This window comes from Pseudomonas sp. ACN8 (assembly GCF_002303925.1).
In the GTDB taxonomy this organism is placed as follows: domain Bacteria; phylum Pseudomonadota; class Gammaproteobacteria; order Pseudomonadales; family Pseudomonadaceae; genus Aquipseudomonas.
This window is the reverse complement of sequence record NZ_MRCS01000043.1, coordinates 1-56,470: the sequence shown is the minus strand read 5'-3', so window position 1 is coordinate 56,470 and position 56,470 is coordinate 1. Positions and strand designations below refer to the sequence as shown.

Here is a 56,470-nt window from a genome sequence, read left to right as displayed (position 1 = left end):
GTGGGCGTTGGTCCGCTGAATGTCGGTGACGAGATCGTTCTGGAATTGCCGGGCGCCAGCAGTTTCACCAGCAGCGTTCGCTAGTTGTAACACCGCTGTACCCTGTGGGAGCGAGCTTGCTCGCGATAGCGGTGTGTCATCCAATATCTTTGTTGGCTGACACGCCCCCATCGCGAGCAGGCTCGCTCCCACATTGGTTTTGCCGTGGCATGTAGATTGCCCGCCCTGTCATTTCCCGTTTTTTTCACATCCGGTCTGGATAATTTCAGGGCTATTGGCCTCTGAGCCGGCCCCAAACTGTGCTATTACCCCTAGCCTGAATTTCTGGAACGCATTCCCCGATGGCCACTCCTCCGCTTTCCATGCTTGAACCTGCCCGCCGCTCGCGCTTCGCCCTGCGTTGGCACACCTGGCTGCTGTTGGTGGCTGTTGTCGCCTACGGTGTTGCATTCGCCATGCACTGGGATTCCCGGGGCGTGCTCTGGGTGAAAGAGCAATTCAAGAGCCCGGCCGAGCGTCAGTCCAGTATCTGGCTCCCCGACTATCGGGCGGTGATCGATGCCAAGCCGTTGCCGGGCATGGAGAAGGATGAAGCATCGGACGTGGCCTACGACCCACAGACCAAGACGCTGTTTTCGGTCATGGGCAAGAACCCGTTCCTGGTCGAATTGAACTTGCAGGGCGATGTGTTGCGCAAAATGCCGTTGGTCGGCTGGAGCAACCCTGAGGGCGTCACGGTGCTGGGTGACGGTCGGCTGGCCATTGTCGATGAGCGCGAGCATCTGATCGCTATCGTCAAGGTCGATGCCGACACCCGCGAACTGAACATCGCCGATTTCCCGAAGTACGACCTCGGGCCTTCCAAGGACCAGAACAAGGCCTTTGAGGCTGTCACCTGGGACCCGAGCAATCAGCAACTGTTGCTGGGCGAAGAGCGCCCGCCGGCATTGTTTGCCTGGAAAGGCGATGGCAAGGTCCTGACCGGCGACAAGCTGAAACTGGCCAGCCATGCACTGGACATGCGCAACTTGTCTGCCCTGGCCGTCGATCCACGGACCGGCCACATGCTGGTGTTGTCCGCCGACTCGCACCTGGTGCTGGAGCTGGACAAAAAGGGTGAGCAGGTCAGTTTCATCACCCTGCTGCGTGGCTTCAACGGCTTGAAAAATACCATTCCCCGTGCCGAAGGCGTAACCATGGATGAAGCGGGTACGCTGTACATGGTGAGTGAACCGAATCTGTTTTATCGCTTCGAAAAACAGAAGTAACCAACGCCTGCGCTGATTGCCTGTACGTAAAGGCCAGCGGCCATTAAGCTTCAGTTCAGACGGGCGTGATATTTCATCCGCCTGTTTTGACCCGAGCCCGCCCGAATGCGTCGATTTGCCCGCCCCAAATCCCTGATTCTGATCCTGTCGGTGGTCATGCTGATCGCGTTGATAGCGATCGCCCAGTACATGCGCCTGTTCGAGCGCACCTGGTTCAATCTGCATGCGCTGTGGCAGCCGGTGAGTTCCCGGTCCATGGGCCTGGACCAATATCAGGTCGTGACCGAGGCGCAGGTGATCGATGGCCTGGCCGACAACGTTTCAGCGCTGACCTACGACCCGGTGCGCAAAAGCCTGTTCACCGTCACCAACAAACGGAGCGAGCTGGTCGAGTTGTCCCTCGACGGCAGGATCTTGCGTCGTGTGGCGCTGGTCGGTTTCGGCGATCCGGAGGCGGTGGAGTTCATCAGCGAGGACATCTACGTGGTCACTGACGAAAGCCAGCAGCGGCTGATCAAGATTCGTCTGGAGCAGGACACCACTTTCGTCGATGCGGCAGACGCCGAGCAGATGACCATTGGCGTACACATGGGCGGCAACAAGGGCTTCGAGGGGCTGGCTTACGATTCTGTGGGCAAGCGCCTGTTCGTCGCCAAGGAGCGCAACCCGATGCTGATCTACGAGGTGCACGGTTTTCCGCGCTTCAATCCTGAAGAATCCTACTCGGTGCATGTGATCAACGACCCCAAGCGTGATGCCGGGATGTTCGTGCGGGATCTGTCGAGCCTGCAATACGACGAGCGCAGCGGGCATTTGCTGGCACTGTCGGATGAATCGCGATTGATTCTGGAACTGGATGTGGATGGGCGGCCATTGAGCACAATGTCATTGAGCAAGGGACGCCATGGCCTGCAAAAAACCGTGCCGCAAGCGGAGGGCATCGCCGTGGACGACGACGGTGCGTTGTATATCGTCAGCGAGCCGAATCTGTTCTACGTGTTCAAGAAACCCACGCAACTCTAACCAACACCCCATACCAATGTGGGAGCGAGCTTGCTCGCGAAAGCGGTGTATCAGTCGAGATTGATTTCAACTGACAGTCCGTTATCGCGAGCAGGCTCGCTCCCACAGGTATTTCGTCTGCCCTCAAATCAGGTGGGCAGATTGGCTTACTCGGCGCGCAGTGTCTTCACGCCTTCGCTCGTACCCAGCAACAACAGATCCGCCGGACGCGCCGCGAACAGACCATTGGTGACCACGCCGACGATCGCATTGATCTGCGTCTCCAGTTCCACCGGATTGGTGATCTGCATGTTGAACACGTCGAGGATGATGTTGCCGTTGTCGGTCAGCACGCCTTCGCGGTAAACCGGGTCGCCGCCGAGCTTCACCAGTTCGCGGGCCACATGGCTGCGGGCCATCGGGATCACTTCCACCGGCAGCGGGAAAGCACCGAGGACCGGCACCAGCTTGCTGGCATCGGCGATGCAGATGAAGGTCTTGGCCACGGCCGCGACAATCTTCTCACGGGTCAGGGCAGCGCCGCCGCCCTTGATCAGGTTCAGGTGCTCGTCGCTTTCATCGGCGCCGTCGACATAGAACTCCAGGTCGCTGACGGTGTTCAGTTCGTACACCGGAATCCCGTGGCCCTTGAGGCGCGCGGCGGTGGCTTCGGAGCTGGCGACGGCACCGTCGAATGCGCCCTTGTGCCTGGCCAGCGCGTCGATGAAACAGTTGGCGGTGGAGCCGGTGCCGACCCCGACGATGCTCTTGTCGTCGAGTTTCGGAAGGATGAAGTCGACGGCGGCCTGAGCCACTGCCTGTTTGAGTTGATCCTGGTTCATGCGGGCTCCGGGGTGCCGAGGAGGGGACGAAAGGCCGGCATTATAGGCTTCGAGGCAGGGAAGGTCATTGTCCGATTGGCAGGTCGACCGTTCCTTGTAGGAGCGAGCGTGCTCGCGATGGTCGTGAACGATAACGCGTGAAAATAGATGTGCAGCGGTGCCATTGCGTTTTTCGCGAGCAAGCTCGCTCCTACAACAGGTGGTCGTGCGGCCAAAATGCGGGTTAGACTCCGTGGTCCCGCCCAACCCGCTCAGTGATGCTTTCCGATGCTTGAACAGTACGTCAAAAAGATCCTCACCTCGCGCGTTTATGACGTTGCCGTAGAAACTCCGTTGCAGACCGCCCGTCAGCTCTCCGAGCGGCTGGGCAACAGCATTTGGCTCAAGCGCGAAGACTTGCAGCCGGTGTTCTCCTTCAAGATTCGCGGCGCCTACAACAAGTTGACCCAGTTGAGCGACGAAGAGCGCGCTCGCGGCGTGGTCACCGCGTCGGCGGGCAACCATGCCCAGGGCCTGGCCCTGGCGGCGAAGGTGTTGGGCGTGAAAGCGACCATCGTCATGCCCAAGACCACCCCGGAGATCAAGGTCGAAGGCGTGCGCTCCCGTGGCGGCAAAGTGGTGCTGCACGGCGATTCGTTCCCGGAAGCCCTGGCCTACTCGCTGAAACTGGTCGACGAAAAAGGCTACGTCTACATTCACCCGTACGACGACCCCCACACCATTGCCGGGCAGGGCACCGTGGCGATGGAGATTCTGCGCCAGCACCCGCAGCCACTGGATGCGATTTTCGTCCCGGTGGGCGGCGGCGGCCTGATCGCCGGCATCGCGGCTTATGTGAAGTACCTGCGCCCGGACATCAAGGTCATTGGTGTCGAGCCGGATGATTCCAATTGCCTGCAAGCCGCCCTGGCGGCTGGCGAACGCGTGGTGCTGCCGACCGTGGGCCTTTTCGCTGACGGCGTTGCGGTGGCCCAGATCGGTCAGCACACCTTCGACATCTGCAAAGACCATGTCGACGAAGTGATCACCGTCAGCACCGACGAAATCTGCGCCGCCATCAAGGATATCTACGACGATACCCGCTCGATCACCGAACCTGCCGGCGCCTTGGGCGTGGCCGGGATCAAGAAATATGTCGAGCAGCGTGGCGTCAGCGGCCAGACCTTCGTGGCCATCGACTCCGGGGCCAACGTCAACTTCGATCGCCTGCGCCACGTCGCCGAGCGTGCGGAGCTGGGTGAAGGCCGCGAAGCGATCATCGCCGTGACCATTCCCGAGAAGCCAGGCAGCTTCAAGGCGTTCTGCGAGGCCATTGGCAAGCGCCAGATCACCGAATTCAACTACCGCTACAACACCGGCAGCGAAGCGCACATCTTCGTCGGCGTGCAAACCCACCCGGAAAACGACCCGCGCAGCGCGTTGATCGCCAGCCTGAGCGAACAGGGTTTCCCGGTGCTGGACCTGACCGACAACGAACTGGCCAAGCTGCACATCCGCCACATGGTGGGCGGACGTGCGGCGCACGTGGTCGATGAAGTGATCCTGCGTTTCGAATTCCCGGAGCGTCCGGGCGCGCTGTTCAACTTCCTCAACAAGCTGGGCGGGCGCTGGAACATTTCGATGTTCCACTACCGCAACCATGGCGCGGCCGATGGCCGTGTCGTCGCGGGCCTGCAAGTGCCCCACGACGAGCGCCACCTGGTACCGGCGGCGCTGGAAGAAATCGGTTACCCGTACTGGGATGAAAGCGACAACCCGGCCTATCAGCTGTTTCTTGGCTGAACGGCTACGCTGACGGGCAAGGCAATTAAGGAAATCTGACAATGGAAACGTTAACGGCCCTGAAAGCGGCGCACATGGTGGCAACGGTTGTACTGCTGGCTTGTGCGCTGGGGCTGGGAATCTGGGTTTTGCTTGCGCGGCGCAAGGGTGACGCGACGGCGGGTAGTCGTACATTGCAGCGGCCAAGGGGGTTTGTCTGGCTGCTGATGGGCCTGGCGCTGCTGAGCATGCCGTTTACCGGCTGGTGGATGGTGCATCTGGTGGGTTGGCCACTGGGGCAGACCTGGCTGCTGGCGTCGAGCGTGCTGTACACCGTGGCGACACTGGCGTGGTTCTGGCTGCTGGTGCGGCTGAACAAACTGCGCAAGACGCCGGGTGGCGTGGGGAAATTCACCTTTGCCTTGGCGTTGTTCAGTTTTGTCTGCTTTATCGCCATTGCCGGGTTGATGGGGGCCAAGCCTGTTTAAGGCTGAAGACTGTATCGACCCAATCGCGAGCAGGCTCACTCCTACAGGGGAACGCATTCCAATGTAGGAGTGAGCCTGCTCGCGATAGCAATTTTAGTCGCGCAACGAAATCACCGGCCAACCCCGCTTCTCGGCCTCGGCCCGCAGATTCGGGTCCGGATCAACCGCCACCGCATGAGTCACCTGTTCCAGCAATGGCAAATCATTCATCGAGTCGCTATAGAAGTAGCTGTCTTCCAGCGTAAACCCGGTCTCCTCCAGCCAGCGATTCAATCGCGTCACCTTGCCTTCGCGGAAGCACGGCACGTCGGTGCTGCGCCCGGTGTAGCGGCCGTCGAGCATTTCGCATTCGGTGGCGATCAGGGTTTCGACGCCCAGGCGCTCGGCAATCGGCCCGGTGACGAAGCGGTTGGTGGCGGTGATGATGACCAGTTTGTCCCCGGCCGCGCGGTGCTTGGCCAGCAACTCGATGGCCTTGGGCAGGAGGATCGGTTCGATGCAGTCGCGCATGTAATCGCTGTGCCACTGATCCAGCGTGGCCATTTCGGTGCGGCCGAGGACTTCCAGGCAGAAGTTCAGGTAAGCAGCGTTATCCAGTTTGCCGGCCAGGTAATCCTGGTAGAACTCATCGTTGCGTGCCTTGTAGGCGACGGCGTCGAGAAAGCCGCGCTCGCACAGGTAATCGCCCCAGGCGTGATCGCTGTCACCGCCCAGAAGGGTGTTGTCCAAATCGAATAAAGCCAGGCGCATTACAGTTACCCGCTGAAAAGTCAGTAAAAAGGCGACAAGAATACGGTCTTTTCACAAGAGTGCACATAAGGTAGGAACCTTCGTTGCCGCCTTCACAACCTTTGTGGAACAATGCGGCGACATGCGTTTGCGAGGTTGTTGCCGTGATCGACCCCGATGGTTTTCGCCCCAATGTCGGGATCATTCTGACGAATGACGCCGGCCAGGTGCTATGGGCTCGCCGAATCAATCAAGATGCCTGGCAATTTCCGCAGGGGGGGATCAACCCCGAGGAGACGCCGGAAGACGCCTTGTACCGCGAGCTGAACGAAGAAGTTGGCCTTGAGCGCGAAGATGTTGAAATTCTCGCCTGCACCCGGGGCTGGTTGCGCTATCGTTTGCCGCAACGTCTGGTACGTACCCACAGCCAACCGCTGTGCATCGGCCAGAAACAGAAATGGTTTCTCCTGCGCCTGATCTCCAACGAGCAGCGGGTGCGGATGGATTTGACCGGTAAACCGGAGTTCGATGGCTGGCGCTGGGTCAGCTATTGGTATCCGTTGGGCCAGGTGGTGACATTCAAGCGCGAGGTGTATCGACGCGCTCTCAAAGAGCTTGCCCCGCGCCTTTTAGCGCGCGACTGACGACGGAGTTCGACCCCGAGCCATGCTCAATACGCTGCGCAAGATCGTCCAGGAAGTTAACTCCGCCAAGGATCTCAAGGCGGCGTTGGGGATTATTGTGTTGCGCGTCAAAGAGGCCATGGGCAGCCAGGTCTGCTCGGTCTACCTGCTTGATCCGGAGACCAACCGGTTCGTGCTGATGGCCACCGAGGGCTTGAACAAGCGCTCGATCGGCAAGGTCAGCATGGCCCCCAACGAAGGTCTGGTGGGTCTGGTCGGCACGCGTGAAGAACCCCTGAACCTCGAAAACGCCGCGGACCACCCGCGCTACCGCTACTTCGCCGAAACCGGTGAAGAGCGCTACGCCTCGTTCCTCGGTGCGCCGATCATTCACCACCGCCGCGTCGTCGGCGTGTTGGTCATCCAGCAAAAAGAACGTCGCCAGTTCGATGAAGGGGAAGAAGCCTTCCTCGTGACCATGAGCGCGCAGCTCGCCGGTGTTATCGCCCACGCCGAAGCCACTGGTTCGATCCGTGGCCTCGGTCGTCAGGGCAAGGGCATTCAGGAAGCCAAGTTCATTGGCGTGCCGGGTTCGCCAGGTGCGGCGGTCGGTACGGCGGTGGTCATGCTGCCACCGGCCGATCTGGACGTGGTGCCGGACAAAGCCATCAGCGACATCGAAGCCGAGCTCAAGCTGTTCAAGACCGCCATCGAAGGCGTACGCGCCGACATGCGCGCGCTGTCCGCCAAGCTAGCAACGCAGTTGCGCCCGGAAGAGCGGGCCTTGTTCGACGTCTACTTGATGATGCTCGACGATGCAGCGCTGGGCAGCGAAGTCACCACCGTGATCAAGACCGGCCAGTGGGCCCAGGGTGCGTTGCGCCAGGTGGTCACCGATCACGTCAACCGTTTCGAATTGATGGACGACGCTTACCTGCGCGAGCGTGCCTCGGACGTGAAGGATCTCGGCCGTCGCTTGCTGGCTTACTTGCAGGAAGAGCGCCAGCAAACCCTGGTCTACCCCGACAACACTATTCTGGTCAGCGAAGAACTGACGCCGGCGATGCTCGGCGAGGTGCCGGAAGGCAAGCTGGCCGGCCTGGTGTCGGTGCTTGGCTCCGGTAACTCCCACGTCGCCATCCTCGCCCGCGCCATGGGCATCCCGACCGTGATGGGCCTGGTCGACCTGCCGTACTCCAAGGTCGACGGCATCCAGATGATCGTCGACGGTTACCACGGCGAGGTCTATACCAACCCGAGTGAAGTGCTGCGCAAGCAGTTCGCCGAGGTGGTCGAGGAAGAGAAGCAACTGGCCCTGGGGCTGGATGCGCTGCGCGATCTGCCGTGCGTAACGGTCGATGGCCACCGCATGCCGCTGTGGGTCAACACCGGCCTGCTGGCGGATGTGGCGCGCGCGCAGAAGCGCGGTGCCGAAGGCGTGGGCCTGTACCGCACCGAAGTGCCGTTCATGATCAACCAGCGCTTCCCGAGCGAAAAGGAACAACTGGCGATCTACCGCGAACAACTGGCCGCGTTCCATCCGCAACCGGTGACCATGCGAACCCTGGACATCGGCGGCGACAAATCGCTGTCGTACTTCCCGATCAAGGAAGACAACCCGTTCCTCGGCTGGCGCGGCATTCGCGTCACTCTCGACCATCCGGAAATCTTCCTGGTGCAGACCCGCGCCATGCTCAAGGCCAGTGAAGGCCTGAACAACCTGCGCATCCTGCTGCCGATGATCTCCGGCACCCACGAGCTGGAAGAAGCCTTGCACCTGATCCACCGCGCCTGGGGCGAAGTCCGTGACGAGGGCTGCGACGTACCGATGCCGCCGATTGGCGTGATGATCGAGATTCCGGCGGCGGTGTACCAGACCAAGGAACTGGCGCGGCAAGTGGACTTCCTGTCGGTCGGTTCCAACGACCTGACCCAGTACCTGTTGGCCGTGGACCGCAACAACCCGCGGGTGGCCGACCTCTACGACTACCTGCACCCGGCGGTGCTGCAAGCGTTGCAAACTGTTGTGCGCGATGCCCATGCCGAAGGCAAGCCAGTGAGTATCTGCGGTGAAATGGCCGGTGATCCGGCGGCGGCGGTGCTGTTGATGGCAATGGGTTTCGACAGCCTGTCGATGAACGCCACCAACCTGCCGAAAGTGAAGTGGATGCTGCGCCAGATCAACCTGAGCAAGGCCAGGGAGTTGCTGGCGGAACTGATGACCATCGACAACCCGCAAGTGATTCACAGCTCGCTGCAACTGGCGCTGAAGAACCTCGGGTTGGCGCGGATGATCAATCCGGCAGCAATCAAGCCCCTCTAGAGTTGCGGCGCCCCATTCGCGAGCAGGCTCGCTCCCACATTGGATCTGTGAACGACGCAAATCCCCTGTGGGAGCGAGCCTGCTCGCGATGAGGCCGGACCTGGCAACACAAGACTAAAGCCTGATCTCCACTTCCCCAAGATGCCCGCCATACGGCCCGAAACTGCGCTCGACCATATGCAGCGCCCCATCCGCCTGCACAATCAACGCCGTACTCGCCCGGGTTCCATAACTTTGGCTGGCAATGAACACGCTCGACAGCAACGTTTCGGTAGCCAGCCCGACACCGGTATCCGGCAACTCGGCAAACGGCGCGGTCTGCGCATCGCTCAATAACGCCAGCAGTGCCTGAGGCTGCGGATCATCCAGTACCTCGCTCAATGCAGCCTTGGCCTTGAGCAGCTTCGGCCACGGCGTATCCAGCCCGGCGTTCGACACGCCGTAGATGCCCGGTTGCAGCATCACTGCTTGCGTCTCCCGGGCATTGAAGTGCCAAAGCTCGTTCCTATTGCCAACCAACAGATTGAACCCGCCATATTCAGGCGAACGTCTGACAACGTCGGCCAAATAGTCATCAATCGAGCAATCCCCCTCAAGGAATCGCGCGACCAGCTCCCCACGAGACTTGCGCCCCGGCGGTCGATGGGGATCGCGGATGTTGGTCAGCGCCGCAAAACGTCCGTTGGCGCCGACACCGAGCCAGGTGCCACCGGCCTCGAGGTCGCGCCCCGCATGCACATGCGGCGCTTCGGGCCATGGCGCCAGCGGCAGGCTGGGGCGGGCGTAGAATTCATCGCGATTGGCCGCCACGACCAGCGGTTGGGCATGACCCGGTCGCCAGGCAAAAACAATCAGGCACATCAGGCTGTCCTTGTGTGTTTTTTGCTCACTCTACGCAGACATCGCTCATCGATCCATCGCCTTGCGCAGTGGAGCTTGAGGCCGTGCATCCGTTACCATGCCGCTCCGGTTTTGGGATGCGGGCGGGACAACCATGGAATTTCTGCTCTATCTGGCGCTCGGCGCCTGTGCAGGTGTACTCGCCGGGCTGTTTGGCGTGGGCGGCGGGATCATCATCGTCCCGGTGCTGGTGTTCAGCTTCAAGGCCCAGGGGTTCGATCCGTCGATCCTCACGCACCTGGCAGTAGGCACCTCCCTGGCGACGATCATCTTTACCTCGGTCAACGCGGTACGCGAGCATCACCGCCGTGGCGCCGTGCGTTGGCCGATCTTCATGTGGATGACCGTCGGCATTCTGGTCGGTGCCGGGTTTGGCGCGCTGACGGCTGAAGCGATTTCCGGCCCCAACCTGCAGAAGCTCATTGGTGTATTCGCCCTGGTGATTGCCGCTCAGCTGGCGCTGGAGGTCAAACCCAAGGCCAGCCGAACCGTGCCGGGCAAACTCGGTCTGACCGTGGCCGGCAGCGTGATTGGCTGGGCTTCGGCAATTTTCGGCATTGGCGGTGGTTCGTTGACCGTGCCATTCCTGACCTGGCGCAGTGTGCCGATGCAGCAAGCGGTGGCCACTTCATCGGCCTGCGGTCTGCCGATTGCTTTGGCCAGTGCACTAAGTTTCATGATTCTGGGCTGGCACGATCCGTTGCTCCCGGCCCATAGTCTCGGTTTCATTTATTTGCCGGCGTTGCTGGGCATTGCCCTGACCAGCATGGTGTTCGCCCGCTTGGGCGCGCGGTTGGCCCACAGATTGTCGCCGAAGTTGCTGAAACGGCTGTTTGCCGCTTTGCTGTTCTGCGTTGGCCTGAACTTTCTAGTCTGAAGCATCTGCTCTGACGGGCAGCGCAATCCTGGCTTAATCCTGAGGTGGCAGCGTCGCCCGGGAATTTTTAAGATTTGAACTCTAACGAGGAGTCGCAATGCTGCCTTACCCGCAGATCGACCCGGTGGCCCTGGCCATCGGTCCGCTGAAAATCCACTGGTACGGTCTGATGTACCTGATCGGCATCGGCGGCGCCTGGCTGCTGGCGTCCCGCCGCTTGAACCGCTTCGACCCGACCTGGACCAAGGAGAAACTCTCCGACATGGTGTTCTGGATGTCGATGGGGGTGATCGTCGGCGGACGTCTGGGATATGTGCTGTTCTACGATCTGGGCGCTTACCTGGCCAACCCGACGCTGATTTTCGAAGTGTGGAAGGGCGGCATGTCATTCCACGGCGGTTTCATCGGCGTGATGCTGGCGGCGTTGTGGTTCGGCAAGAAGAACAACAAGTCGTTCTTCCAGCTGATGGATTTCGTTGCGCCGATGGTGCCGATCGGCCTGGGCGCCGGGCGTATCGGCAACTTCATCAACGCCGAGTTGTGGGGCAAGGCAACCGATGTGCCGTGGGCGATGGTCTTTCCGACCGATCCGGCGCAACTGGCGCGTCATCCGTCGCAGCTGTACCAGTTCGCCCTCGAAGGCGTGGCGTTGTTCCTGATCCTGTGGCTGTTCTCGCGCAAGCCGCGGCCGACCATGGCGGTATCGGGGATGTTCGCGCTGTTCTATGGCATCTTCCGTTTCATCGTCGAGTTCGTCCGTGTACCGGACGCGCAACTGGGCTATCTGGCCTGGAACTGGCTGACCATGGGCCAGGTGCTGTGCGTGCCGATGATCGTCGGCGGGCTGTTCCTGATCTGGCTGGCGTATCACCGCGCCCCGGCGGCTCCAGCGGCAGCCGTATAAAATTCGAACCCCGGAGCTTCGGTCCCGGGTTCAAGGACACAGGTAATTCATGAAGCAATATCTCGAACTGGTCGCCCACGTCATCAAGAACGGCACCAAACAGGCCAACCGTACCGGCGTGAACACCATCAGTTTTCCCGGTGCGATGCTGCGTTATGACCTGCAGGAAGGTTTCCCGGCGATCACCACGCGCAAGATGGCGTTCAAATCGGCTATCGGCGAAATGTGTGGATTCCTGCGTGGCGTGAACAACGCCGCCGAGTTCCGGGCGTTGGGCTGCAAGGTCTGGGACCAGAACGCCAACGAAAACGCCCAGTGGCTGGCCAACCCATTCCGCCAGGGCGAAGACGACCTCGGCGAAATCTACGGCGTGCAATGGCGCAAATGGCCGGCGTACAAGCAGATCCCGCTGAGCAACCCGGCTGCCATCGAGCAGACCCTGAAACAAGGCTACCGCCAGATTGCCGAAGGCGAGGAGGACGGTCAGGCCTACGTGGTGCTGTACAAGGCCATCGACCAGGTCCGTCAGTGCGTCGATACCATCATCAAGGACCCGGGCAGCCGCCGAATCCTGTTCCACGGCTGGAACTGCGCCCAGCTCGATGAAATGGCCCTGCCGCCATGCCACCTGCTGTACCAGTTCCACCCGAATGTCGAGACCAGGGAGATTTCCTTGACCCTCTACATCCGCTCCAACGATCTGGGCCTGGGCACGCCGTTCAACCTCACCGAAGGTGCTGCGCTGCTGAGTCTGATCGGTCGCCTGACCGGCTACACGCCGCGCTGGTTCACCTATTTCATCGGTGATGCCCATGTCTACGAAAACCACCTGGACATGCTCAACGAACAACTCAAGCGCGAGCCGTTCCCGATGCCGAAACTGGTGATTTCCGAGCGTGTGCCGGAGTTTGCCAAGACGGGTGTTTATCAGCCGGAATGGCTGGAGCTGGTGGAGCCGGGGGATTTCTCGTTGGAAGGCTACGAACACCACGCACCGATGACCGCGCCGATGGCGGTCTGAAGCACAACGCTGCCCCCCTGTAGGAGCGAGCCTGCTCGCGATGGACGTGAACGATGACGCGTATTGTCTTAAAAAACGCGTCGCCTTTGAGTTCATCGCGAGCAGGCTCGCTCCTACAGGGGTAGGTGGTGTTCTTAGTGGCCGTGACTACGGCCCACATGGGAATGCTCCACCTCCGTCGCCACCACCCCGCCGCTCACTTCCAGCCGCTGCAAAATCCCGCATTGATCGACCCCCGGCCCCTCGCCGCAGCGTTGGCGCAGGTCGAGCAGCTGCGTCTGCAAGGCCAGCAAGCCGTCGATCCGCGCCTTGACATGGTGGATGTGTTCGTCGATCAAAGCGTTGACGCTTTCGCACTGGTCCTGCGGACTGTCGCGAAACGCCAGCAGGCTGCGGATTTCTTCGAGCGTCATGTCGAGGGTGCGACAGTTGCGGATGAAGGTCAGGCGCTCGGCGTGGGCCTGGGTATAGACGCGATAATTGCCGTCACTGCGGGCCGGTTCCGGCAGAAGGCTCTCGCGCTCGTAGTAGCGGATCGTTTCCACGGCGCAGTCCGTGAGTTTTGCCAACTCTCCAATTTTCATGACGCCAATCTCCAAAACTCCAGAAAGGGTGCTTGACCCTATAGTGGCTACAGGGTCTTTACTTGGCAACAGGCACTCTTATGGACGCAACCAATGAGCGATTCCCTGCACTCCCACAAACCCGGGGCTGAACACGAGCACGGCCACAAGCTCAAACCCGTGCAAAAACATGACCATGGCAGTCACGGCGACGCCTGTTGCTCATCTGAAGCGGCAGCGCCTGCACTGGTAAAACTGAGCGGATCGCCGACGCCCGGGGCCCGACTGAGCAGTTTTCGCATCGAGGCGATGGACTGTCCAACCGAACAGACGCTGATCCAGAACAAGCTAAGCAAACTGACCGGCGTGCACCAGTTGGAGTTCAATCTGATTAATCGGGTGCTCGGCGTGACCCACGATTTGCCCGGAGTCGAGCCGATCGTCGAGGCCATCAAGTCCTTGGGCATGCAGGCCGAACCGCTGGACCAGGGTGCTGAAACTCCGACGCCGGCGCCCCGGAAAAAGCCGTGGTGGCCCTTGGCACTGTCCGGTGTTGGTGCCTTACTGGCAGAAGTTATCCACTTCACCGGTTTCGCGCCGAACTGGGTGGTGGCGGTTGTCGCGCTGGTCTCGATCCTCAGTGGTGGCCTCGGCACTTACAAAAAAGGCTGGATCGCCCTTAAAAACCGCAACCTGAACATCAACGCCCTGATGAGCATTGCCGTGACCGGCGCGGTGCTGATCGGCCAGTGGCCGGAAGCGGCAATGGTGATGTTCCTGTTCACCGTGGCCGAGTTGATCGAGGCCAAGTCACTTGATCGTGCACGCAATGCCATCAGCGGCTTGATGCAGATGACCCCGGACACGGCAACGGTGTTACAGGCTGACGGGAGCTGGCTTGCGCAGGATGTCAAAAACATCGGGCTCGGTGCGCGGGTACGAGTGCGCCCCGGCGAGCGTATCGGCCTGGACGGTGAAGTGCTGTCCGGTCGCTCGACCATCGACCAGGCGCCAATCACTGGTGAGAGCTTGCCAGTGGAAAAAACTGTCGGCGACAAAGTCTTCGCCGGCACCATCAATCAGGCCGGTTCCCTGGAGTACGGGGTGATCGCTGCGGCCGACAACTCAACCCTGGCCCGCATCATCCACGCCGTCGAGCAGGCTCAGGGCGCGCGGGCGCCGACCCAGCGCTTCGTCGACAGTTTCTCGAAAATCTACACTCCGGCGGTGTTCGTCCTGGCCCTGGCCGTGGCGGTGATTCCGCCATTGTTGATGGGCGAGCTGTGGTTCGACTGGATCTACCGGGCGCTGGTGCTGCTGGTGGTGGCCTGCCCATGTGCGCTGGTGATTTCCACGCCGGTGACGATCGTCAGCGGCCTCGCGGCGGCGGCGCGCAAAGGCATTCTGGTCAAGGGCGGTGTCTACCTGGAGGGCGGTTACAAGCTCGACTACCTGGCCCTGGACAAAACCGGCACCATCACTCACGGCAAACCGGTGCAGACTGATTACCTGTCACTGGACCCGACCGCCGACGACTCGGCGCCCGCCATTGCCGCCGCGCTGGCCGGGCGCTCGGATCACCCGGTCTCCCTGGCTATCGCCAAGGCGGCTGTGGATAACCAGGCCGCGACGCTGGTTGTGGATAACTTCGAAGCGCTGGGCGGGCGCGGGGTTCGTGGCGAGATCAACGGCCAGCTCTACCATCTGGGCAACCATCGACTGGTGGAGGATCTGGGCCTGTGTTCGCCGTCGCTGGAAGAAAAGCTGTTTGCCCTGGAAAAGCAGGGCAAGTCGGTGGTGCTGCTGCTTGATTCGTCTGGCCCGTTGGCGCTGTTTGCCGTGGCGGACACGGTAAAGGAGTCGAGCCGCGAGGCTATCCGGCAGTTGCATGACCTGGGCATCAAGACCCTGATGCTCACCGGCGATAACGTCCACACCGCGCAGGCCATTGCCGCGCAAGTCGGTATCGACGAGGCCAGGGGTGACCTTTTGCCCGGCGACAAGCTGCAGGCTGTCGAGGCTCTTTATACCCAAGGGCATCGGGTCGGCATGGTCGGCGATGGCATCAACGACGCCCCGGCGCTGGCGCGTTCCGAGATCGGTTTCGCCATGGCCGCCGCGGGCACCGATACCGCGATCGAAACCGCCGATGTCGCCCTGATGGACGACGATCTGCGCAAAATCCCGGCATTCATTCGCCTGTCTCGGCAGACGTCGAGCATCCTCAAACAGAACATCGCCCTGGCTTTGGTCATCAAGGCGATCTTTCTTGGGGTAACCTTCGCCGGGGTCGCTACCATGTGGATGGCAGTGTTCGCCGACATGGGCGTGAGTCTGCTGGTGGTGTTCAACGGTTTGCGCCTGCTGCGCAAGTAAAGGATGAGGGACGGTTGTGCTGAGTGCGGAGCTTAAGGCGTTTTACATGGTGGCCCGCCTGGGCAGCATTACCCAGGCGGCCAAAAAGCTCGGCCTGAGCCAGCCGACGGTGACGACGCAGATCCGCAACCTCGAAAGTCAGTACTCGGTCGAACTGTTCTACCGTGGCGGCCGGCGTCTCAGCGTCAGCGAGGAGGGCGCGCGGCTGCTGCCGATGGTCAAGGCGCTGATGCAGCAGGAAGCCGACATCGAGTTTTTCCTGCGTAACTGCGGCCAGGTCCAGGGCACGTTACGAATAGCCGCCACGGCACCGTATTACATCCTCGACCTGGTGAAAACCTTCCGCGAACGTCTGCCGCAGGTTGAGGTTTCGGTGGAAATCGGCAACTCCCAACAGGTGCTCGAAGCGCTGGAGGATTACCGGGTCGATGTCGCGGCGTCGTCGCAATTGCTCGATGACGCACGACTGGTTCGCCGGGTGCTCGGCAGCGATCCGCTGGTGCTGGCGGTGCATCGCAATCATCCACTGGCGATTCACGATCACGTGCCGCTCGGCGCCTTGGCCGGGCATACCCTGCTGATGCGCGAACCGGGCTCGACCACCCGTCGCCTGACCGAAGAGTTGCTGGCCAGCGCCGGAGTGTGTTTCGGCCCGCTGCTGGAAATCGGCAGCCGCGAATCGATCCGCGAAGCGGTGCTGCGCAACATCGGCATCAGCATCATTGCCCGTCAGGAAGTGCCCCATGATCCGCAGCTGCGGGTGCTGACCATCGAGAGTGCGCCGCAGATTCCCGAGTATCTGTACTGCCTCAAGGAGCGCAAAGGCGCGCGGCTGCCGGCGGCGTTTCTGGGGTTGGCGCAGGAAATGGCTCCGGCTTGAGATCTTCTTTGCCTGTCCCGGCCTCATCGCGAGCAGGCTCGCTCCTACAGTTGACCGCATTCCCCTGTAGGAGCGAGCCTGCTCGCGATGGCGGTAGACCCGCCAGCACAGGAATAACCAAAAATCCCGAATACCACTATCGGCAGTTTTTGCCTTACTGCCACATGACGGACTCATTACAACCCTAGGATGGCCCCATCTGCCAGATGAGGTCTGTCCATGAACAACTCGATCGCAACTGCCCTGACCAACCCCGGCGCACCAATGAAGGTGCGCGGCGTACAGAAACGCTTCGGCGCATTCACGGCGCTGGACAACGTTTCCCTCGACGTGGCGGCCGGTGAGCTGGTGTGTCTGCTGGGCCCGTCGGGCTGTGGCAAAACCACCCTGCTGCGCTGCATCGCCGGTCTGGAGAAGCAGGACAGCGGCGAGTTGTACCTGGGTGATCGCGACGTTTCACACTTGGCGCCCCAGGCGCGGGACTACGGCATTCTGTTTCAGTCCTACGCGTTGTTCCCCAATCTCACCGTCGAAGCGAACATTGCCTACGGCCTCGCCGGCAGCGGTCGTGACGAAGTGCGTCGCCGGGTCGGTCAAATGCTGGAACTGGTTGGCCTGACCGGCAGCGAGAAAAAGTACCCCGGTCAGTTGTCCGGCGGTCAGCAACAACGCGTGGCCCTGGCTCGTGCCTTGGCTCCGGCGCCTTCGTTGTTGCTGCTCGACGAACCGATGTCGGCCCTCGATGCCCGGGTGCGCGAGCATCTGTGCACCGAATTGCGCCAACTGCAACGCAACCTCGGCATCACCACCTTGATGGTGACCCACAATCAGGACGAGGCCATGCTGATGGCCGACCGCATCGCCGTGATGAACAACGGCAAGGTCGAACAGTACGCCACGCCGCAGGAAATCTACAACCGTCCGGCCACGCCATTCGTGGCGGAGTTCGTCGGCCAGGGCAACTGGTTGCCGTTCCAGCGCAGCAGCGACAGCCACGCCCAGGTCGGCGGGATGAACATGCGTCTGGCCGAAGGCAGCGCCAAGACCGCGTCGGGCCGTTTATTCTGCCGTCCGGAAGCGATCAACGTTAACCCGCTGGTGCACGAGGAAAACCTGTTCCCGGCCAAGGTTCGTGAAATCACTTTCCTCGGCAACCGCTGCCGCATGAGCTTTGAACTCGATCATTTGCCGGGCCACGCCTTGCTGGCTGAATTGGCGCCGGAAGCCATGCCGCGCCTTGGCGGCCAGCAGATTATGGTCGCCTTGCCGCCGCGCAGCCTGCAGGTGTTTGCCTGATGAGCGCGAACATTGCGCTGCCGATTCCGCACAAGCAGGTTCGGCAGACCTCTCGCGCCGAAGTCGGTGACCGGTTGTTCGTGGTCGGCGGCAAAGTCCTCATGCTGGTGTTGTTGGGTGTTGCCGTATTGATGCCGTTGCTGGCGATTTTCTGGCGCGGCTTCAGCGCCGAAGCCGGGCAGGGCGGTGGCTGGGTCGCGGCGAAAGAGCTGGTGACCAGCGAGAACTTCCATTGGTTGCTCGGCAACAGCCTGAAGGTTTCCCTCAGCGTAGCGGCCATTGTCGTACCGCTGGCCTACCTGTTTGCCTACGCGCTGCAACGCACCTTGATTCCGGCCAAAGGTATCTGGCGAGGCATCTCGCTGCTGCCATTGATGGCGCCATCAATGCTGCCCGGTATCGCGCTGGTTTACCTGTTCGGCAACCAGGGCATGCTGCGTGGCCTGCTCTCGGACAACATCTACGGCTTCTGGGGCATTGTGCTCGGCGAAGTCATCTACACCTTCCCGCATGCCTTGATGATTCTTCTGTCGGCCCTGTCCCTGGCGGATGCGCGACTTTTCGATGCCGCCTCCAGCATGGGCGCGAGTCCTGCGAAAGCTTTCCGCAGCATCACCTGGCCGGCGACCCGTCAGGCTGTGTTCGCTGCGTTCTGCCTGGTGTTCACCCTGACCATCACTGACTTCGGTGTGCCGGTGGTGGTCGGTGGCGACTATCAAGTGCTGGCGCTGGAGGCCTACAAGGCGGTGGTGGGTCAGCAACAGTTCGGTCGCGGGGCGCTGATCGGCATGGTGCTGTTGCTGCCGGCACTCTTCAGTTTCGGGGTCGATGCCTGGTTGCGTCGACGCCACGGCGATTCCATGAGCGGTCGCGCCCAAGTGTTCAAACCCGCGCCGTCGAAGCTGCGCGACGGTTGCTACCTGGCCATCGTCCTGCTGATCTGCGCCGCGTTGCTGCTGGTGTTCGGCATGGCGGTGTTCTCGTCCCTGGTGAAGTTCTGGCCGTACAACCTGTCGCTGTCGCTCAACCATTACCAGTTCAACGAAACCGCCGGCGGTGGCTGGCTGGCCTACGGCAATAGCCTGAAGATGGCCCTGGGCACGGCGTTGATCGGCAGCATTCTGATCTTCACTGGCGCCTACCTGATGGAAAAGACCAAGGGCCAGCGCGGCCTGAATCTGACGCTGCGCATGCTCAGTTTCGTACCGATGGCGGTGCCGGGCCTGGTGCTGGGTTTGGGTTACGTCTTCTTCTTCAATCTCTCCGGCAACCCGCTGCATGTGCTCTACGGGACCATGACGCTGCTGATCGTCTGCACCATTGCTCACTATTTGACCACCGCACAAATGACCGCCACCACCGCGCTGCGTCAACTCGACGCCGAGTTCGAAGCCGCCGCGCTGTCGCTCAAGGCGCCGCTCTACCGCCACTACCTGCGGGTCACCGTGCCGATCTGCCTGCCGGCGCTGCTGGACATCGTGCGCTACCTGTTCGTCTCGGCCATGACCACCGTTTCGGCGGCGATCTTCCTCTACAGCCCCGACACCATCCTCGCGGCGGTGGCGGTGCTGAACATGGACGACGCCGGCAACGTCGGCGGTGCGGCAGCGATGTCGACCCTGATCCTGATTACCTCGGCGGGCGTGTCCCTGCTGCTGGCCTGGGCCTCGCGCGGTTTGCTGCGCCGCTCCCAGGCCTGGCGGCAGACCGCGCCCGGTCATTGAATTTGCACAACCCCTCAACTCAAAAAACAGGAAAAGATCATGTTCAAGCCTATGGCCCTGGCCGCTGCTGTCCTCACCGCTTTCAGCCTGAACGCCTTTGCGGCGAAAACCGAGTTGACGGTGTACACCGCCCTCGAAGCCGAACAACTGAAGACCTATAAAGAAGCGTTCGAAAAAGCCAATCCGGACGTCGAAATCAAGTGGGTGCGTGACTCCACCGGCATCATCACCGCCAAACTGCTGGCCGAAAAAGCCCGTCCGCAGGCTGACGCCGTGTGGGGCCTGGCCGCTTCCAGCCTGGCGATTCTCGACCAGCAAGGCATGCTGCAAAGCTACGCACCGAAAGACCTGGGCAAGATCGGCACCAACTACCGTGACGCCGCCAGCCCGCCAGCCTGGGTCGGCATGGACGTCTGGGCCGCAACCATTTGCTTCAACACCGTCGAAGCCGAAAAGCAGGGCCTGACCAAGCCCGTGAGCTGGCAGGACCTGACCAAGCCTGAGTACAAAGGCAAGATCGTCATGCCGAACCCGGCCTCGTCCGGCACCGGTTTCCTCGACGTCAGCGCCTGGCTGCAAACCTTCGGCGAGAAGCAGGGCTGGGCGTACATGGACGGCCTGCACCAGAACATCGGCCAGTACGTTCACTCCGGTTCCAAGCCTTGCAAACTGGCGGCGGCTGGCGAATTCCCGATCGGTATCTCTTTCGAATACCCGGCCGTTCAGCTGAAACGCCAGGGCGCACCGCTGGACATCATCCTGCCGAAGGAAGGTTTGGGCTGGGAGATCGAAGCGACTGCCGTGATCAAGGGTACTGCCCACGAAGAAGCGGCGAAGAAACTGGCTGACTTCTCCGCCAGCCCCGAGGCGATGGAACTCTACAAGGAAAACTTCGCCGTGCTCGCTCAGCCTGGCATCGCCAAGCCGCAGACCGAACTGCCGGCCGACTACGAGCAGCGCCTGATCAAGAACGACTTCGCCTGGGCTTCGAAGAACCGCGACGAGATCCTGACCGAATGGCGCAAGCGCTATGACGGCAAGTCCGAGAAAGTGGCGGCCAAGTAAGGTCTTTATCGGCTGACAGGGCCTCATCGCGAGCAGGCTCCCACATTGGAATGCATTTTCCTGTGGGAGCGAGCCTGCTCGCGAAAGCGGTATCGAATTCAGGACAGGACTCCATGACACAACACAACGACATGCTGATCGTCGGCGCCGGGATCCTGGGTTTGTCCCACGCGTATGCCGCCGCCAAACGCGGTCTGAAAGTCACGGTTTTCGAGCGCAGCGAAACGCCCCTCGGCGCTTCGGTGCGCAACTTCGGCCAGGCACTGGTCACCGGCCAGCCACCCGGTCCGATGCTGGAGCTGGCCCGCGCCAGTCGCGCAATCTGGGGCGACTGGGCGCAGCTCGCCGGTCTGCAACTCAAACGCAATGGCTCGTATCTGTTCGCCCGCACCGAGGCGGAAGAACAGTTGCTGGAAGCCTTCTGCGAAGGTCGCGCGGTGGAGCACGGTTACCGCGTCGACCTGTTGCGCGGTGCTGCGCTGCGCGATTTGTACGGCGGTCAGTTCCGCCATCACCGCGCGGCGTTGCATGGCATGGACGACCAGCAGTTGTATTCGCGCGAAGCGATTCCGGCGCTGATCGACTTCCTGCGCCGCGACCTGGGCGTCAAGTTTCACTTCTCTTCCCTGGTGCGCGATATCGAGCCGGGTCGTCTGCACAGCACCGCCGGCAGCTTCAGTGCCGAACAGATCATCGTCTGCTCCGGCCACGATTATCAGACGCTGCTGGCCGAGCAGATCGCCGAACTTGACCCGCAAATCTGCCGCCTGCAAATGCTCCGCGCCCGCTCGCACATCAATCTCAACCTACAACACGCGTTGCTCACCGGTTTGAGCTGCGTGCACTACGGCGCCTTCGCCGACTTGCCGGAGGCCGCGGCGGTACAGGCAGAAATCCTGCAGTACGCGCCGCACCTGCATGAAAACGGCATCCACCTGCTGATCAGCCCGACACCCCATGGCGAATTGATCATCGGTGATTCGCACCATTACGGCAGCGATCCGTCACCCTTCAATGCCGAGCAGGTCGACGACTGGATGATCGAGCTGGCCGAGCAGACCCTGGGCTGCAAGGTGCAAGTGGTCGAACGCTGGCAGGGCGTCTATGGTTCACGGGGGCCGGGACCGTTCTCGTTCCTGCGCCCGGCAAAGGGCCTGGGCGTGGCGTTGATGCACACCGGTGTCGGCATGAGCGTCGGGCCGGCGATGGCTGAACGCAACGTTGCCACCTTATTGGGGGAAATCTGATGGCGCGTAACGAGCAAGTGATTGCCGAGGTGTTCGGTTTGTACGAGCGTTTTGGTGACAGCGATTACATCGGCGAACCGGTATCGCAGATCGAGCACATGTCCCAGGCGGCGCAATTGGCCATGGCCGAAGGCTTCGACGATGAAGTGGTGCTGGCGGCGTTCTTTCATGATATCGGGCATATCTGCGCCGAAAGTGCGGAGAACATGGGCGGCTTCGGTGTGGTCAGCCATGAGCGGCTCGGCGCCGACTACCTGCGCCGCGCCGGCTTCAGCGAGCGCATGGCACGGCTGGTCGAATACCACGTGCAAGCCAAGCGTTACCTGACGTTCAAAGAACCCGGGTACTACGAGCACTTGAGCGAAGCCAGTCGTCGTACCCTGGAGTATCAGGGCGGGGTGATGACGGCTGAAGAGGCGCAGGTGTTCGAGCAGGACCCGCTGTGTGCGGTGAGTCTGCGCATGCGCCAGTGGGATGAACTGGCGAAAGAGATGCATGTGCCGGTGATTGATCTGGCGGTGTTGAAGGACAAGGCGGTGCGGTTGTTGGCGGCGTAAAGCCTTTGAACCGAGGTGCGGCCTTCGCGAGCAGGCTCGCTCCCACAAAGGAGCTGTGGCGACCACAGATTCTGTGTTCACTGCGAAACCACTGTAGGAGCGAGCCTGCTCGCGAAGAGGCCGGTCAGGCCACTAAAGCTGCTGCGCCAACACCTCAACCTGCTCCTGCCGCTCCCCCTGATTCAACTTCGGATGCGGATTGAGCGATGACCACTGCGGATGCGCCCGCGCCTTGTTCAGCACCTCAGGCAGTTTGCCTTCGCGCCAGGTCTTATCCTGTGGAGTGGCCACTTGAATGCTGTCCATCGCCGCATGCCCACGGGCATTGAGTGCTTGCAGCAACTGCCGCTGGCGCAGAGCCAACAGCCGCAGCACGTTGTCATCCACCGTCAGTTCGCGCTGGCCCTTGAGCTTGCCGAGCAAGCGACTGCCATAGCTGCGGGCGGTTTGCAGGGCGCCGCCGGCAATCGCTCCGGCCAATGCCGCTGCGCCCAGGGTGATGCCACCCACCAGCAAATCGACCCCGGCCCCGGCAGCCGCGCCGGCAGCGATCCCTCCACCGACGCGCACGCCCAGTTGCTTGAGGGTTTCCGGGTTGAACAGGTCATCGCCCCAACGGCCATCTAGCAGTGGCAAATCACTGGCGGCGGCATCCTTCGAGCGGAAGGCGTAAAGCTTGAGCAGGGCCTCGACGCAACGCTGCTCACGCTGGCGCACGGCTTTGCGCAGTTCGCTGATCGCCTGTTGTTCCTGCTCTGCTTCACTGGCCACGCTGCGTCGGCAAGCCGCGCAATCGATCAACAGTTCGGCAATCAATCGCTCTGCGCTTTGTTGGCGGGCCAGACGCTGGGCTTGCTGATCGGCGATCAGGCGTTCGAGTTGCGGCCGGGCTGACTCCAGCAGCAGGGCGAGACTTTCATAGAGTCGACGCTCGCCATCCTCCGGCGGCGCGACGCTGTCAAAGCGCACCAAGGCATGCAAGCCCAGCCGCGCCAGCGCTTCACGCCATGCCGGTTCGCGATGGTTGGCGCTGCTGACAAAATTCAGCACCGGCAGCAAGGGTTTGCCGCAACTGGCCAGCACTTCCAGCTCGTCGCGATACTTGGCCAGCACCGGCTCCCGGGCGTCGATCACATAGAGCCCGGCATCCGATGCCAGCAACTGGCGCAGCACCTTGGCTTCCTGTTCGAAGCGTTGTCGGGCTTCGCTGCCCTCCAGAAAACGCGCCAGCCGCGCCGGGCCGTCGAGCCGTTCGCCGGGACGTTCCAGGCGTTCGAGGTAGTCGAGCAGGGCGATGGCGTCTTCCAGGCCGGGGGTGTCGTAGAGATCGAGCAAGGGCTCGCCGTCCACCGACAACCGTGCGCCCTCGACATGCCGCGTGGTGCTGGGGCGATGGGACACCTCACCGAAGCCGACGTCGCGGGTCAGGGTGCGCAACAACGAGGTTTTGCCGACGTTGGTGTGGCCGACGATGGCGAGTTTCAGGGGGTTAGTCATGACCCGTCTCCAGCCAGTTCATCGGTGCACAATCGGCAAACGGCAACTCATGCTGTTGAAGCGCCACGTGCCAGTCGCCCAGACGTTCTGCGTCCAGCGCTTCACCGGGGGGCGCCTGCAACAACCACACACGGGTGGCGCTGGCGCTGCGGGCCAGTTCGGCAATCAAGGCCAGGCTGCCGCGATCCGGCGAGCGCCGTGGATCGCACGCAATGGCCAGGCGCGCGGGGGGAAAGCGGCTCAGTTGTTCGAGGAGTTTGTGCCGTGATTCGCGGCTGTCGAGAATGCCCGCGTTGCTGACGTTGTTCGGTAATTGCGGTGGCCACGGGCGGTCGTCGTCCAGCTCGATGGCGACCAACAGCGCGCCGTCGCTTTGCTGCTCGGTAACACCGCTTTCCACGCGATGCAGTTGCTCAGGCGCCGCATCGCTGATGCCGAGACGTTCGCTGGTGGGCATCAAGCGTTCGCGCAGTTGCGCGTAGCCGGGCAGGTTCAAGTCCAGACGCAGTGCTGTTTGCCCGGTCTTCCAGCGCCACAGGCAAAACAGCGCGAGCAGCAGGCGCGGGAATACGCCGTAGACCAGCAGCACCCCCACCAGCCATGCGGCCCAGGCCTGACGGGCACTTTCGATGTTCAGGGCGGCGTCACCACTGGCGCGGATCATCTCCTCGGTCGGCACGCTGAAACCGAGCAGGGTCGGAAGCGCACCCAGCGCTTGAGTGACGGCGATAAAGGTGTCGGCACTGAGGATCGTGGTTTCCCAGACGAAGCCGTAGCGTCGGGTCGCCATCAACGTCAGCAGGATCACCAAGGCGCTGAGCATCGCCAGCAACCACAGGCTGTTGACCAGCACGCCGATGGTCCAGCGATTGAGTTTCTGCCGTTGCAGCAACAGCAGCAGGGCCGGCGCCAGTTGCGCGGCCTTGGCATCCCGGGCGAGTTTTTCACTTAGCCACAGCCACAGTCGCCCGAGGCTGGCGCCGTGTTCGCCGGCAAACACCAGGCCCAGGGCCCAGCTCAGCAGCAGGATCAGATTGAGCCCGAGCAGGCTGCCCAAGGCCCAGAACACATTCACCGGGTGCAGGCCGTCGCCCATTGCAGCAAAGGCCAGGCCGGCGCCGCTGACCACCGCCAGCACCGCCATGACGATCAGCGCCAGGCGTGCGCCTTGCAGCCAGTGCTTGAGGGCATCGGCCAGGCCATCGCGCTCGGCCAGCCACAGGGCCCGGCGTTGAATGCGCGACGGCAAATCGCCGCCGGCGCTGCGGGCCAGTCGGTTGGCTTCGAGATCCTCCAGAGGGCCTGCGTGTTCTTCGCGCAGGCGGATGGTTTCTGTCAGCCAGAGGTTATTCAGTTCAGTCACGCGGCATCCCGTCGCTTAAATGAGCTGTGAGCATAACCGTTGTGGCGCTTATCGGCGAAAGCGAGGCTCTGGTATCCTCGCCGGCATGACTAAATCACTCCCCCTCAGCCTGATCGCAGCCCTCGGTGAAAACCGTGTGATCGGCGTCGACAACAGCATGCCCTGGCACCTGCCGGGGGACTTCAAATATTTCAAGGCCACCACGCTCGGCAAGCCGATCATCATGGGGCGAAAGACCTGGGATTCCCTCGGTCGTCCGTTGCCCGGCCGCTTGAACATCGTGGTCAGCCGTCAGGCGGATCTGGTGCTGGAAGGCGCGGAGGTTTATCCGTCGCTGGAAGCCGCCGTCGTTCGCGCCGAAGCATGGGCGAAGGAACAGGGCGTCGATGAGCTGATGCTGATTGGTGGTGCGCAGTTGTATGCGCAAGGGCTGGCGCAGGCCGATCGGTTATACCTGACCCGCGTGGCGCTGAGCCCGGAAGGGGATGCGTGGTTTCCGGAGTTTGATTTGGACCAGTGGAGGCTGGTGTCGAATGTGCCGAACCCGGCCGAAGGCGACAAGCCGGCTTACAACTTCGAAGTTTGGGAAAAGGCTTAAAAGCATCGCCAGCAGGCTGGCTCCCACAGTGGGTTAGAGGTGAAACACAGATTGTGTGAACACCCAAAATCCCTGTGGGAGCCAGCCTGCTGGCGATGAGGCCAGATCAGACGCTAAAGAATTTAAGCGTGAGCCAACGTCGAATGCTCATCCGCATCCAGCAGTTCCTTATCAGTCTGCTGCATTACCTGACTGGTAATCGCCCCCGCCGTCATCGACCCACTGACGTTCAACGCCGTACGCCCCATATCAATCAACGGCTCGACCGAAATCAGCAGCGCCACCAGTGACACCGGCAAGCCCATCGCCGGCAGCACGATCAACGCGGCAAAGGTCGCGCCGCCACCGACACCAGCCACACCGGCCGAACTCAGCGTGACAATCGCCACCAGTGTCGCGATCCACAGCGGGTCCAGCGGGTTGATGCCCACGGTCGGCGCCACCATCACTGCCAGCATCGCCGGGTACAGGCCGGCGCAACCGTTCTGGCCAATGGTTGCGCCAAACGACGCAGCTAAACTGGCGATGGACTGCGGAATGCCCAGGCGACTGGTCTGCGCCTCGATGCTCAACGGAATCGTCGCAGCGCTGGAGCGGCTGGTGAAGGCAAACGTCAGCACCGGCCAGATCTTGCGGAAGAAGCGCAGCGGATTGATCCCGGCGGCCGACACCAGCAAGCCATGCACCACAAACATCAGGCCCAGGCCCATGTAGGACACCACCACGAAACTGCCGAGCTTGATGATGTCTTGCAGGTTGGAACCGGCGACCACTTTGGTCATCAGCGCCAATACGCCGTACGGGGTCAGCTTCATCACCAGGCGCACCAGGCGCATCACCCAGGCTTGCAGGGTGTCGATGGCGTTGATCACTTTCTGACCTTTTTCGACATCATCCTTGAGCAATTGCAGCGCCGCGACACCCAGGAACGCCGCGAAAATCACCACGCTGATGATCGACGTCGGCTTGGCCCGCGCCAGATCGGCGAACGGGTTTTGCGGAATGAACGACAGCAACAGCTGCGGCACATTCAAGTCCGCAACCTTGCCGGCGTAGTCGGACTGGATGGTTTGCAGGCGCGCCATTTCCTGGGTGCCAGCCACCAGGCCTTCGGCGGTCAGGCCGAACAGGTTGGTCAGGCTAATGCCGATCAGCGCCGCGATGGCCGTGGTGAGCAGCAGCGTGCCGATGGTCAGGAAGCTGATCTTGCCCAGCGACGAGGCATTGTGCAGGCGGGCCACGGCGCTGAGGATCGAGGCGAACACCAGCGGGATCACGATCATTTGCAGCAGTTGCACATAACCGTTGCCTACCAGATCGAACCAGCCGATCGAGGCTTTGAGTACCGGGTTGCCGGCACCGTAGACAGTGTGCAGCGCCACACCGAACGCCACGCCCAGCACCAGTGCGAGCAGGACTTTTTTCGCCAGGCTCCAAGTGGTGTGGCGGGTTTGCGCCAGACCGAAGAGCAGGGCGAGGAACACCAGCAGATTGAGAATCAGCGGCAGATTCATGAGAGCTCCGAGTGAGACTTGTGCCAGCTACCATCCGGGGTAGCTGCGGACCGGTAAGCCTAACAGCTTGAAAACTAATGAATTAATATCAAAAACGCATGGTTTCCGTCGCTTTTGGAATAAGCGGATGTCGCTGTCAGAAATGCAGCTGGCGCGAAAGGGACGTGCGCGGTCGCTGACAGGCGGGGACTGTCACACTTATTTGTTAGCGTCGATCTCTTTCATATTCAGGGAGAAAGCCAATGAAGTTCGCACCGAAATTGCTGGCTGCAGCACTTTGCCTCGGCCTCGCCGGCCAGGTTCTCGCAACGGATCTGAAACACTGGCCCGCCGATCAGGCCAAGGCGCTGGACGCGATGATCGCCGCCAACGCCAACAAGGGTAACTACGCGGTGTTCGACATGGACAACACCAGTTACCGCTACGACCTCGAAGAGTCGTTGCTGCCGTTCATGGAGAACAAGGGCCTGATCACCCGCGACAAGCTCGATCCCTCCCTGAAACTGATGCCGTTCAAGGACACCGCCGACCACAAGGAAAGCCTGTTCAGCTACTACTACCGCCTCTGCGAAGTCGACGACATGGTTTGCTATCCATGGGTCGCCCAAGTGTTCTCCGGCTTTACGCTCAAGGAACTCAAGGGCTACGTCGACGAGATGATGGCGTCGGGCAAACCGGTGCCGGCCACTTATTACGAAGGCGACGTGGTCAAGAAACTCGACGTCAACCCGCCGAAGATCTTCACCGGCCAGCAAGAGCTGTACAACAAACTGATGGAGAATGGCATCGAGGTCTACGTGATGACCGCCGCCTCCGAAGAGCTGGTGCGCATGGTCGCGGCCGATCCGAAGTATGGCTACAACGTCAAACCGCAGAACGTGATCGGCGTGTCGCTGCTGCTCAAGGATCCGAAGACTGGCGAACTGACCACCGCGCGCAAGCAGGTCACCGCCGGCAAATATGACGAGAAGGCCAACCTCGGCCTCGAACTGACCCCATACCTGTGGACCCCGGCAACCTGGATGGCCGGCAAACAGGCGGCGATCCTGACCTACATCGATGAATGGAAAAAACCGGTGCTGGTCGGCGGCGATACCCCGAGCAGCGATGGTTACATGCTGTTTCACAGCGTTGACGTGGCCAAGGGCGGCATCCATCTGTGGGTCAACCGCAAGGACAAGTACATGACCCAGATCAACGGCATGATGGCCAAGAACGCCGCGGCCCAGGCCAAGGAAGGGTTGACGGTGACGGCTGACAAGAACTGGGTGATCGTCAAGCCTGAAGACATCCAGTAAGACCGGATTACTACTGTAGGAGCGAGCTTGCTCGCGATGGTCGTTAACGATGACGCGTGCTTTCTGATTTAGCGCGGTGTCTTTGCGTTCATCGCGAGCAAGCGCGCTCCTACAGAAAGCTTCGTAAATAAAAATGCCCCGCACTTTGGCGGGGCATTTTTTGTTCGACGGTTAAGCCTTACAGCCCGTCAAGCATCGCCTTGTTACGCACCGCACCCTTGTCGGCACTGGTGGCCAGCAGGGCGTAGGCTTTCAGCGCGGTGGTCACTTTGCGTGGACGCACTTCCACCGGTTTCCAGCCTTTCTTGTCCTGCTCGACCCGGCGTGCAGCCAGTTCTTCGTCGCTGACCAACAGGTTGATCGAGCGGTTCGGAATGTCGATCAGCACTTTGTCGCCGTCCTGCACCAGTCCGATCGCGCCGCCGGCAGCCGCTTCAGGCGAAGCGTGGCCGATGGACAGGCCCGAGGTGCCGCCGGAGAAACGGCCGTCGGTGAGCAGGGCGCAGGCTTTGCCCAGGCCTTTGGATTTCAGGTACGAAGTCGGGTAGAGCATTTCCTGCATGCCCGGGCCGCCTTTCGGGCCTTCGTAGCGAATGATGACGATGTCGCCTTCCTTCACTTCGTCAGCAAGGATGCCGCGCACGGCGCTGTCCTGGCTTTCGAAGATCTTCGCGTTGCCTTCGAACACGTGGATCGACTCGTCGACACCGGCGGTTTTCACCACGCAGCCGTCCAGGGCGATGTTGCCGTAGAGCACGGCCAGGCCGCCTTCTTGCGAGTACGCATGCTCGACACTGCGGATGCAGCCGTTTTCACGGTCGTCGTCCAGGGTTTCCCAACGGGTCGACTGGCTGAACGCGGTTTGCGTCGGGATACCCGCCGGACCGGCCTTGAAGAAGTGGTGCACGGCCTCGTCGGTGGTCTGGGTGATGTCCCACTTGGCGATGGCTTCTTCCATGCTGCGGCTGTGCACGGTCGGCAGCTGGGTGTGCAGCAAGCCGCCACGGGCCAGCGAACCGAGGATGCTGAAGATCCCGCCGGCACGGTGCACGTCTTCCATGTGGTACTTCTGGATGTTCGGCGCGACCTTGCACAGTTGCGGCACGTGACGGGACAGGCGGTCGATGTCGCGCAGGTCGAAATCGATCTCGGCTTCCTGGGCAGCGGCCAGCAAGTGCAGGATGGTGTTGGTGGAACCGCCCATGGCGATGTCCAGGGTCATGGCGTTTTCGAACGCCTGGAAGTTCGCGATGTTACGTGGCAATACCGACTCGTCGTTTTCAAAGTAGTAACGCTTGCACAGCTCGACGATGGTGCGGCCGGCCTGCAGGAACAGCTGTTCGCGGTCACTGTGGGTGGCCAGGGTCGAACCGTTGCCCGGCAATGCCAGACCCAGGGCTTCGACCAGGCAGTTCATCGAGTTGGCGGTGAACATGCCGGAGCACGAACCGCAGGTCGGGCAGGCGCTGCGCTCGTACTCAGCGACTTTCTCGTCAGAAGCGCTGGAGTCGGCGGCGATCACCATGGCGTCGACCAGGTCGAGGCCGTGGGAAGCGAGTTTGGTCTTGCCGGCTTCCATCGGGCCGCCGGAGACGAAGATCACCGGGATGTTCAGGCGCAGGGCCGCCATCAGCATCCCGGGGGTGATCTTGTCGCAGTTGGAGATGCAGACGATGGCGTCGGCGCAGTGGGCGTTGACCATGTACTCGACGGAGTCGGCGATGATCTCGCGGCTCGGCAGCGAATAGAGCATACCGTCGTGGCCCATGGCGATGCCGTCATCGACAGCGATGGTGTTGAATTCCTTCGCCACGCCGCCGGCGCGTTCGATCTCGCGGGCGACCAGTTGGCCCAGGTCCTTGAGGTGGACGTGGCCCGGTACGAACTGGGTGAACGAGTTGGCAATGGCGATGATCGGCTTCTTGAAGTCGTCATCTTTCATCCCCGTGGCGCGCCACAGTGCGCGGGCACCGGCCATGTTGCGGCCGTGGGTGGATGTTTTCGAGCGGTAATCAGGCATGAAGCACTCCGGGCGGCTAATCAGGTATCAAAAGGGAAGTGAGCTTCTATTGACGTCTGGAACACCCAGAAATGGCCGCGTGTCCGGAAGTTGCCGATAACTTTGCGGGATCGCCGCGCGCTTCAGCTTGAGCTCATAAACCCGCCGGGGATGACTGGCGATGAATGTTCGCGATTCTACACGGCTGGCGGCTGGAGGGAATGGCTGCAAGCGTGAAGGCAGCATTCACAAGACGTGCGGGCGCAATCCTTGTAGGAGCGAGCTAGCTCGCGATGAACCAGAGAACGCCGCGGGGTGTCAGGCCGCCAGCGTTATCGTTGACGACCATCGCGAGCAAGCTCGCTCCTACAGTTGGCTGCGTTTCAGAGCCAGATGGCGTCCCATAACGGATATTCGCCGATATGGTCGACTAGCCCTGCTCGCAATGGGTTGGCAACGATGTATCGGGCCATCGCTTTCAGATCGTCCTCGCGACGCAACGCCCGGTCAAAATAACCTTTTTGCCATAGCGTCTCGTGACAACCTCTCGCCTTGTTGATAGCGCGGGCGCTTCGAGATTTTGTGGCTTGCATCAGTTTCGGTAAATCACCGCTATGCAACTCGACCAGCCAGTGAAAATGATCCGGCATGACCACCCAGGCAATAGAGGAGGCTTGGCCGTCCTCTATTGCCTTCCTGAATTCGCTTACCACCATACGACCCATATGCCACTCCTTGAAGATGGGTTGTCGCTGGTGGGTGACAGCAGTGAGCAAATAAACCCGGCCGGTTTCCGAGTAGCGACCGGTGCGTAAATGATGGGCATGCGGGGTGTTGGACATTCCGTTGTCCTCTTCTATGGCTGGAAGAGACAACGTTAGGTGCAGAGGGATAGAACGTACTGGCGACAATGGTTCTGAATGTATCGCTGCCCCCTGTAGGAGCGAGCCTGCTCGCGAAAAACGTCAACGATAACGCGGGTGCGTTTGGTTATCCGCGGTGTCTATTCGGTCTTCGCGAGCAAGCTCGCTCCTACAGTCAGTATCCGATCCGAGCATTTGTTAGTAAGCCCCAGAAGCTGAAAGCGATGAAGCTGACAGCAATGGTCATCAGCAAATTTTCCCCGGTTTGTGCGAGGGCGGCGCTACTGACGGCGGCGGTAATGAACATGATGCTGTTGCCTGCGGATGCTGCCGTCCCTGCGCTGTCTGAGAACAGCAACATGGCTGCGGAAATGGCGGCAGGCCGTACCAGGGTGACCGCCAGAGCGCTGATCGCCATCGGTATGAGCAGGGTGATGGTTGTCATCGCCTCATTAAGGATGATTAACATCAACAACAGGCCGGCGGCACCCAGTAGTCCGAGGCCGATGTTGATTTGCACAGAGAGGGAGATATGTTTCTGCACGGCGGTAGCAACGACTCCACCCAGGAAATAGGCGACCCCATACACCACGAGTACCCACGCGTACTGGTACTCGGACAGTTTCAACTCATCCATGAAAATCAGCGGTGTCACGCTGATCAACGCGAAATAACAAGCGAACACTAACGCGGCTATCCACCAATAGCGGATGAAGTCTTGATTCCCAGCGATGGATTTCAGCGTACGGACGACTGAAACGGATGTTTTTTCTGGGAGGGCTGCCTTGGAAGGCAGTATCAGTTGGGCATGGATCAGCATGCCGAGCGCCATGAGCGCAAAACCATAAAAACTACCCTGCCAATCGAAAGTGGTTTGTAGCCAAGAGCCTAACAGCGGTGCCAGTGCAACAAAGGAACCGCTCAGCGTCATGTAATAAATGCGCCCCCGGGCCCTGTCCTGTTCATCGAACAAATCCTCCACCAGTGCATGACCCAGCACAAAAAAACCACACCCGATGGCTTGGACTGCACGAAACGCCAGGAAGCTTGGGAAGTCCGTCGCCAGCGCGCAGCCTATCGAGCCGAGGGTAGAAACAAAGATGCACCCAAGAAGAACTTCCTTGCGCCCCCACTTATCTGAAAGCGGGCCGGTTATTAATTGAGAAAGCGCAAAAACCAGCGTGAACAGGCTGATGGAAAGGGCGATGTCAGCGGTTGAGCTGTCGAACTTCGAGGCCAAGGCAGGAAAAGAAGGCAGTAGGATGTTCAGCGGGAAAAAACTGATTAGCGAGATATTGGTAATCAGGATAAAGCGGGAGATTCGTTGGCGTTTCAGGTCGCCACTTAGAGCTGGGTAAGAGGACTCAGACATTGTTTTTGTTTTCCGGAGTGATCAAGTGTTCATGCTTGAAACCAGAAACCGATACTAGTCTGGGGCGCGGGGAGTTCAATCAAAAGCGCTGTAGGAGGCTTCCTGTTTTGATGCCGGAAACCTCTGTAGGAGCAGCCGGTCGACGCTCGATTGCTCGCGATGAATTCGAGAACACCGCTGGGTGTCAGGCCCCCAGCGTTATCATTGACGACCATCGCGAGCGAGCTCGCTCCTACAGTGGTTTGCGTTTTAGCTGTTAGGCAACAACCGGCAAGTAATGCTCTTGATGTACCGAGTCTCGGCAATCGCCGGATGCACCGGGTGATCCGGACCCTGACCGCCACGCTCAAGCATCTGGATGTTGCGGTCCAGGTGGCGGGCGCTGGTCAGCAGGATGTTCTGCAGGTCGTCTTCCGGCAGGTGCATCGAGCAGGAGGCGCTGACCAGGATGCCATCCTTGGTGAGCAGGCGCATGGCTTGCTCGTTCAGGCGGCGGTAGGCGCCTTCGCCGTTCTTCATGTCTTTCTTGCGTTTGATGAACGCCGGCGGGTCGGCCACGATCACGTCGAAACGCTCTTCGCTGGCTTTCAGTTCTTTGAGGGCTTCGAACACGTCGCCTTCGATGCAGGTCATTTTCTCGGCAAAGCCGTTCAGCGCGGCGTTGCGCTCGACGCCGTCGAGGGCGAAGGCCGATGCGTCGACGCAGAACACTTCACTGGCGCCGAACGCGGCAGCCTGCACGCCCCAGCCGCCGATGTAGCTGTAGAGGTCGAGCACGCGTTTGCCTTTGGCATAGGGTGCCAGGCGTGCGCGGTTCATGCGGTGGTCGTAGAACCAGCCGGTTTTCTGACCCTGGATGACCGGTGCTTCGAATTTCACGCCGTTCTCTTCGAGGGCAACCCACTCCGGCACCAGGCCGAATACGGTTTCGACGTAGCGGGTGAGGCCTTCGGCGTCACGGGCGGCGGAGTCGTTCTTGAACAGGATACCGCTTGGCTTGAGTACTTGGGTCAGCGCTGCAATCACGTCGTCTTTATGGGCTTCCATGGTGGCCGAAGCGATCTGCACCACCAGGATGTCGCCGAAACGGTCGACCACCAGGCCTGGCAGCAGGTCGGAGTCGCCGTAGACCAGGCGATAGAACGGCTTGTCGAACAGGCGATCGCGCAGGGACAGGGCCACGTTCAGGCGATGCACCAGCAGCGATTTGTCCAGCGGCAACTTGATGTCGCGCGACAGCAGTCGGGCGCAGATCAGGTTGTTCGGGCTCATGGCAACGATACCCAGCGGCTTGCCGCCGGCGGCTTCGAGGATCGCCTGGTCGCCGGCCTTGAAACCGTGCAAAGGTGTAGCGGCTACATCGATTTCGTTGCTGTAGACCCACAAGTGACCGTTGCGCAGACGACGGTCGGCGTTGGCTTTGAGGCGCAGGCTAGGCAGGGACATGTCGTCGCTCCGGAAAAAAGAGCGGGAGTATAGCGTGTTGAGACCCCGGATTGGCCTGCAAGTGGACATGTGGCGAGGGTTGTCTTGCGATTTGGTATGTCGGATCCAACTTCATAAAGGTTAGAATCATCGTCTGACCCAGAGTGTGCACAAATGTCCCAAGAGCTGACTTGCGAACAGATCCAACAAGCCCTGCAGGGCATCAGCGTACCGGCCCAGCCGCAAATCATGGTGGATTTGCAGATGGAGCAGTACATGCCCGACCCGGATCTGGAAGTCATTGCCAGGCTGATCTCCCAGGACCCGGGCCTTTCCGGTTCCCTGCTGAAGATCGTCAATTCGCCGTATTACGGGCTGAGCAACAAGATTGCTTCGATCCAGCGCGCGGTAAATCTGCTGGGCAGCCGCTCGGTCATCAACCTGATCAATGCGCAGTCGATCAAGGGCGAGATGAATGACGACACCATCGTCACCCTGAACCGTTTCTGGGACACCGCCCAGGACGTGGCCATGACCTGCCTGACCCTGGCCAAGCGCATCGGCGTTGAAAATGGCGACGAAGCCTATGCCCTGGGCCTGTTCCACGACTGCGGCGTGCCCCTGATGCTCCAGCGTTTCCCCGACTACATGGGCGTTCTGGAGCAGGCCTATGCCAACGCCAGTGCCGAGTGCCGGGTGGTGGATACGGAGAACCAGGTGTTCAATACCAATCACTCGGTGGTCGGGTATTACACGGCCAAATCCTGGCGTCTGCCGGAGCACGTGAGCGCGGCGATTGCCAATCACCACAATGCCCTGGCGATCTTCAGCGATGAATCTTCGCGCAATAGTTCGTTGAAGAACCTGTTGGCGATCCTGAAAATGGCCGAGCACATTTGCGCGTCGCACCGGGTGCTGGGCAACCAGACCGAAGATCACGAGTGGAACAGCATCGCGCCACTGGTGCTCGATTATGTCGGCCTCTCGGACTACGACTTCGAGACCCTCAAGCAGACGATTCGCGACCTCGGCACTCATCGCTGAGTGTCGGAACCTTCCAGGCCATGCGCCTGAGCCGAGAGCACCATGCCTGAATTGCCAGAAGTCGAAACCACCCGTCGCGGCATCGCGCCGTACCTGGAAGGCCAGCGTGTGAGCCGGGTGATCGTGCGTGACCGGCGCTTGCGCTGGCCGATTCCCGAAGACCTCGATGTGCGCTTGTCCGGGCAGCGCATCGTATTGGTGGAGCGGCGCGCCAAATACCTGCTGATCAATGCTGAAGTCGGCACCTTGATCAGTCATTTGGGCATGTCAGGCAATTTGCGTCTGGTGGAGGCCGGGCTGCCGGCGGCCAAGCATGAACATGTGGACATCGAGCTGGAGTCGGGCCTGGCCCTGCGTTACACCGATCCGCGGCGCTTCGGCGCAATGCTCTGGAGTCTCGATCCGCTCAATCATGAATTGTTGATCCGCCTGGGACCTGAGCCGCTGACCGACCTGTTCGACGGCGAACGCCTGTTCCAACAGTCCCGTGGACGTTCGATGGCGGTCAAGCCGTTCATCATGGATAACGCGGTGGTGGTGGGTGTGGGCAATATCTACGCGACCGAAGCGCTGTTCGCGGCCGGGATCGATCCGCGTCGCGAGGCCAAGAGCATTTCCCGGGCGCGTTACTTGAAACTGGCCATTGAGATCAAACGCATCCTCGCGGCTGCCATCGAGCGCGGCGGTACCACGTTGCGGGACTTTATCGGTGGTGACGGTCAGCCTGGTTATTTCCAGCAGGAACTGTTCGTGTACGGCCGTGGCGGTGAGCACTGCAAGGTCTGTGGCACGGGCCTGCGGGAAGTGAAGCTCGGGCAGCGCGCCAGCGTTTTTTGCCCGCGTTGTCAGAGCTGAAAGTCAGTTGGATCTTCAGTGAGGCTGATGACGCCATCGCGAGCAAGCTCGCTCCCACAGGGGATTTGTGAGCGACGCAGATCCAGTGTGGGAGCGAGCTTGCTCCGAGCGGCGTTCCGACGATGAGGCCCGAAAGAACACTACAACATTCAAGCCTTACCGGTAATTTTCCGGTACTTCTCCATCAACTGTTCTTCAGTCTCCGGATGAGCTTCGTCCAGTGGAATGCAATCCACCGGGCAGACCTGCTGGCACTGCGGTTCGTCGTAGTGGCCGACACACTGGGTGCACAGGTTCGGGTCGATCACGTAGATCTCTTCGCCTTGGGAAATGGCGGCGTTCGGGCACTCGGGTTCGCAGACGTCGCAGTTGATGCAATCGTCGGTGATGATCAGGGACATGCTAACTCCAGCCGGGGCGGCAAGCCCGGGCGCAATAAACCAATGCACACAATTGTGCCGCATTGGCGCCTGCGATGCACGCAGGTGCGACGTACTGTAGGAGCCAGCCGGCTGGCGATGAACCCGAGAACGCCGCGGGGTGTCAGGTTTCCCGCGCTATCGTTGACGTCCATCGCGAGCAGGCTCGCTCCTGCATATTACTTCTTGAAACGTTCGGTCAGTGCGTCCGCCACCACAGGGTGCACGAACTTGGTGATATCGCCGCCCAAGGCTGCGATTTCACGGACCAGCGTCGAGGAAATGAACGAGTAGCGTTCGGACGGGGTAAGGAACAGGCTTTCCACATCCGGTGCCAGTTGGCGGTTCATGTTGGCCAGCTGGAACTCGTATTCGAAGTCCGATACTGCGCGCAATCCACGCAGGAACACGTTGGCGTTCTTCTCTTTGGCGAAGTGCGCCAGCAGCGTCGAGAAGCCGACGACTTCAACGTTCGGCAGATGTTTAGTGACCTCGCGCGCCAGTTCTACCCGTTGTTCCAGAGGAAACAGCGGGTTTTTCTTGGGGCTAGCGGCAACGGCGATGATCACGTGATCGAACAGGCGCGAGGCGCGTTCGACCAGATCGCCATGGCCCTTGGTAATAGGGTCGAAGGTACCTGGGTACAACACTCGGTTCATCGCGTCGTCCTGGCGGGAATCCGTTGGGGAGTCGGATGGTATCGCAGCCTTCCCGGTCGGCCAAGTCGCCTGTTGGGTAAGAAAGCACTATAGACGATGGGAATTATCGTCATTTTCACGGGTTTTTTAAACGTTCGGCCAGGGAAGTCGCCAGTTGCGCCGTCAGTCCGTAGACCGACAGCTGCGGATTGGCGCCAATGCTGGTGGGGAACAGCGAGCCGTCGTGAATCGACAGATTACCCAGTTGATGATGCCGGCCGAGACTGTCGGTCACCGCGATTGTCGGGTCCTCACCCATGGCGCAACCGCCCATCACATGGGCGCTGCCCAGGCGTGTGCGATACAACTCCAGGCTCAGGCCGTCGATCAGGGTGCGCGCTTCGGCGAGGGTCTTCACGTAGCGGGCGTCGGCGTGCATCGGCATCACGGCCTTGGCGCCACCGGCAAACTGGATCTCGGCCATGGTATGGAACGCCCGGCGCAATCCATCCCAGGCGTAGGGTGATAGCTGGTAATCCAGCACCGGCGTGTCATCGCTGCGCAATTCGACGCTGCCACCGGGGCTGTCAGGGTGAAAACCGTCCCGCAGCAACGCCAGCATGGCGTGGGTATGGGCCAGATTGGCCATGTGCTGCGAATTTTCCTGGCCGAAACCACCGAGCAGTGTCGTGGCCAGCGCCGGGTGCAGGGGCGGGACTTCCAGTTTGTAGGACATCTTGCCCGTGGTGCCGTCCTGCCATTGGAAATGGTCGGAATAGATCGACTGCGGCGCGCCGTAGAAGGGGTTGACCACTTCATCGAACAGCGCGGCGGACATGTTCACCGGGTGCAGGAACGTGCGTTTGCCCAGGCGCTCGTGCGGGTCGGGTGCCCCGGAACGCATCAGCAAGGCAGGGCTGTTGATGCCGCCACCGGCCAGCACGAAATGCCGCGCCTTGATCGTGATGGTGCGCCCGGTCGGTGCGACGCAGCGTTCATCCATCGCCGAACATTGCAGGCCGGTGACCTTGTCGCCGCTGATGTTAAGTTTTTCGGCGCGGGCCAGGTAAAGCAACTCGCCGCCTTTTTCCAGGGTCGCTGGAATGGTGGTGACCATCATCGATTGCTTGGCGTTGGTCGGGCAGCCCATGCCGCAGTATCCGAGGTTCCAGCAGCCGCGAACGTTGCGCGGGATGACGTGCCACGAGTAGTTCAGTGCTTCGCAGCCCTTGCGGATCACATCATTGTTGGCGTTGGGTGGCACCATCCACGGCGCGACGCCCAGGCGTTGCTCCATTTTCTCGAACCATGGCGCCATTTCCGCCGGGCTGTGGCCCTTGACGTTGTGCTCCTTGGCCCAGTGTTCCAGGGTCGGCTCCGGCGTACGGAAACTGGAGGTCCAGTTGATCAGCGTGGTGCCGCCCACCGCCCGGCCCTGGAGGATGGTGATCGCGCCGTCTTTGCTCATGCGGCCGATGCCTTCCTGATACAGACTGGCGTAGGCCTGGTCCTCGAGCAGCTTGAAGTCGCTGCTGGTCTTGAGCGGGCCTTCCTCGATCAGCAGCACCTTGTAGCCGGCTGCGCTAAGGATTTCGGCGGTAGTGCCGCCGCCGGCACCGCTGCCGATGATCGCCACGTCCGCTTCGAGTGTCAGGTCCTGGGTCAGTTGCGAGCCGTTGTAGGTTTTCCAGCCTCGGGCCATGCCTTCGCGGAACGGATCGGGTACGGGCATCTTCGGGTTCTCTTTTTATTGTTGGGGTGGGCGGTGAAGCGGCTGGCCCCATCGCGAGCAAGCTCGCTCCCACACTGGTTCTGCATCGTTCACAAATCCCCTGTGGGAGCGAGCCTGCTCGCGATAGGGGGGGACTCGGTTTCAGACTGTAGGCGGCCCGGGATACCCGCAATGCGCCCACGATTCCTTGCGCCCGTACCAGGCCATCATGACCAGTTGCAGCAAGGAGCTGTGGCCCATGCGCAACAGGCTCAACGAGCTGTTTTCCCAACGATCGAGAAAGGCTCGGATGTCGTTGGCGCTGGCGTTTTCCCAGCTGCCCCAGATCCCGGTCAACGGTCCGCGGGTCACGGCCATGCCCAGCACATCGAACAGTTGTTGGGTCAGCTTGAGCATTTCCGGCGACAGGTGGGCGAGGCTGTAGTCCAGGCTTTTCAGTGTGCCCTCGACAGCCTCGGGCATCCGTTCGGCGGTCACGGCACCCTCGAGCATGACCGGAATCAATGCCCGCAAGAACAGCAGGTCGCCGCTGCGTAACGTGACGAAACCATTGGCCGGCGCGCTCGACGAACAACCGCTGAGGCTGGCTCCGAGTCCGGCGGTGGCGAGGAAAGCCGTGGCGCCGAGGCTGAATTTAAGCAGCCCGCGCCGTGACAGCGCGGGTGTATCGGACAGGCTGGGGTTCATTATTGTTATTACCCGACGGTGAAGATCGTTAGCGGATGAACAGCTTCTGGATCAGCTTCTGAATCGATTTTCCATACGGCGGATAGATCAGTTTCGCCGCGTTGAACCGTTGTTTGATCAGCACCCCCTTGGCTTTGCTGAAGGTCAGGAACCCTTCATGGCCGTGGTAGTGGCCCATGCCCGAGGCACCGATGCCGCCGAACGGCATGTCGTCCTGGGCAACGTGCAGCAGGGTGTCGTTCAGGCACACGCCGCCGGAATGGGTTTCGTGCAGCACGCGCTGTTGTTCGCGCTTGTCGTAGCCGAAGTAATACAGCGCCAGTGGGCGAGGGCGCTGGTTGATGTAGGCAAATGCCTGGTCCAGATCCTTGTACGGCACGATCGGCAGCAGCGGACCGAAGATTTCGTCCTGCATCACCGTCATCTCGTCCGTGACGTTGAGCAGCAGGCTATGGCCCATGCGGCGGCCCTGGCCCTGTTCGAACAGCGGCATCAGCAGCGCACCCTTGCTGGTGGCGTCGCTGACGTAGCCGTTGAGACGTGCCAGTTGTCGCTCATTGATGATCGCGGTGTAGTCCGGGTTGTCAGCCAGCGTCGGATAAAACCCGCGGACGGCTGTGCGATAGGCTTCGACGAAACCTCCGACGCGATCCTCCGGCACCAGCACATAGTCCGGGGCCACGCAGGTCTGGCCGGCGTTCAGGGTCTTGCCGAAGGCGATGCGCTCGGCGGCGTCCTTGAGCGGCACGTCGCGGGAAACAATGGCCGGGGACTTGCCGCCAAGCTCCAGAGTCACCGGGGTCAGGTTTTCCGCGGCGGCGCGCATCACGTGTTTGCCGATGCTGGTGGCGCCGGTGAACAGCAGGTGATCGAACGGCAGGCGTGAAAACGCCACGCCCATGTCCGCCTCGCCCAGGACCACGCAAACCAGGTCTTCGGGGAAGATTCGCGCCAGCAGTCGCTTCATCAGCAGGCCGGTCGCGGGAGTCGACTCACTGAGCTTGAGCATCACCCGATTGCCCGCCGACAGCGCGCCGACCAACGGGCCGATGGCCAGGTACAGCGGGTAGTTCCACGGCACGATGACCCCGACCACGCCCAGTGGTTGATAAACCACTTTGGCCGAGGCGGGCTGGAAGGCTGCGCCCACTTTGCGTCGCGAGGCTCGCATCCAGCCCTTGAGGTGTTTGCTGGCGTAATGGATGCCGTGCAGGCTGGGCATCAGTTCGGCGAGCAGAGTTTCATCGGCGCTGCGATGACTGAAGTCCTGGCTGATCGCATCGATCAGGGCCTGGCGTTCATTGTTCAACAAATCCTTTAGCGCCTTGAGCCATTGCTGGCGCTGCGCAGCCGGTGGCATCGGGTTGGCGGCGTAGGCGGCACGCTGGGCGTCGAACAGGGCCTGAAGCTCTTCCAACGGCTGCTGTAGGTTCTGAAGGTAGGAAATTTCAGCAGTCATGGTCGGCTCCGGATTTATTGTAATGAAGCACTTTTTAGAGCCTATACTCTAAAAAGTCAAATGACATCCTGGAACAGCTTGGTTTTATCCGCTCGCGGATAGATCTAAGATGCCCGTCAACGCACTCTGAATTAAAGCTCAAGCCATGGCCCCACGGATCAAAACCAGCGAGCGCATCGTGCAGAACAGCCTGGAGCTGTTCAACCAGCAGGGCGAGCGCAGCATCAGCACCAACCACATTGCTGCCCATATGGAAATTTCCCCGGGCAACCTGTACTACCACTTCCCGAACAAGCAGGCGATCATCGCCGTGCTGTTCAGCGAGTACGAAAACCTGGTGGACAGCTTCCTGCGTCCGCCCCAGGGCCGTGCCGCCACGGTGGAAGACAAGCGCTTCTACCTCAAGGAGCTGTTGTCGGCGATGTGGCGCTACCGGTTTCTGCATCGTGATCTCGAACATTTGCTCGACAGCGATCCGGACCTGGCCGACCGCTATCGACGCTTCTCCCAGCGCTGCCTGATCCAGGGTTCGGCGATCTACGAAGGTTTCGTCGCCGCCGGCATCCTGAAGATGGACAAGGTGCAGATCGAATCCCTGACGCTCAATGCCTGGATCATCCTCACGTCCTGGGTGCGCTTTCTGTGCACCACGCGGGAGAATTCCAGCCACCTCAGCGAGCAAGCCATTAAACGTGGGGTGTATCAGGTGCTGGTGCTGGAAGCCGGGTTTGTCACGGATGAGGCCCGCGATGCGGTCAGTGCCTTGTTCGAAGAGTTTTACGTGCCCCTGGCCCAGGCATTGGAAGAAGTACAGTAGGATCAAGACCGACTTAAGCACAGGAGCCCGCTATGCCCATTGCGCAATTGATCAGCCCGCAAGCACTGGACCTGAAAAAGGACCAGCCGGGGCTGGTGATTCTGGATTGTCGTTTTGCCCTCGAAGACCCGGATTACGGTCAGCGCAGCTATGCCGAAGGGCATATCGCCGGTTCGAGCTATGCCGACCTCGAGCGTGACCTGAGTGGAGCCGTGGTCAAGGGCGTGACCGGGCGTCATCCGTTGCCCGAGCCGGCGCAACTGATCGAGCGCCTGCAAGCCTGGGGCATCAACGCCGATAGCGAAGTGGTTTTGTATGACGACGGTCCGGGGGCCTATGCGGCGCGGGCCTGGTGGTTGCTGGCGTGGTTGGGCAAACGCGACGGTGTTTTCATCCTCGATGGCGGTCTCAAGGCCTGGCACGCGGCCGGTTTGCCGCTGAGCCTGGATGCGCCGGCGATCGCCCGTGGCTCCTTCACCGGTAGTCCTGACATGGCGTTGCTGATCAGTGCCGAGCGGCTGCAAAAGCGCCTTGCGCGGCCGGAACTGACCCTGCTCGATGCTCGCGCATTGCCGCGTTTCAAGGGGGAAGTGGAACCGATCGATCCGATTGCCGGGCACATCCCTGGCGCCCAGTGTGCGGCGTTTACCGAGAACCTTGGCAGTGACGGGCGCTTCCTGCCGGCCGATCAGCTCAAGCAGCGTTTCTCCGCGAAACTGGGCGATCGTTCGCCGAATGATCTGGTGGCGTACTGCGGCTCCGGCGTGACGGCGTGCCACAACCTGTTTGCGTTGTGTCTTGCCGGTTATCCGTTGGGTTCATTGTATGCCGGGTCATGGAGCGAGTGGATCAACGAGCCTGCGCGGGGCATCACCACCGGCGAGTAAACACCACTAATACCTGTGGGATGGATGGTGTTTTTGAGATCTCGTTAAGCCTCAAGTCCCCGTTTTGCACTGCGATACGCCCCCGGTCCAACCCCATACACCTGCTTGAACTGCCGGCTCAGATGGCTCTGGTCGGCAAACCCCAGTTGCATCGCGACTTCCAGCGGCAGACAACCACTTTGCAGCAACGCCCGCGCCCGGGCGATACGCTGTTGCATCAGCCAGGTGTGCGGCGGCATGCCGGTGGCCCGGCGGAACACCCGGGCGAAATGGAATGGCGAGAGATTGACCGTCGCCGCCAGTGCCTCCAGTGAAGGTGGTGCTGCCAGTTGCACGAGCAGCAACTCCTTGGCCAGGCTCACGGCCCGGTGTTCCTTGCCGGGTTTACCGGCATCGGGCACCGCCGCATGACGCTGCAACAGTGACAGCACCAGTTCGCGCCAGATCGTTTGTTGCTGCAAAGCGGTGGCGGGGCTTTCCAGTAAACGGTGAAGCTGGCAGAAACCGTTCACCAGATCCTGATCGCGATACAGCGTGGCACCGAAGGTCGGCAAGTGACAGGTTGGCAACTCGAGTTCGGCCAGCAGCGAAGTTATCTGCCCGCTGTCCGGATAAAACGCCCGATACAGCCAGCCATCCTCGGTGCCTTTGTGGCCGGTGTGCAATTCATCGGGGTTGATCAGCACCAGCGTGCCGCTGCCTGCCAGGTGTTCGGCGCCGCGATAGCGATAACGCTGGGCGCCCGCCATGATCATGCCGATCACATAGCCGTCATGCACATGGGGGGCAAAACGATGGTCGATGTAGCGGGCGGACAACAACTCGACCCCAGCCAGCGGCGGAGTTTGCCAGAAGTGGATCGACTCGCCTTGGTCAGCGTCCATGATTCAAGCGCACCCTATGGCGGCCAGCCACTCGGGGATGCGCCGTTCCAGGTAGTAACCCGGTTGCTTGAGCGAGCCATCGACGAAACCGACATGCCCGCCCTTGGCTTGCAGTTCGAATTGCGTGCAAGCGGACAGTTCATCGACGTGCGGCAGGCTGTGGGGAGACACGAAGGGGTCGTCGGCGGCCTGAATCATCAAGGTCGGCGTACGAATTTCGCCAAGGAAATAGCGGCTGGAGGCGCGGCGATAATAATCCTCGGCGTCGGCGAAACCGTGCAGTGGCGCGGTGACGCGTCCATCGAAGTCCCAGAACGTGCGCATGTTTTCCAGGGATCCGAGGGCCGCCAGGGCTGCCAGGCCGTCCTCGCGTCCGTCGTGCTGGAACTGTCGCTGTTTGTTCTTGATGTAGGCGACCATCTCGCGCATGAAATGCGCCTGGTAAACCTTGGAAAAGCCCTGGCCGATACGGTCGGCGCACTGGTCCAGGCGGAACGGTACCGACACCGCCACGGCGCCCGTCAAGTCGCTGTCGCTGCCGGTTTCGCCCAAATGCTTGAGCAGGACATTACCGCCAAGGGAGTAGCCCACCGCATACAGTGGCGCCAGAGGCCGTTTGGCCCGCAAGTGTCTGATGGTTTCGGCCAGGTCTTCGCTGGCGCCGGAATGGTAGCTGCGCGGCAACAGGTTGGGTTCGCCCGAACAGCCGCGCCAGTTCAGCGCGACGCTGGCCCAGCCACGGTCGCCCAGAGCTTTTTGCATGCCCGCCACGTAAGGCGAATTCGACGAACCGGTGAGCCCGTGCAGCACCAGCACCAACGGTGCATCGGCAATGTGCGGGCCGTGCCAGTCAAGGTCGAGAAAATCGCCGTCTTCAAGCCACAGGCGTTCGCGTTCACGGCCGATGTGCACGGTTTTACGCCACAGCGGCCCCCACAAGGTTTGCAAGTGCGGATTGCCGATGCCGAAGGCAGGGGTGAAGGACGGCGGTACGGCCAGTGCGGGGTGCGGTTGCACAGTCATTCTCGGTGGGAGTGTTCATGAGTCTGCCCGAAGACGCGGCGCGACAGTGCCACAACCGCGTCATCATGGTTGTCTAACTTGCCACAATCTCGCCAGGCACGCGACACATGGCATTGGTTGCGCTTTCGCCTGGAGCTGGCAGCGGTTGTTGATCGGTCTTCGGCCCCAGGATGACAGCGCGCCATTGGTCGGCGTGGTAATGCCGGTTGAGTGCTGTTTTGATTGATATCAGGTTCAGCTTCAAGGCTGCTTGCGTGGCAAAGTCGAGGTCCAGCGGCAGATTGTGAGCGCTGATGGCGTGCAACTGTCTCAGAATCTGCATATTGGTAGCGCTGTTCAAAGGCGCGCTACCGGCCAATCGCTGTTGGCTGTCCTCGAGTTCCTGTTGGGTAGGTCCTTGAGCGAGGAAGTCACTGAACATCGTCTTGATATGGGCCAGCACGGCATCGGCCTGCTCCGGTCGGGTCTGCAATTTAATAGTCAGCAACCCTTGTGCCTGAAGGGCTGAGAGGTCGGCGTCAACGTGATAGGTCAGACCTCGGCGTTCACGCAGTTCATGGGTCAGTCGGTTGGTGAAAATCCGCATGGCCATCTGTAGCCCGACGTAGTCCGGACTGTTTTGCAGGACGCTTGGCTGGGCAAGGCGCAGGTAAGCCTGGGTCGATGGTCGCTCAATGCGCAGCAGACCTGGAGCGGCTGGACTTGTCACTGGCTGGATCGCCGCAGTGGCCGGTCCCAGGGGCAAGGCCGCGGATATCTGCGCACCGATGCGTTGGGCTTCTTCCTCGGTGAGGTCGCCGACCAGTGTGATCTGGGCATTGCCCGCGGCATAAGCCTCGCGATGAAAGTCTTGCACCTGGGTGCGGGTGATGGCGGTCAGTCCGGCCCTGGTTCCGTAGAGGGACTGGGCATAACCGTGGTCGGGAAACAGCTGGCCGAGATTGGCTATTTGGGCTTGAGCTGCATGGGACTGCTCTTCATGGTCCAGAAAGTACTGCAGTTGGGATTTCACCGTAGGCAGGGACTCTTGCGGTAACAGCGGCTTGCCGAGTACCTGGGCAAACAGTTCCAGGGCTGGAGTGCGCCGTGATTCGTCACTCAGACTTCGCAGGGATATCCAGATCCGGTCCTGGCTGATGCCCATATCCATCCTTGCACCCAGATTATCGAAAGTCGCCTGTATGGCATTGACGTCTTTGCCAGCCACACCCTCATTCAAAAGGCTATAGGTGACAGCGGCCAGGCCGGGGTTATGCGGCGTGTGGGCGCTGCCGGCGGCAAAGCTCACAAGGGCATCGAACATCGGCAGGCCAGGGGTGCGGATGAACAGGATCTTCGTTCCGCTGAGCGTTTTGTAACCCTTGATCGACAGCGTGCGGTGGGTCGCCGGAGTCTGTGGTTCATTGAGCGATTGCAGCACTGGTTTCTGGGGCGCCGTGGTTGCAGTGGCAGGGGACTGTGCACTCGACAGCATGCCGACCAGGATCAATCCGTTGATGAGGCCTTTGAGCTTATCCATTGTTTTTCTCCGGCAGGATTTTCGCGGTACTCAGGCGCTCGCGCGTCAGGTAAGTCTTTGCGACCTGTTGAATATCCAGGGGTGTGACCGTGTTCAGCTCATCCGTATCCCGATCGGCCAGCCGCCAGTCGAGGCCGATGGTTTCCAGCAGACCCAAGGTGTCGGCCTGCCCTTCCAGATCATCCTGTGCATAAACCGTGTTAGCGATCACAAGGTTTTTCGCTCGCTCCAGTTCAGCCGGTTCCGGCGCCTTGCTCTTCAGTGATTCGATCACTTGCCACAGACGGACGAGGGCCTCGTCAGCGTCATTGAGCTTGTCCGGGTTGAGCTGTGTGGTGATGGTCAGCAACGAATCGCCGCGTTTGAAGGCGTCGTACTCTGAGTCGGCCTCGGTGAATATCGTGTCGCTCCGTTGCAGCTGCTGTTTGATCCGCGCGCTACTGGATCCGGCCAGTAACATATCGAGCAAGCGCAGGGCATGGGCGGTCCGACGATCCGGTGCCGTGGCCAGGCTGGGCGCGTTGAAGCTCATGATCAGGCGCGGGGATGCTATCGGTGCATGCAGGGCCAGTGACCGTTCACCGGCAGACGCCAGTTCGACGGGGGCAGGCGTCACAGGTGTCGCACGTTGCTCAAGGTGGCCGAAGTACTGCTGTGCCAGGGCCTTGATCCGCTCAGGTGCAACATCGCCAACGACCACCAGCGTCGCATTGTCCGGCGAATACCAGGCCTGATACCACTGCTGCAATTGCACGGTGTTCATGCGTTGCAGATCGTGCATCCAGCCGATCGTCGGGGTGCGGTAGCTGCTGGCCGGGTAGGCAATGCTGTTCAGTCTTTCGTGAACCGACGCGGTGATCTCATCATCAACGCGCATCCGACGCTCCTCCTGAATGACCTTGAGCTCCGGTGTGAAGTCCTGTTCATTCAGCTCGGCCGTACTCATCAGGTCGGCCAGTATTTCGAACGCGACGCCAGTGCGGCTGGAAGGCAGGGTCTGGTAAAAAACTGTGTAGTCAGCGCTGGTGGATGCGTTATGACTGGCGCCAAGCTTATCCAGTACCGTCATGAACTCTCCGGCGCAGGCCTTGCTGCTGCCTTTGTAGACCATATGTTCGAGGGCGTGGGACAGGCCCGACTGGCCGGGTGGTTCGTGGCTTGAGCCGGTCTTGATCCAGAGTTGGGCGGTGACGATGGGGGAGCGGTGGTCCTCGCGCACGACAACCTTGAGGCCGTTATCCAGTACGAAGTCTTGTGTCGCAGGGGGTGCCGCCGCGCTGGCCATGAGTGGCAGACAGGCGATAAAGGGCAGCATAAAAGTGCTGCTGGAGATGTTCATCCGTGTTCATCCTCAGTGGTTTGCAGTTAATTGCGCAAACCACTGTGGATGATCCGAAAGGACGTCAGGCGGTAACTATGTAGTGCACTGCACAACCGGTTTGGGGCAGTCGTCTCGCCGAAATGTCAGGCGCCGCGCTGCCACAACGAGTAATACACCCGCCCGGATTTCTGCTCCCGGTGCAAGCGCCAGTTCTCCGGCAGGCCCAGGGTCGAAGGTGCGGACTCGCTTTCGGTGTACACCCACGCGTCCTCGGCCAGCCATTGGCGCTCTTCAAGCAACTTGCACACGGCGGGTAGCAGGTTCTGGTTGAACGGCGGGTCGAGGAACACCAGGTCGTAGGCGATGGCGGTCTGGGTTTCCAGGTAGCGCAGGGCGTCGGCGGTCTGGACCTGGCCGGTGGTGCAGCGCAGCGTGCCCAAGTGCTCCTTGAGGCTGGACACCGCGATGCTGCTGGCGTCCAGCGCCTGACCCATGGCCGCGCCGCGGGACAGGGCTTCGAGGAACAGCGCGCCGCTGCCGGTGAACGGGTCGAACACTTTGGCGCCCGGCACGTACGGCGCGAGCCAGTTGAACAGGGTTTCACGCACGCGGTCCGGCGTCGGGCGCAGGCCCGGGGCGTCAGGGAAGCTCAGCTTCCGGCTGCGCCATTCGCCACCGATGATGCGCAGCTGGTTCACGCCGTTATGGACGTTTTTGGCGGGTTTTTTAGGATGGGCCATTAATGCTCCGGAACCCCGAGCGGCTGCTCGGAAGGTTTATCAGTAGGGGCCGGTAACGGCTTTTGCGGCACGGTCGGGCCAGCGCTGACGATGACCATCTTGTCCGTGCTCAGGTGTTTGTTCATGGCGGCTTTGACCTGCTCGACGGTCAAGGCCTGGGATTGTTGCATGAAGTCTTCCAGGTGGCTCAACGGCAAGTTGTAAAAACCGATGGCGCCCAGTTGGCCGACGATATCGGCGTTGCTGGCGGTGGACAGCGGGAAGCTGCCGGCCAGTTCGCGCTTGGCATCGTCGAGCTCTTTTTCGGTCGGGCCGGTTTTAAGGTAGTCGGCCAGCACATCCTGCACCAGTTTCAGGGTGCCCTCGCTCATCTCGGCGCGGGTTTGCAGGTTGATCATGAACGGGCCGCGCACCTGCATCGGGGTGAAACCCGAATACACGCCGTACGTCAGGCCACGCTTCTCGCGCACTTCGCTCATCAAGCGGGTGCCGAAGCCGCCGCCACCGAGAATCTGGTTACCCATGGACAACGCCGCGTAGTCCGGGTCGTCGCGGTCGATGCCCAGTTGCGCGAGCATCAGGTTGGTCTGCTTGGACGGGAACTCGATATGGCCGACGCTGGCCTTGGGCTCGACGGGTTGCGCGATTTTCGCCAAGGCCGGACCTTTGGGCAGGGCGCCGGATACCTGGGCGGCAATCGCCTCGGCTTCCGCGCGGGACAGGTCGCCGACCAGCGCGATCACTACGTTACCGGCGGCGTAGGCTTTCTCGTGGAAAGCACGCAGTTGTACCTGGGTGATCGCCGGTACGGTTTTCGCCGTGCCGTCGCTGGCGTGTGCGTATGGGTGATCACCGTACAAACGGTTCATCAGTTCCAGGCTCGCCAGTTTGCCCGGGTTCTGTTTCTGGTATTCGAAACCGGCGAGCATCTGGTTCTTGATGCGGGCCAGCGAATCGGCAGGGAAAGTCGGCTTGCCGATGACTTCGGCGAACAGCTTCAGGGCCGGCTCGCGCTTGTCCTTGGCACTCAGGCTGCGCAGCGTAGCGATTGCCATGTCCTTATAAGCGCCATTGCCGAAATCGGCGCCCAGGCCTTCGAAGCCTTGGGCAATGGCGCCGACGTCTTTGCCGGCCACGCCTTCGTTGAGCATGGCGTTGGTCAACACCGCCACGCCCGGTGCATTGCCGTCCTGGCTGCTGCCGGCAGCGAAGATCAGGCGCATGTCGAACATCGGCAGCTCATGGGCTTCGACGAACAGCACCTTGGTGCCTTCGGCGGTGTTCCAGGTCTGCACGTCCAGCTTGCGGTGTTCCGGTGCCTTGCCGTTGAGCTCGGTCAGCGATTGCAGTTTCTGGCTGGCCTTGGCCTTGTCCAGGGCTTCGCTGGCATTGGTTTGGCCTGGGCGTGACAAATAAAACGCGGCGGAACCGATAACAGCGACGGCGACCAGGCCGATCAGGGCCAGGCGGGAGGGTTTACGCTCACTCATGAGTCGTCTCCAGAGGCAGTACATGGGCGACGCTGAGACGTTCGCGGGTGAAATACAGCTTGGCGGCTTTCTGGATATCTTGCGGCGTGACGCTTTCCAGATCGGCCAGTTCGGTGTCCATCAGTTTCCATGACAGGCCGACGGTTTCCAGTTGGCCGATGGCCGTGGCCTGACTGGTGATCGAGTCGCGCTCGAAGACCAGGCCGGCGATGACTTGTGCGCGTACGCGTTCCAGTTCTTCAGCGGTTGGCGCCGTGGTTTTCAGCTGGTCGAGCAGCTTCCACAAACCGGCTTGCGCCTGGGCGATGGTCTTGTGTTTCTGCGAGTTTGGCGATGCCGACAGGGTGAAGAGGCTGTCGCCACGGGTGTAGGCGTCGTAACTCGACGAGCCGCCGGACACCAGTTCTTCGCCACGCTCCAGTTGCGTCGGGATCCGTCCGCTGTAGCCGCCGTCGAGCAATGCCGAAATCAGGCGCAGGGCATTGACCAGGCGCTTGTCTTCGGCGGTGGCGATGCTCGGCACGTTGAAGGCCAGCATCAGGCTAGGCAGCTGGGTCTGCACGTGCAGTGTGATCTGGCGCTCGCCCGGCTCGGCCAGTTCCAGCGGCTTTTTCGCGGCGGGCACTTCACGTTTGGCGATCGGGCCGAAATAGCGTTGGGCCAGGGTTTTGACTTCGTCCGGGGTGACATCGCCAACCACCACCAGCGTGGCGTTGTTGGGCACGTACCAGGTTTCGTACCAGTGGCGCAGTTCTTCGACTTTCATCCGCTCAAGATCGGCCATCCAGCCGATGGTCGGCGTGTGGTAACCGCTGGCCGGGTAAGCCATGGCCTTGAAGCGCTCGTAGGCCTTGGCCATTGGCTTGTCGTCGGTACGCAGGCGACGTTCTTCCTTGATGACCTCGATTTCCTTGGCGAACTCGTCCGGCGGCAGGCGCAGGCTGGCCATGCGGTCGGCTTCCAGTTCGAAGGCCACGCCCAGGCGATCACGGGCCAGCACCTGGTAGTACGCGGTGAAGTCGTCGCTGGTGAAGGCGTTCTCTTCGGCGCCGAGGTCGCGCAGGATCAGCGAGGCTTCGCCGGGACCGACCTTCTCGCTGCCCTTGAACATCATGTGTTCCAGGGCGTGGGACAGGCCGGTATTGCCCGGCGTCTCGTAGCTGGAACCGACCTTGTACCAGACCTGGGAAACCACAACAGGCGCTCGGTGGTCTTCACGCACGACCACCTTCAGACCGTTGTCGAGGGTGAATTCGTGGGTGGGTTGCGGGTCGGCAGCCAGGGCCGAAAGGGGCAGGCAAACTGTGCTGAGCAGCAGGCCAGCGGCGCGGCGGGCAAGAGCATTCATTCGTTTTCAAACCTTTGGGGCTGCCCGCTTGGTCTTAGCCTAGGCGGGCGAGGAGGTGCTAGGATACTGATCCGTTTTACTGGCGGCCACGCCTATCAGGCCTTTGATTGGCCTGCGGGTTGTATGGGTTACCGGCAGAAACTTTGAGTTTGTCAGCTAAACTCTGCGTTTTCGCCGACGATGCCGTTCCAGTCCTTCGTATTAGTCGAGCTTTGAGGTGCCATTGAACACCTCGACAAAATGTTGCGCGTGAACAAGCTGGGTGAAACACAGTCTGTTCTGCATCGAATATTTATTTGCCGGGGCGCCATTGGCGCGTCGCTACCGTGAGATAGCCGTCCTCCATGTTTGGTTCCAACGACGACAAGAAGACCCCAGCTGCGGCTGGCGAGAAGAAAAGCCTGTTCGGATGGCTGCGCAAAAAGCCGCAGGAACCCGTCGTCGAACAGCCACAAGCCATTCCTGAACCAGCGCCAACGCCGGTCCCGGTAATAGAAGAAGCGCCCGCGCCGGTTGTTCTGCCGGTTGCCGAGCCGGTACTGCAGTCGCAGGCTGAAACTGTTGTTGAGCCTGTCAGCGAAGTTATCGAAGCGCCGCTGACCTCGACTGCCGAGCCATGGCTGGCCTTGCCCGTGGCGGAGGAGCCGGTGGCATTGGTCGAAAATGACCTGGCCCCTCACGTGACACCACCGATTCCGGCTCCGGCAGCGTTTACATCTGCACCGGCTCACGCGCCTGTGGTCGAACCGATTGTTGAGCCAATCGTCGTGGCCGAGCCTGTGCCCGTTGTCAGCCAGCCAGAGGTTCCGGTATTCGTTGCTCCGGTTGCTCAAGCACCTGCGCCCGCTCCGACTCCCGAACCGATCGCAGCGCCCGTCGAAACCCCGGTAGAACCCGTGCGCACCGAAGAAACCAAAGCCGGTTTCTTCGCCCGCCTCAAGCAGGGTCTGTCCAAGACCAGCGCCAGTATCGGCGAAGGCATGGCCAGCCTGTTCCTGGGCAAAAAGGTCATTGATGACGAGCTGCTCGAAGACCTCGAAACCCGCTTGCTGACCGCCGACGTTGGTGTCGAAGCCACCTCGGTGATCATTCAGCGTTTGACGCAGAAGGTTGCGCGCAAGGAGTTGGCTGACGCCGATGCCCTGTACAAATCCCTGCAAGCCGAGCTGGCCGCGATGCTCAAACCTGTCGAGCAGCCGCTGAAAATCACCTCGCAGAGCAAACCGTTCGTGATTCTGGTCGTCGGCGTCAACGGTGCCGGCAAGACTACTACCATCGGCAAGCTGGCGAAGAAACTGCAACTGGAAGGCAAGAAAGTCATGCTCGCCGCCGGCGATACCTTCCGCGCCGCGGCGGTGGAGCAATTGCAGGTCTGGGGTGAGCGCAACAAGATCCCGGTGATCGCGCAGCACACTGGCGCCGACTCGGCCTCGGTGATCTTTGATGCCGTGCAGGCCGCCAAGGCCCGTGGCATCGACGTGTTGATCGCCGACACGGCCGGCCGTCTGCACACCAAAGACAACCTGATGGAAGAACTGAAAAAAGTTCGCCGGGTGATCGGCAAGCTCGACGCTGACGCACCTCACGAAGTGCTGCTGGTACTTGACGCCGGCACCGGCCAGAACGCCATCAACCAGGCCAAGCAATTCAACCAGACCGTCGAATTGACCGGCCTGGCGCTGACCAAGCTCGACGGCACCGCCAAGGGTGGGGTGATTTTCGCCCTGGCCAAGCAATTCGGTCTGCCGATTCGCTACATTGGCGTCGGCGAAGGCATCGACGATTTGCGTACCTTTGAAGCAGAACCCTTTGTCCAGGCATTGTTTGCCGAGCGGGAGCGTTCATGATTCGTTTCGAACAGGTCGGTAAGCGCTACCCGAACGGTCACGTCGGCTTGCATGAGCTGAGCTTTCGAGTCCGTCGTGGCGAGTTCTTGTTTGTCACCGGCCATTCCGGCGCCGGTAAAAGCACCTTGTTGCGGCTGTTGCTGGCCATGGAACGCCCGACCAGCGGCAAGTTGCTGCTCGCCGGGCAAGACCTGAGCACCATCAGCAACGCGCAGATACCTTTCTTGCGTCGGCAGATCGGCGTGGTGTTCCAGAATCACCAGTTGCTGTTCGATCGCACGGTGTTCAATAACGTCGCGTTGCCTTTGCAGATCCTGGGCCTGTCCAAGGCCGAGATCGCCAAGCGCGTGGACTCGGCACTGGAGCGCGTGGCGCTGTCGGATAAAACCGATCTGTACCCGGGCGACCTGTCCACCGGTCAGCAGCAGCGCGTCGGCATCGCCCGCGCCATCGTCCACCGTCCGGCCTTGCTGCTGGCGGATGAGCCGACCGGTAACCTCGACCCGCGTCTGGCCGCCGAGATCATGGGTGTGTTCGAAGACATCAATCGCCTGGGTACCAGCGTGCTGATCGCCAGTCACGACCTGGCCCTGATCGCCCGCATGCGCCACCGCATGCTGACGCTGCAACGCGGTCGATTGATCGGTGACGGGGAGGCCGCGGTATGAGTGCAACACGTAGCCCCAAGGTTTCCGAGCGTGTGGCCCCGAAGGCAGCCGATCCGCAGCCGCAAAAGAAAAAACGCGACGATGACGACGGGCCGGACTTTGCCACGTTGTTCCGCGCCTGGATCGAAAGCCATCGCGCCAGCATGGTCGACAGCCTGCGCCGCCTGGGCAAGCAGCCCATCGGCAGTTTTTTCACCTGCATGGTGATGGCGGTGGCCCTGAGCTTGCCCATGGGACTGTCACTTTTGCTAAGTAACGTCGAGCGCCTGGGCGGCTCCTGGCAGCGCGCGGCGCAGATTTCCCTGTATCTGGATCTTGAGGCCAAGCCGGCCGAAGGCGAATCGCTGCGCGATCAGATCAAGGGCATGCCTGGTGTCGCCGAGGCTGAATACGTTGGCCGGGATCAGGCGCTGGAAGAGTTCCAGCAACAGTCCGGGCTGGGCGAGGCGCTCAAGGAATTGCCGGAGAACCCGCTGCCGGGCGTGGTGCTGGTAACGCCGACCGAAGTCGACAAGCCGGCCCTTGAAGCATTAAGACAAAAACTATCCGAGCTGCCGAAGGTACAACAAGCGCAACTTGATTTAGTCTGGGTTGAGCGTCTGGCAGCCATCCTCAAGCTGGGTGACCGTTTTGTCTTCGGTCTGACCGTGCTTCTGGTTTCTGCATTACTTTTGGTGATAGGCAATACCATTCGTCTTCATATTGAAAACCGCCGCACAGAGATAGAAGTGATTAAACTGGTCGGCGGCACTGACAGCTATGTACGCAGGCCCTTTCTGTATATGGGCGCGCTGTATGGCTTCGGTGCGGGGATTCTGTCCTGGGGGGTACTGGCGTTCGGCCTTGATTGGCTGAACGACGCGGTGGTAGGGCTGGCCGGTTTGTACGGCAGTGATTTTGCGCTGGCTGGAGTGCCAGTTGCCGACGGTCTGTCTCTCTTGCTTGGCGCGGTGCTGTTGGGGTATATCGGTGCATGGATTGCAGTCGCACGCCACCTGAGGGAGCTTGCGCCTAAGTAGTATCATTTTGCTCGTATTGACCTTTCAGCGTTTTTGGGTATTAGGGAACTTGTCTTTCGGTTTCCGGTCAATTTTCGCAGTGCTGAACTGCACGAGTTTGTAAGTCGGAGGTTTTTTCGTATGACCAATTCTTTGCAACCTGCATATGCTCTGGTCCCGGGTGCGAACCTGGAGGCCTATGTGCACACCGTCAACAGCATCCCATTGCTGTCGCCGGAGCAGGAGCGTGAACTGGCCGAGAGTCTCTATTATGAGCAGGATTTGGGGGCGGCTCGGCAGATGGTGCTCGCCCACCTGCGTTTTGTCGTACATATCGCCCGTAGCTATTCCGGCTACGGCCTGGCCCAGGCAGACCTGATCCAGGAAGGCAACGTCGGCCTGATGAAGGCCGTGAAGCGCTTCAACCCGGAAATGGGCGTGCGCCTGGTGTCCTTTGCCGTGCACTGGATCAAGGCGGAAATCCACGAGTTCATCCTGCGCAACTGGCGCATCGTGAAAGTCGCGACCACCAAGGCCCAGCGCAAGTTGTTCTTCAACCTGCGCAGCCAGAAGAAGCGTTTGGCCTGGCTGAACAACGAGGAAGTCCACCGTGTGGCGGAAAGCCTGGGTGTAGAGCCTCGGGAAGTGCGCGAGATGGAAAGCCGCCTGACCGGCCATGACATGGCCTTCGACCCGGCTGCCGAAGCGGACGACGACAGTGCATTCCAGTCGCCGGCCAACTATCTGGAAGACCACCGGTACGACCCGGCCCGTCAACTGGAAGATGCCGACTGGAGCGACAACTCCAACCACAACCTGCACGAAGCGCTGGAAGTGCTGGACGACCGCAGCCGTGACATCCTCTACCAGCGTTGGCTGGCGGAAGAAAAAGCCACGCTGCACGACCTGGCGCAGAAGTACAACGTGTCGGCCGAGCGTATTCGCCAACTCGAGAAGAGCGCGATGAACAAGCTCAAGTTGTCGATTGCTGCGTAACTGGCGACCTGGCAATAAAAAATGCCCCGATCATTGATCGGGGCATTTTTGTTTGTGTACGGTTTGTCGGTTGTACCCGATTTACTGTGGGAGCGAGCCTGCTCGCGAAGAGGGAGTGTCAGTCGACATTAATGCTGTCTGATGCACCGCATTCGCGAGCAGGCTCGCTTGTATGGTAGGACTTGAAGGGAGGAGGAGGGACAAGGCTCGATTCTGACTGTTAGCGCAGTACAGACCGTGGGAGATTTCGCCCCTCCTCCTTTCACCCAAGCGCCGATAAAGAATGCATCTGGCTAGACCGACGATAGGAACAAGCCTGCGCCTCTGGGTGAGCCCTTCAAGTGCTCAAACCTTATCCCGGAGGAAATCCTGTGGCAATGCCGGTCTCTCTATCAAAACCGATCGTGGGTGTGGATGTCGCCAAGAATGAGCTGGTGATTTATCAGTATGATGGTGATTCGCTTCAAGAGATTCCCAACACCAAGACATCCATCAAACAGTGGCTGAAGGCGTTGTCGGGAACGGTGGCCATTGCCATTGAGGCGACCAACATCTACCACCTGGACTTCGCTGATCTGGCCTATGAGGCCGGTTGCACGATTTACATGGTGGGAGGCTATGAACTCAAACATTATCGCGAAGGCGTGAAGATCCGCGCCAAAACCGACGCACTGGATGCCAAGCTGCTGGCTCGTTACCTGAAGAACGAGGCCGAGGAGTTGC

Annotated in this window: 50 protein-coding genes and 1 pseudogene; 28 read left to right on the top strand and 23 right to left on the bottom strand. The window is 60.9% G+C overall.

Translation table 11 applies throughout. The annotated features are described in order from the left end of the window. The 3 genes and pseudogenes from BSF44_RS22300 to BSF44_RS22290 all read left to right on the top strand — a co-directional run. Positions 1 to 84 (top strand): annotated as a pseudogene (locus tag BSF44_RS22300) (isomerase/hydrolase); the annotation flags it as partial. Positions 85 to 341: 257 nt separating this feature from the next. Next, positions 342 to 1,268 (top strand): SdiA-regulated domain-containing protein, encoded by a 927-nt coding sequence (locus BSF44_RS22295; protein WP_095945337.1) that lies wholly within the window; start codon positions 342 to 344, stop codon positions 1,266 to 1,268. A 105-nt stretch (positions 1,269 to 1,373) separates the two neighbouring features. Beyond that, the gene (locus BSF44_RS22290) at positions 1,374 to 2,291 is read left to right on the top strand and encodes an SdiA-regulated domain-containing protein (RefSeq protein WP_095945336.1); all 918 of its coding nucleotides are present in this window, start codon (positions 1,374 to 1,376) and stop codon (positions 2,289 to 2,291) included. Between the two features lie 146 nt (positions 2,292 to 2,437). On the opposite strand, the gene rpiA is transcribed toward BSF44_RS22290, so the two are convergent. Then, positions 2,438 to 3,112 carry a ribose-5-phosphate isomerase RpiA gene (gene rpiA, locus BSF44_RS22285; protein WP_095945335.1) on the bottom strand — a complete coding sequence of 225 codons (675 nt, stop codon included), beginning with the start codon at positions 3,110 to 3,112 and terminating at the stop codon, positions 2,438 to 2,440. A 267-nt stretch (positions 3,113 to 3,379) separates the two neighbouring features. On the opposite strand from rpiA, the gene ilvA reads away from it, so the two are divergent. Next, positions 3,380 to 4,894, top strand: a complete 1,515-nt coding sequence (gene ilvA, locus BSF44_RS22280) for a threonine ammonia-lyase, biosynthetic (RefSeq protein ID WP_095945334.1) — start codon at positions 3,380 to 3,382, stop codon at positions 4,892 to 4,894. Between the two features lie 41 nt (positions 4,895 to 4,935). Next, the gene (locus BSF44_RS22275; RefSeq protein ID WP_095945333.1) at positions 4,936 to 5,361 is read left to right on the top strand and encodes a DUF2269 domain-containing protein; all 426 of its coding nucleotides are present in this window, start codon (positions 4,936 to 4,938) and stop codon (positions 5,359 to 5,361) included. Between the two features lie 93 nt (positions 5,362 to 5,454). Here the strand turns inward: BSF44_RS22275 and BSF44_RS22270 are convergent, their stop codons facing one another. Further along, positions 5,455 to 6,111, bottom strand: coding sequence for an HAD family phosphatase (locus tag BSF44_RS22270; RefSeq protein ID WP_095945332.1), 657 nt, complete (start codon positions 6,109 to 6,111; stop codon positions 5,455 to 5,457). A gap of 143 nt (positions 6,112 to 6,254) precedes the next feature. Here BSF44_RS22270 and BSF44_RS22265 point away from each other — a divergent pair, with 143 nt between their 5' ends. Beyond that, positions 6,255 to 6,734: an RNA pyrophosphohydrolase gene (locus tag BSF44_RS22265; RefSeq protein ID WP_003229203.1), complete on the top strand. Its 480-nt coding sequence runs from the start codon at positions 6,255 to 6,257 to the stop codon at positions 6,732 to 6,734. Positions 6,735 to 6,756: 22 nt separating this feature from the next. Next, positions 6,757 to 9,036: a phosphoenolpyruvate--protein phosphotransferase gene (gene ptsP / locus BSF44_RS22260; protein ID WP_095945331.1), complete on the top strand. Its 2,280-nt coding sequence runs from the start codon at positions 6,757 to 6,759 to the stop codon at positions 9,034 to 9,036. A 114-nt stretch (positions 9,037 to 9,150) separates the two neighbouring features. Here the strand turns inward: ptsP and BSF44_RS22255 are convergent, their stop codons facing one another. Next, on the bottom strand, positions 9,151 to 9,897 hold the full coding sequence (locus tag BSF44_RS22255) for an NRDE family protein (protein WP_095945330.1): 747 nt from the start codon (positions 9,895 to 9,897) through the stop codon (positions 9,151 to 9,153). 133 nt (positions 9,898 to 10,030) lie between these two features. On the opposite strand from BSF44_RS22255, the gene BSF44_RS22250 reads away from it, so the two are divergent. From BSF44_RS22250 to BSF44_RS22240, 3 genes are all read left to right on the top strand, one after another. Then, positions 10,031 to 10,813, top strand: coding sequence for a sulfite exporter TauE/SafE family protein (locus BSF44_RS22250; protein ID WP_095945329.1), 783 nt, complete (start codon positions 10,031 to 10,033; stop codon positions 10,811 to 10,813). A 97-nt stretch (positions 10,814 to 10,910) separates the two neighbouring features. After that, positions 10,911 to 11,717 (top strand): prolipoprotein diacylglyceryl transferase, encoded by an 807-nt coding sequence (gene lgt / locus BSF44_RS22245; RefSeq protein ID WP_095945328.1) that lies wholly within the window; start codon positions 10,911 to 10,913, stop codon positions 11,715 to 11,717. 49 nt (positions 11,718 to 11,766) lie between these two features. Then, positions 11,767 to 12,738 (top strand): thymidylate synthase, encoded by a 972-nt coding sequence (locus tag BSF44_RS22240; RefSeq protein WP_095945327.1) that lies wholly within the window; start codon positions 11,767 to 11,769, stop codon positions 12,736 to 12,738. A gap of 134 nt (positions 12,739 to 12,872) precedes the next feature. On the opposite strand, the gene cadR is transcribed toward BSF44_RS22240, so the two are convergent. Continuing rightward, the gene (gene cadR, locus BSF44_RS22235; protein ID WP_095945326.1) at positions 12,873 to 13,322 is read right to left on the bottom strand and encodes a Cd(II)/Pb(II)-responsive transcriptional regulator; all 450 of its coding nucleotides are present in this window, start codon (positions 13,320 to 13,322) and stop codon (positions 12,873 to 12,875) included. Positions 13,323 to 13,415: 93 nt separating this feature from the next. Here cadR and BSF44_RS22230 point away from each other — a divergent pair, with 93 nt between their 5' ends. The 7 genes from BSF44_RS22230 (at position 13,416) to BSF44_RS22200 (ending at position 22,446) form a co-directional block, all read left to right on the top strand. Then, entirely contained in the window at positions 13,416 to 15,677 is a 2,262-nt protein-coding gene (locus BSF44_RS22230) for a heavy metal translocating P-type ATPase (RefSeq protein WP_095945325.1), read from the top strand. Positions 15,678 to 15,693: 16 nt separating this feature from the next. Next, entirely contained in the window at positions 15,694 to 16,557 is an 864-nt protein-coding gene (locus BSF44_RS22225; RefSeq protein ID WP_095945324.1) for a LysR family transcriptional regulator, read from the top strand. Between the two features lie 219 nt (positions 16,558 to 16,776). Further along, positions 16,777 to 17,853, top strand: coding sequence for a putative 2-aminoethylphosphonate ABC transporter ATP-binding protein (locus tag BSF44_RS22220; RefSeq protein ID WP_095945323.1), 1,077 nt, complete (start codon positions 16,777 to 16,779; stop codon positions 17,851 to 17,853). Continuing rightward, positions 17,853 to 19,577, top strand: coding sequence for a putative 2-aminoethylphosphonate ABC transporter permease subunit (locus BSF44_RS22215; RefSeq protein ID WP_095945322.1), 1,725 nt, complete (start codon positions 17,853 to 17,855; stop codon positions 19,575 to 19,577). The genes BSF44_RS22220 and BSF44_RS22215 overlap by 1 nt, the downstream gene beginning before the upstream one ends. A 39-nt stretch (positions 19,578 to 19,616) precedes the next feature. Beyond that, entirely contained in the window at positions 19,617 to 20,642 is a 1,026-nt protein-coding gene (locus tag BSF44_RS22210) for a putative 2-aminoethylphosphonate ABC transporter substrate-binding protein (protein ID WP_095945321.1), read from the top strand. A gap of 113 nt (positions 20,643 to 20,755) precedes the next feature. Next, on the top strand, positions 20,756 to 21,889 hold the full coding sequence (locus tag BSF44_RS22205; RefSeq protein WP_095945320.1) for a TIGR03364 family FAD-dependent oxidoreductase: 1,134 nt from the start codon (positions 20,756 to 20,758) through the stop codon (positions 21,887 to 21,889). Beyond that, positions 21,889 to 22,446, top strand: a complete 558-nt coding sequence (locus BSF44_RS22200) for a phosphonate degradation HD-domain oxygenase (RefSeq protein WP_095945319.1) — start codon at positions 21,889 to 21,891, stop codon at positions 22,444 to 22,446. The genes BSF44_RS22205 and BSF44_RS22200 overlap by 1 nt, the downstream gene beginning before the upstream one ends. 132 nt (positions 22,447 to 22,578) lie before the next feature. Here BSF44_RS22200 and BSF44_RS22195 read toward each other — a convergent pair whose 3' ends face one another. After that, positions 22,579 to 23,943, bottom strand: a complete 1,365-nt coding sequence (locus tag BSF44_RS22195) for a GTPase/DUF3482 domain-containing protein (RefSeq protein WP_095945318.1) — start codon at positions 23,941 to 23,943, stop codon at positions 22,579 to 22,581. Next, positions 23,936 to 25,306: a DUF2868 domain-containing protein gene (locus BSF44_RS22190; protein WP_095945317.1), complete on the bottom strand. Its 1,371-nt coding sequence runs from the start codon at positions 25,304 to 25,306 to the stop codon at positions 23,936 to 23,938. The genes BSF44_RS22195 and BSF44_RS22190 overlap by 8 nt, the downstream gene beginning before the upstream one ends. Before the next feature lie 85 nt (positions 25,307 to 25,391). Between BSF44_RS22190 and BSF44_RS22185 the strand changes: the two genes are divergently transcribed. Beyond that, positions 25,392 to 25,904 carry a dihydrofolate reductase gene (locus BSF44_RS22185; RefSeq protein WP_095945316.1) on the top strand — a complete coding sequence of 171 codons (513 nt, stop codon included), beginning with the start codon at positions 25,392 to 25,394 and terminating at the stop codon, positions 25,902 to 25,904. Positions 25,905 to 26,026: 122 nt separating this feature from the next. On the opposite strand, the gene BSF44_RS22180 is transcribed toward BSF44_RS22185, so the two are convergent. After that, entirely contained in the window at positions 26,027 to 27,418 is a 1,392-nt protein-coding gene (locus tag BSF44_RS22180) for an L-cystine transporter (RefSeq protein ID WP_095945315.1), read from the bottom strand. A 242-nt stretch (positions 27,419 to 27,660) separates the two neighbouring features. Here BSF44_RS22180 and BSF44_RS22175 point away from each other — a divergent pair, with 242 nt between their 5' ends. Beyond that, positions 27,661 to 28,716, top strand: a complete 1,056-nt coding sequence (locus BSF44_RS22175) for a phosphorylcholine phosphatase (protein WP_095945314.1) — start codon at positions 27,661 to 27,663, stop codon at positions 28,714 to 28,716. Positions 28,717 to 28,894: 178 nt separating this feature from the next. On the opposite strand, the gene ilvD is transcribed toward BSF44_RS22175, so the two are convergent. From ilvD to BSF44_RS22155, 4 genes are all read right to left on the bottom strand, one after another. After that, positions 28,895 to 30,736: a dihydroxy-acid dehydratase gene (gene ilvD, locus BSF44_RS22170; RefSeq protein ID WP_095945313.1), complete on the bottom strand. Its 1,842-nt coding sequence runs from the start codon at positions 30,734 to 30,736 to the stop codon at positions 28,895 to 28,897. Between the two features lie 362 nt (positions 30,737 to 31,098). Then, positions 31,099 to 31,557, bottom strand: coding sequence for a transposase (locus tag BSF44_RS22165; RefSeq protein WP_095945312.1), 459 nt, complete (start codon positions 31,555 to 31,557; stop codon positions 31,099 to 31,101). Positions 31,558 to 31,753: 196 nt separating this feature from the next. Beyond that, positions 31,754 to 32,950 carry an MFS transporter gene (locus BSF44_RS22160; RefSeq protein WP_095945311.1) on the bottom strand — a complete coding sequence of 399 codons (1,197 nt, stop codon included), beginning with the start codon at positions 32,948 to 32,950 and terminating at the stop codon, positions 31,754 to 31,756. A 249-nt stretch (positions 32,951 to 33,199) separates the two neighbouring features. Continuing rightward, positions 33,200 to 34,396, bottom strand: a complete 1,197-nt coding sequence (locus BSF44_RS22155) for a class I SAM-dependent rRNA methyltransferase (RefSeq protein ID WP_053163388.1) — start codon at positions 34,394 to 34,396, stop codon at positions 33,200 to 33,202. A 153-nt stretch (positions 34,397 to 34,549) separates the two neighbouring features. Here BSF44_RS22155 and BSF44_RS22150 point away from each other — a divergent pair, with 153 nt between their 5' ends. Both BSF44_RS22150 and mutM read left to right on the top strand, forming a co-directional pair. Next, complete coding sequence (locus BSF44_RS22150) at positions 34,550 to 35,419, top strand: HDOD domain-containing protein (protein ID WP_095945310.1); 870 nt, start codon at positions 34,550 to 34,552, stop codon at positions 35,417 to 35,419. Positions 35,420 to 35,461: 42 nt separating this feature from the next. Next, positions 35,462 to 36,274: a bifunctional DNA-formamidopyrimidine glycosylase/DNA-(apurinic or apyrimidinic site) lyase gene (gene mutM, locus BSF44_RS22145; RefSeq protein WP_015097228.1), complete on the top strand. Its 813-nt coding sequence runs from the start codon at positions 35,462 to 35,464 to the stop codon at positions 36,272 to 36,274. A gap of 149 nt (positions 36,275 to 36,423) precedes the next feature. Here the strand turns inward: mutM and BSF44_RS22140 are convergent, their stop codons facing one another. From BSF44_RS22140 to BSF44_RS22115, 5 genes are all read right to left on the bottom strand, one after another. Then, positions 36,424 to 36,675 carry a YfhL family 4Fe-4S dicluster ferredoxin gene (locus BSF44_RS22140; RefSeq protein WP_003195146.1) on the bottom strand — a complete coding sequence of 84 codons (252 nt, stop codon included), beginning with the start codon at positions 36,673 to 36,675 and terminating at the stop codon, positions 36,424 to 36,426. A 197-nt stretch (positions 36,676 to 36,872) separates the two neighbouring features. After that, entirely contained in the window at positions 36,873 to 37,352 is a 480-nt protein-coding gene (coaD, locus tag BSF44_RS22130) for a pantetheine-phosphate adenylyltransferase (RefSeq protein WP_046039203.1), read from the bottom strand. Positions 37,353 to 37,467: 115 nt separating this feature from the next. Continuing rightward, a complete protein-coding gene (locus tag BSF44_RS22125; RefSeq protein WP_095945308.1) occupies positions 37,468 to 39,063 on the bottom strand; it encodes a GMC family oxidoreductase in 1,596 nt (531 codons plus the stop codon). 141 nt (positions 39,064 to 39,204) lie between these two features. Beyond that, entirely contained in the window at positions 39,205 to 39,750 is a 546-nt protein-coding gene (locus BSF44_RS22120; RefSeq protein ID WP_095945307.1) for a twin-arginine translocation pathway signal protein, read from the bottom strand. 28 nt (positions 39,751 to 39,778) lie between these two features. After that, positions 39,779 to 41,209, bottom strand: a complete 1,431-nt coding sequence (locus BSF44_RS22115) for a coniferyl aldehyde dehydrogenase (RefSeq protein WP_095945306.1) — start codon at positions 41,207 to 41,209, stop codon at positions 39,779 to 39,781. Between the two features lie 145 nt (positions 41,210 to 41,354). On the opposite strand from BSF44_RS22115, the gene BSF44_RS22110 reads away from it, so the two are divergent. Beyond that, positions 41,355 to 42,026, top strand: coding sequence for a TetR/AcrR family transcriptional regulator (locus tag BSF44_RS22110; protein ID WP_095945305.1), 672 nt, complete (start codon positions 41,355 to 41,357; stop codon positions 42,024 to 42,026). A 32-nt stretch (positions 42,027 to 42,058) separates the two neighbouring features. Continuing rightward, a complete protein-coding gene (locus BSF44_RS22105) occupies positions 42,059 to 42,913 on the top strand; it encodes a sulfurtransferase (RefSeq protein WP_095945304.1) in 855 nt (284 codons plus the stop codon). 44 nt (positions 42,914 to 42,957) lie between these two features. Here BSF44_RS22105 and BSF44_RS22100 read toward each other — a convergent pair whose 3' ends face one another. The 7 genes from BSF44_RS22100 to BSF44_RS22070 all read right to left on the bottom strand — a co-directional run bounded on the left by BSF44_RS22100 (position 42,958) and on the right by BSF44_RS22070 (position 51,238). After that, positions 42,958 to 43,797 (bottom strand): AraC family transcriptional regulator, encoded by an 840-nt coding sequence (locus BSF44_RS22100; protein WP_095945303.1) that lies wholly within the window; start codon positions 43,795 to 43,797, stop codon positions 42,958 to 42,960. A 3-nt stretch (positions 43,798 to 43,800) separates the two neighbouring features. Continuing rightward, positions 43,801 to 44,796, bottom strand: coding sequence for a hydrolase (locus BSF44_RS22095; protein WP_256589134.1), 996 nt, complete (start codon positions 44,794 to 44,796; stop codon positions 43,801 to 43,803). A gap of 97 nt (positions 44,797 to 44,893) precedes the next feature. Beyond that, complete coding sequence (locus BSF44_RS22090; protein ID WP_095945301.1) at positions 44,894 to 46,339, bottom strand: pitrilysin family protein; 1,446 nt, start codon at positions 46,337 to 46,339, stop codon at positions 44,894 to 44,896. Continuing rightward, positions 46,332 to 47,678, bottom strand: a complete 1,347-nt coding sequence (locus BSF44_RS22085; RefSeq protein ID WP_095945300.1) for a pitrilysin family protein — start codon at positions 47,676 to 47,678, stop codon at positions 46,332 to 46,334. The genes BSF44_RS22090 and BSF44_RS22085 overlap by 8 nt, the downstream gene beginning before the upstream one ends. Before the next feature lie 125 nt (positions 47,679 to 47,803). After that, positions 47,804 to 48,400 carry a 16S rRNA (guanine(966)-N(2))-methyltransferase RsmD gene (gene rsmD / locus BSF44_RS22080; RefSeq protein WP_095945299.1) on the bottom strand — a complete coding sequence of 199 codons (597 nt, stop codon included), beginning with the start codon at positions 48,398 to 48,400 and terminating at the stop codon, positions 47,804 to 47,806. After that, positions 48,400 to 49,890, bottom strand: coding sequence for a pitrilysin family protein (locus BSF44_RS22075; protein WP_095945298.1), 1,491 nt, complete (start codon positions 49,888 to 49,890; stop codon positions 48,400 to 48,402). Before BSF44_RS22075 ends, rsmD begins: the two co-directional genes overlap by 1 nt. Next, complete coding sequence (locus BSF44_RS22070; RefSeq protein WP_095945297.1) at positions 49,883 to 51,238, bottom strand: pitrilysin family protein; 1,356 nt, start codon at positions 51,236 to 51,238, stop codon at positions 49,883 to 49,885. Before BSF44_RS22070 ends, BSF44_RS22075 begins: the two co-directional genes overlap by 8 nt. A 344-nt stretch (positions 51,239 to 51,582) precedes the next feature. Between BSF44_RS22070 and ftsY the strand changes: the two genes are divergently transcribed. The 5 genes from ftsY to BSF44_RS22040 form a co-directional block, all read left to right on the top strand. Then, positions 51,583 to 53,085 (top strand): signal recognition particle-docking protein FtsY, encoded by a 1,503-nt coding sequence (ftsY, locus tag BSF44_RS22060; RefSeq protein WP_095945296.1) that lies wholly within the window; start codon positions 51,583 to 51,585, stop codon positions 53,083 to 53,085. Then, positions 53,082 to 53,753 carry a cell division ATP-binding protein FtsE gene (gene ftsE, locus BSF44_RS22055; protein WP_007975383.1) on the top strand — a complete coding sequence of 224 codons (672 nt, stop codon included), beginning with the start codon at positions 53,082 to 53,084 and terminating at the stop codon, positions 53,751 to 53,753. Before ftsY ends, ftsE begins: the two co-directional genes overlap by 4 nt. Next, positions 53,750 to 54,772 carry a permease-like cell division protein FtsX gene (ftsX, locus tag BSF44_RS22050; protein WP_095945295.1) on the top strand — a complete coding sequence of 341 codons (1,023 nt, stop codon included), beginning with the start codon at positions 53,750 to 53,752 and terminating at the stop codon, positions 54,770 to 54,772. Before ftsE ends, ftsX begins: the two co-directional genes overlap by 4 nt. A 120-nt stretch (positions 54,773 to 54,892) precedes the next feature. Further along, on the top strand, positions 54,893 to 55,747 hold the full coding sequence (rpoH, locus tag BSF44_RS22045; RefSeq protein WP_007975386.1) for an RNA polymerase sigma factor RpoH: 855 nt from the start codon (positions 54,893 to 54,895) through the stop codon (positions 55,745 to 55,747). Between the two features lie 377 nt (positions 55,748 to 56,124). Then, on the top strand, positions 56,125 to 56,470 hold a 346-nt coding region (locus BSF44_RS22040), incomplete at its 3' end, for a transposase (RefSeq protein WP_141250072.1).

Bases quoted from the DNA above. Each gene is read 5' to 3' on its own strand.
- ftsY (WP_095945296.1), top strand. From the start codon at position 51,583: ATGTTTGGTTCCAACGACGACAAGAAGACCCCAGCTGCGGCTGGCGAG.
- BSF44_RS22100 (WP_095945303.1), bottom strand. From the start codon at position 43,797: ATGGACGCTGACCAAGGCGAGTCGATCCACTTCTGGCAAACTCCGCCG.
- BSF44_RS22165 (WP_095945312.1), bottom strand. From the start codon at position 31,557: ATGTCCAACACCCCGCATGCCCATCATTTACGCACCGGTCGCTACTCG.
- ilvD (WP_095945313.1), bottom strand. From the start codon at position 30,736: ATGCCTGATTACCGCTCGAAAACATCCACCCACGGCCGCAACATGGCC.
- BSF44_RS22085 (WP_095945300.1), bottom strand. From the start codon at position 47,678: ATGAACATCTCCAGCAGCACTTTTATGCTGCCCTTTATCGCCTGTCTG.
- BSF44_RS22115 (WP_095945306.1), bottom strand. From the start codon at position 41,209: ATGACTGCTGAAATTTCCTACCTTCAGAACCTACAGCAGCCGTTGGAA.
- BSF44_RS22240 (WP_095945327.1), top strand. From the start codon at position 11,767: ATGAAGCAATATCTCGAACTGGTCGCCCACGTCATCAAGAACGGCACC.
- mutM (WP_015097228.1), top strand. From the start codon at position 35,462: ATGCCTGAATTGCCAGAAGTCGAAACCACCCGTCGCGGCATCGCGCCG.
- ptsP (WP_095945331.1), top strand. From the start codon at position 6,757: ATGCTCAATACGCTGCGCAAGATCGTCCAGGAAGTTAACTCCGCCAAG.
- BSF44_RS22110 (WP_095945305.1), top strand. From the start codon at position 41,355: ATGGCCCCACGGATCAAAACCAGCGAGCGCATCGTGCAGAACAGCCTG.
- BSF44_RS22175 (WP_095945314.1), top strand. From the start codon at position 27,661: ATGAAGTTCGCACCGAAATTGCTGGCTGCAGCACTTTGCCTCGGCCTC.
- BSF44_RS22150 (WP_095945310.1), top strand. From the start codon at position 34,550: ATGTCCCAAGAGCTGACTTGCGAACAGATCCAACAAGCCCTGCAGGGC.
- BSF44_RS22255 (WP_095945330.1), bottom strand. From the start codon at position 9,897: ATGTGCCTGATTGTTTTTGCCTGGCGACCGGGTCATGCCCAACCGCTG.
- BSF44_RS22250 (WP_095945329.1), top strand. From the start codon at position 10,031: ATGGAATTTCTGCTCTATCTGGCGCTCGGCGCCTGTGCAGGTGTACTC.
- BSF44_RS22185 (WP_095945316.1), top strand. From the start codon at position 25,392: ATGACTAAATCACTCCCCCTCAGCCTGATCGCAGCCCTCGGTGAAAAC.
- ftsE (WP_007975383.1), top strand. From the start codon at position 53,082: ATGATTCGTTTCGAACAGGTCGGTAAGCGCTACCCGAACGGTCACGTC.
- BSF44_RS22070 (WP_095945297.1), bottom strand. From the start codon at position 51,238: ATGAATGCTCTTGCCCGCCGCGCCGCTGGCCTGCTGCTCAGCACAGTT.
- BSF44_RS22275 (WP_095945333.1), top strand. From the start codon at position 4,936: ATGGAAACGTTAACGGCCCTGAAAGCGGCGCACATGGTGGCAACGGTT.
- BSF44_RS22140 (WP_003195146.1), bottom strand. From the start codon at position 36,675: ATGTCCCTGATCATCACCGACGATTGCATCAACTGCGACGTCTGCGAA.
- BSF44_RS22160 (WP_095945311.1), bottom strand. From the start codon at position 32,950: ATGTCTGAGTCCTCTTACCCAGCTCTAAGTGGCGACCTGAAACGCCAA.
- lgt (WP_095945328.1), top strand. From the start codon at position 10,911: ATGCTGCCTTACCCGCAGATCGACCCGGTGGCCCTGGCCATCGGTCCG.
- BSF44_RS22155 (WP_053163388.1), bottom strand. From the start codon at position 34,396: ATGTCCCTGCCTAGCCTGCGCCTCAAAGCCAACGCCGACCGTCGTCTG.
- BSF44_RS22105 (WP_095945304.1), top strand. From the start codon at position 42,059: ATGCCCATTGCGCAATTGATCAGCCCGCAAGCACTGGACCTGAAAAAG.
- BSF44_RS22230 (WP_095945325.1), top strand. From the start codon at position 13,416: ATGAGCGATTCCCTGCACTCCCACAAACCCGGGGCTGAACACGAGCAC.
- BSF44_RS22220 (WP_095945323.1), top strand. From the start codon at position 16,777: ATGAACAACTCGATCGCAACTGCCCTGACCAACCCCGGCGCACCAATG.
- BSF44_RS22090 (WP_095945301.1), bottom strand. From the start codon at position 46,339: ATGGATAAGCTCAAAGGCCTCATCAACGGATTGATCCTGGTCGGCATG.
- BSF44_RS22270 (WP_095945332.1), bottom strand. From the start codon at position 6,111: ATGCGCCTGGCTTTATTCGATTTGGACAACACCCTTCTGGGCGGTGAC.
- rpoH (WP_007975386.1), top strand. From the start codon at position 54,893: ATGACCAATTCTTTGCAACCTGCATATGCTCTGGTCCCGGGTGCGAAC.
- BSF44_RS22205 (WP_095945320.1), top strand. From the start codon at position 20,756: ATGACACAACACAACGACATGCTGATCGTCGGCGCCGGGATCCTGGGT.
- BSF44_RS22180 (WP_095945315.1), bottom strand. From the start codon at position 27,418: ATGAATCTGCCGCTGATTCTCAATCTGCTGGTGTTCCTCGCCCTGCTC.
- coaD (WP_046039203.1), bottom strand. From the start codon at position 37,352: ATGAACCGAGTGTTGTACCCAGGTACCTTCGACCCTATTACCAAGGGC.
- ilvA (WP_095945334.1), top strand. From the start codon at position 3,380: ATGCTTGAACAGTACGTCAAAAAGATCCTCACCTCGCGCGTTTATGAC.
- ftsX (WP_095945295.1), top strand. From the start codon at position 53,750: ATGAGTGCAACACGTAGCCCCAAGGTTTCCGAGCGTGTGGCCCCGAAG.
- rsmD (WP_095945299.1), bottom strand. From the start codon at position 48,400: ATGGCCCATCCTAAAAAACCCGCCAAAAACGTCCATAACGGCGTGAAC.
- BSF44_RS22200 (WP_095945319.1), top strand. From the start codon at position 21,889: ATGGCGCGTAACGAGCAAGTGATTGCCGAGGTGTTCGGTTTGTACGAG.
- BSF44_RS22075 (WP_095945298.1), bottom strand. From the start codon at position 49,890: ATGAGTGAGCGTAAACCCTCCCGCCTGGCCCTGATCGGCCTGGTCGCC.
- BSF44_RS22290 (WP_095945336.1), top strand. From the start codon at position 1,374: ATGCGTCGATTTGCCCGCCCCAAATCCCTGATTCTGATCCTGTCGGTG.
- BSF44_RS22120 (WP_095945307.1), bottom strand. From the start codon at position 39,750: ATGAACCCCAGCCTGTCCGATACACCCGCGCTGTCACGGCGCGGGCTG.
- BSF44_RS22195 (WP_095945318.1), bottom strand. From the start codon at position 23,943: ATGACTAACCCCCTGAAACTCGCCATCGTCGGCCACACCAACGTCGGC.
- cadR (WP_095945326.1), bottom strand. From the start codon at position 13,322: ATGAAAATTGGAGAGTTGGCAAAACTCACGGACTGCGCCGTGGAAACG.
- BSF44_RS22210 (WP_095945321.1), top strand. From the start codon at position 19,617: ATGTTCAAGCCTATGGCCCTGGCCGCTGCTGTCCTCACCGCTTTCAGC.
- BSF44_RS22215 (WP_095945322.1), top strand. From the start codon at position 17,853: ATGAGCGCGAACATTGCGCTGCCGATTCCGCACAAGCAGGTTCGGCAG.
- BSF44_RS22295 (WP_095945337.1), top strand. From the start codon at position 342: ATGGCCACTCCTCCGCTTTCCATGCTTGAACCTGCCCGCCGCTCGCGC.
- BSF44_RS22125 (WP_095945308.1), bottom strand. From the start codon at position 39,063: ATGCCCGTACCCGATCCGTTCCGCGAAGGCATGGCCCGAGGCTGGAAA.
- rpiA (WP_095945335.1), bottom strand. From the start codon at position 3,112: ATGAACCAGGATCAACTCAAACAGGCAGTGGCTCAGGCCGCCGTCGAC.